Below are 57,671 nucleotides of genomic sequence, written 5' to 3'. Positions count from 1 at the left end.
TTAATGTCAAACGGTATTCTGTAGATCAGTTCTCACCGCTTTTTATTATCTTATTGCATGAAGTAAGTTATCTAAGCAGTACAACAACCTACAACTGAATTTATGCAAAGAAGAAATTTCCTAAAAACAGCCTTTTTAAGCTCGGCTGCCTTTACGGCTTTGCCTCTTTATCACACACACGCCAAAACTTTTGAACACATTGCGAATGAAGCTTCAGATCTTAAAATTACTAAGATCAGGTATTACAGTGCTCCCGGCTATAACAAACCTCTTTTCAATCAGGCCCGGGGTATTGTGGAGGTAGAGACCGATGGGGGTATCATTGGCATAGGAGAGGGAGGCACAAAAGATACCATTGAGCAGTGTGCACAAATGCTGATCGGCCGAGATCCTTTCCGTATTGAACATCTCTGGCAGTATGTCTACCGGGGCATGTTTTACCCTCCCGGAAGAGAAAAACTTCATGCATTAGGAGCCATAGAAATGGCACTATGGGATATCAAAGGTAAAGCGCTGGGAGTGCCGGTCTATGAGTTGCTGGGTGGGTCAACCCGGGAATATGTGGAATGTTATGCTACCGGTTTCAGGGCTTCCAATGCCAGTACAGAAGAAGAGAGGGCGAGAGGTTGTATAGAAGCAGGACTGAGAGCGTACCGCATCGGCCCCACCGGAGGAAATGGTGAAGAAAGGTTTGACTTTTATGAAAATGCCAACAAGACCATTGAATACTGTAAAAGAATTGATGAAGCGGTGGGAGGAAATGGAAACTGGGCTATTGACCTGCACACCCGCTTTGATACTACCGAAGGTATAAAGATCTGTAAGGCTCTGGAAAATCTGGAACCTTACTTTGTAGAGGATATCGTCCGCTCTGAAAACCCGGAAGTTTACCAAACCATTCGGCAGATGACGCATGTACCCATAGCGGTAGGCGAACAGTTTGGCGATCGCTGGGATATCAACGAACTCATAGAGAACCATCTCATTGATTATACAAGAGTAACACTCCCCAACACCGGAGGAATCTCCGAGCTAAAGAAAATCGCTGCCCTTTGTGAAACGCATTATCTGGGAATGATTCCGCATTTTACCGGACCGCTGTCTACAGCGGCTTTGGTACATGTACTGGGTTCCAGCAGTCCCACCCGCTGCATGATGGAGTTGGTGGGCGGTGAGCCTGAAAGACCAGCTTATTTTAATGAAGATCTGCTTAATTTCAGAAATGGTAAATTGTACCTGAATCCTAATCCTGGGCTGGGCGTACAATTTGATCCTGAGAAAGCAGACTTCATTATGGAAGTGGCTGCCAACACTGAATTTCCTCATCCCATACTTACCAGCCCGGATGGTTCTATCCATAATTGGTAAGTTTTTCTATTGATCCATTGAGATAAGTATAATGTGCTACCGGCTGGTAGCCAATAGTTATACAGCACAGTACAGGATGACTTCTGCTGAAAATTTGACTTTATTTTTGTTTCAATAATAACGTTTAATAGTGAGTTGGTTTTAAAAAAGTCTTAAGAATACTCCACGATTTTAATTTAATAATAGTATACTGAGCTTTTGTGGGAAGAGTTTCCTTTTTTAATTGAAGAAACAGTTTGATAGCACTTGCTTTTAGCAAGACATCTTTCTTTCCTTAACCATAATTACCTGTTCTCATGATGAAAGAACAAATACAGAACACTACTGACGAACACTTATGGTCAGCTTTCAGAGAAGGTAGTGAAAATGCCTTTGATCTGATATACGGGAAAATGTTTCCGGTATTGTTCAATTATGGTTATCGTATATGTCAGGATGAAGAACAAGTAAAAGACTGCATACAAAATATATTTGTAGAAATCTGGCAGAAGCGCGATCAGGTAAAAGAAGTATATTCTCTTAAGCACTACTTCCTCAAAATTATGCGGAGGAAGGTGTTTAAAGCTTTAAAAAGCAAACAAGACAATCATTTTAAGTTATTCGGTTTAGGGTTTGCCGGACAGCAAGAAGATAAGCTGATATCTTTTCTGCCTAATCAGCAGGGCATAGAAGATGGTGACTCTTTTATAACCATCAAAAAAATTCGGCGAGCAGTAGAGCATTTATCTGCACGTAAAAAAGAAGCAATCCTACTTAAGTTTTATGAAAATCTAAGCTATGTTGAAATCAGTGAAGTAATGGAACTGAGAGACCCTAAGTATGCCCGCCAGCTGATATACCGTTCATTGGACGACTTAAGAGAAAGCCTGCATGTGAAGCGAAATATCAGTATCTCAAGCTGTAGTGTGAGTGCTATTTTTCTGCTGAGCTTCCTTTGTAGTTGCATATAAAGTACATCATTAGAATATAGACGGTAAATTATTTTTATTAAAATATATCGTAAACATTTTTATGTAGACTATTTTTTATAAGCCTTTCAAAAAGGCAAAAATCACAGACCGCAAGAGCAGTACAATATCAAATGGTATGAATGAAAATCGCTTACATTTTTCGCAGTATACGCTGGAAGAAAGCAAACAATCTGGTCGCGATGAAAATGCAGCGCAAAAGGTAAACAAAACTGATGCTGAAATATGGAGTGCTTTTCGGAGAGGAGACGAAGAGGCTTTGGTATATATTTATACAGAATATGTCAACAAAATGTATAACTATGGCTGTCAGTTTACCTCTCAAAAGGAATTGGTAAGTGATTGTATACAGGAGCTGTTTACAGAAATCATCAGTAAAAGACATAAGCTGGGTAGTACTGCTTCTATCAAACACTATTTGTTTAAATCACTGCGAAGAAAGTTATTACGGGTACTGAAAAAAGAGAAAAAGCATCGGCAGGATGGTGAAATAAGTACCCTGGAGGGATTCAACATTCTGGAAGATACAAGCGTGAAGTTTATCCACCAGGAGTTTACTGATCAACAAAAAGGGATCATTTCCAGCGAATGCAACCAACTGCCTACCCGGCAGAAAGAGGCCCTGCTACTGTATTTTTATGAAGGGATGAGCTATAAAGAAATAGCGGAAACTGTAGGTATGAGCAGGACCAAATCTGCGCGAGCATTGATTTACCGCGCCATTGATTCTCTGTCTCAGCGTTTGCAAAAATACAAAGGCATCCTTTATCCTCTATGGCCGCTACTGATAGCAGGCCAGATTTTTTAGCCCCTTCGCTTCTGTTCATTTCTACAATAGCCTTAATGCCCTTCTTTCCAAGACCCATTTCTAAATCATACACTTTCGGGGTCCTGTAAAAATACGCTAAGAAGTTTTTTTCAAAAAAGTTGAAAAAAACTATGGTCATTTCTTCTTCCGCTGTCTATATATAAATAGAACCAAGGAAAAGCATGCAACAGAAAAGGGATGATATACAGGATTTTCTGAAAGATGAGTACTTCGTGAAGTGGGTGCTTCGTCCGGATGAAAAAACAGACACTTACTGGAAAGAGTGGATTAGAGCGCATCCCGAAAAGCTAAAGCTTGTTCGCCTGGCCAGAGAGATGATATCCAGTTTTCAGTATCAGCATACCTATCGCTTGCCCCAGGATACTTATAAAGATATGCTGAATAAGCTACGAACAAAGCAGGTACTCAGCAAATATGATGAGCCAAAGAAGGTAGCCTGGTATGTTCGTATAGCTGCAAGTATACTGATCGTGATACTAGGTAGCCTAAGCGCCTGGCAATTGTCTCAGGAAAGTCAGGTAAAAGAAGCTGAGCCTATCCCCCTGGTGGTAAAACGTACCCAGAAAGGAGAAAAGCTGACTGTAAAACTACCTGATGGGAGTACAGTTAAGCTGAATTCCAACAGTATTCTGGTATTTCCCGAGGTATTCGTACAAAAAACGAGATATGTGAAACTGGAAGGCGAGGCGCTCTTCTCTGTTGCCAGAGATGCCACAAAGCCCTTCATTATCACAAGCGGAGAGGTTCAAACTGAAGTATTGGGCACCTCCTTTAATGTGAGAGCTTACGAGGACGAGTCGGATGTAGCGGTAGCAGTTGTCAGCGGCAAGGTAAGTGTGAAAGGAAGTGGAACTGATAAAGTGCAACTCTCCCCCAATGAAGTGAGCTACTATCACAAAGCGGATGCTAGCCTGATGGCGAAAAAGCAGGATGTAAGCGACCTTATCGCCTGGACGAAGAACATTCTGATTTTTGATGAAGCACCCGCAGAAGAAGTATGGAAGAAACTGGAAGACTGGTACGGTGTGAATATCATAGTTCCTAAAACACAGGTAATCCACGGGAACTACAGTGGAAGATATCATAACGAGTCTCTGGAAAGAGTACTGGATGGAATCAGCTACGCCTCGGAGTTCTCTTATGAGATACAGGAAAATAAAAATATAATCATCAAAGCACTGCCTATGAAAAATAAAAAAGCAAGCTAAACTGACTGCAGACGACCTTAACTAATACTACTAAAACCTATTCTCATACTAACAACCTAAGACTATGAAACACAAATCTAAGAAGACATTGCTATGGATGTCCAGGCTGATGCTCTACAGTACACTATTTCAGTTCTTTCTGATAGATGTACTACATGCTACTGATAGCCATGGACAGGATGATAAGAGTGTTTATGAAATTCAGATATCACTCAGGAAGGATACTTACAAACTGGAAGATGTGCTGAGGGAGATTGAAGAAAAAACTGATTTTTCCTTCACCTACGATGACTCAAAGGTAAACCTGACTAGTCATGTGTTGCTGGGCGTGAAGGCGGGTTCTCTGGGTGAAATCCTGATGGAATTATCCAAGCTTGAAAGTATTAAGTTCAAAAGGATTGGCCGGAATATCCATATCTCCAGAAAAATTGAGTCGGAAGACTCTATACTTGAGCAGGCCGTCATTGTACAACCTCTGCTGATTGTTTCAGGAACAGTAAGCTCCCCTACGGATAATGAAGGCTTGCCGGGTGTCAACGTGCTGGTAAAAGGAAGTAGTACCGGTACGGTAACCGATATTGAAGGAAGGTATAGCATCAACGTGCCCAACGCTAATGATACGTTGATATTTTCATCTATTGGCTATACTGCCCAGGAAGTACCCGTAAATGGCAGATCTGTGATTGACATTACCCTTACGGAAGATATTCAAAGCCTGAGCGAGGTCGTAGTAGTGGGGTACGGAAGTATGAGAAAGCAGGATATCACCAATGCTGTCTCTGTTATTGATATGGATAAGATAGGCGAAAGACCAGCCTCCAACATGACCAGTCTGATGCAGGGACAGGCTCCGGGAGTAGTGGTAAAGCAAAATACCGGAACACCCGGTGAGGAACTGGAAGTAAATGTTCGCGGTATAAGCTCGCTGGGAGCAGGTAGCGATCCACTCTACGTGATTGACGGTTTTGCGGTAGGCAATTCAGTAGGGCAATACCTCAATCCTGCGGATATTGAAAGTATTACTGTGCTGAAAGATGCCGCTTCCACCGCTATTTATGGGGCCAGGGGTTCCAATGGTGTGGTGCTTATTACCACCAAGTCGGCCAAAGAGGGCCAGGTCAATCTGTCCTTCAATGCCACTTACGGTATACAGAATATACCGGACTCCAGAAGAACTAAAATGATGAACGGCCCGGAATTCGCCCAGATGAAGAAGGAAGCCTTTATGGACAAAATCCGCTACTTTGAAGGCAGGGAGCCCAGTGTAGAAGAAGTTCCTATCAACTATCGCTATCCCGAAGAAACTCAATACTCCACTGATTGGGTGGATGAGATACTTAACCAGAATGCCAGTTTTCAGAATTATAATGTCATGCTGGCTGCCGGTAAAGGAGCAGTAAAATCCTTGCTTTCTGTAGGGTATGTCAATCAGGAAGGGGCTGTGATTGAAACAGGCTTTGAACGCTATAATGTGAGGGCAAATCTGATGGGGGATATCAATAAAAACATTTCGCTGGGATGGAATCTCGCTGGTTCTTTTACTGACGAAGCATATGCCAATACCACTGGTAGAGATGCGATTATGGGGCAAGCTCTATGGGCAGATCCCCGCTATCCGGTATATAATGAGGATGGTACTTTTAATGCCTATATCGGCGGAGTTGACGGAGTTTTCGGTACTTCCAATCCTGTGCAGGAACTCAAAGAAATGCAGCGAGACCGCAATAAGACCAATGTGATCTCCAATGGCTATGTGGAGTTTTCCTTTCTACAAGACTTCAGGTTCAGGTCCTCTGTCAATGTAGGAATTACCAACCTGAGAGAGAATGAATTCAGGCCATCGTTCCTGGCAGGCCGTGGTTTTAATAATCCTCCTCCCCGGGAAGCCAGCCAGCGTGAGTTTTATTCTGAGTTGATCAATGTGTCTACTGATCAGGTGCTTAGCTATTCCAAAAATCTGGGCGATCATCAGGTCAGTGCAATGTTGGGTTACTCCGCACAGGAAGAAAACTTAAGAGGCCTAGGGGCTACTGGCGATGAATATCCCGATGACATTGTCAGGTTTCTGGATGCGGCTGCCCGTGTAGACGCTGGCTCATTTGAAGAAGGCTGGAGTCTGCTGGCCTATATCGCCAGGGTAAATTATTCCTTCCGAGACAAATACCTGATGTCAGCTACTTATCGCCGCGAAGGAAGCTCACGTTTTGGGGCCAATAACAAATGGGGTGATTTTCCCGCCGTGTCAGTAGGCTGGAGAATTTCTGAAGAACCCTTCTTACAGAATAGTATCCTGATAGATGACTTGAAGCTGAGAGCCAGCTGGGGAGTTACAGGAAACAACGACATAGGAAACTATACCAGCCTCTCTACCATGAATCCGGCGAATTATATACTAGGGAATAGCTTTGCCAGCGGACAGGTACTGGCAGCCTTTGCCAATGCAGATCTGGGATGGGAACAATCCAATCAGTTGAATATTGGACTGGATCTGGCTCTTTTTGAAAACCAGTTGTCCTTTACTGCAGAGTACTACAACAAAGTTACGAATGACATGCTGTTGCCTATTGAGATCCCTGCCATATCAGGTTTTCAGAGCACCTTTTCAAATATCGGTAAGGTAGAGAATAAAGGGATAGAGATGGCACTGGGCTACAGAACAGCGATAAATGAACTTAACCTCCGTGCGGATTTTAATATCTCATTTAACCGCAACAAAGTCTTGGAAATTCTGGGTGAGAATGATGAGATCAGAAATGGTGGCTTCTACAGTACCTACAATGTATCTGTACCCGGCAGGCCCATTGGTATGTTCCACGGCTTCAGAATGTTGGGCATATTTAATACCGAAGAAGAAATTGACAATGCGCCTATCCAGGATGGCGCTATACCCGGTGTATACATTTACGAAGATACCAATGGTGATGGTGTGATTTCTTATGACACCGAGGACATGGTGGAGATTGGTAATCCTCATCCAAAGTTTGTCTGGGGACTTACTTTGGGAGCAGATTACAAAAGATTTGATATCAATGTCCTCGTTACCGGAGCTCAGGATTATGACCTGTTCAGAAACATTGAAGCAACTACCCTGAACATGGATGGAGTATTTAACATCCTGGCTGAGGGAAAAAACAGATGGAGATCGGCAGAAAACCCCGGCAATGGATGGATACCTACCACCAATACATGGAAATGGCAGCGTGAATCTAACTCCCGCTATGTATATGACGGAAGCCATGCCTGGATCAGAAATGTAAGTCTGGGCTATACCATTCCCAGCTTTAATAACACTCGTGTATTTTTCAGCGCCGACAATCTCTTGTTGATTAGTCAGTATCCGGGTAATAATCCTGATGTAAACCAGCGGGGTGGCATCAATCCGGGCTTTGATGATGAAACCTACCCCGTTCCTACCACTTATTCTTTAGGTGCCAAAATAAACTTCTAAACCCATGCATAGATATAAATTTACTATCCCCAGTATACTCCTTACACTGACTTTGCTCTCTTGTGGTGAGGATTTTTTGGATAAAACAGATCCTACCCGACTGGTATCAGATAATTTTTATCAGACAGAAACACAGGTAGAGCAGGCCCTGAATGGTGTATATTCCCAGCTACAGAATATTATCTCCGACCAGTGGCAGTATAATGAGTTTATTACTGATAATACCACTTTACATTTTAATGTGGGTAACCGTGGACAAGGGCCAGCACTGGAAGCTATTGAATTCTGGCAGATCAACTCTTCAACCGGAAATATCGCTAATCTTTATAACAGTCTTTACAGTGCCATGGTAAATATCAATACTACCCTGGCAAAGCTGGAAGAAGCTACCTTTGATGAAGCAGCAAAAACTGAGTTTGAAGGCCAGCTCAAATTTCTCCGGGCTTACTATTACTTTCATCTGGTACAGTATTTTGGAGAAGTGATCATCATTACCGAGCCGCTGTCCTCACCTTCCGAAGCCTGGGAGTATGAGCGTCAGCCGGTAAGTGCCGTATATGAACTGATTGAAAATGACCTGGATGATGCTGTCAATGCACTGCCGGTAAGCTATCCTGCCGAAGAAGTAGGAAGAGTGACCAAAGGGGCAGCCCTCTCATTGTTAGGTAAAGTTTATCTTACCAAAAAAGAGTACGATCAGGCAATCAATACACTGACTGAGGTCACTAACCTCAACTATGAACTCTTGGATAACTATGCCGATGTGTTTGACCCGGCCAATAAGAACCATATGGAATCCATCTTTGAAGTTCAGTTTCAGGGAGGAAATGAGTTGGGTGAGCACAGCAACTTCATCTATACCTTCGCACCCCGTGAGTCAGTAGGAGCGGTCATTGATTTTCCTGGTCAGAATGGAGGCGGGTGGAATACTCCTTCACTGGACATGATCGCTGCTTATGAGGAAGGAGATGAGCGCAAAGAAGTTTCCTTAAAAGAAGGCTATACCAGCCTGGAAGGGGAGTGGGTAGCCGTTCCTTACATCAACAAATACAACCATCCGCATACCATACGTGAACGTACCGATGACAACTGGCCAATACTCCGCTACGCTGATGTATTGCTCATGCTGGCTGAGGCCATCAACGAAGTTTCCGGGCCTACTGCCCAGGCTTATGAATACCTGAATGCGGTACGAAGAAGAGCAGGCCTGGATCCGCTGGATGGTTTAGGAAAGGATGCATTTCGTGAAGCGGTATTACATGAAAGAAGAATTGAACTGGCTTTTGAAAACCACCGCTGGTTTGATCTGAAGAGAACGAAAACTCCTGAGGAACTGGCGGATTTCATGAACGCTTATGGTGAGATTGAAAAAAGTAATCCGACAACCGATAGAGGGGGGATTCCTTTTTCGGCAGCGGACTTTGATTTTGAGCCTTACGAAGTCCTGTTTCCCATTCCTGCTGATGAAAGACTGATTAATAGTAACCTGACGCAGAACCCGGGCTATTAAAGTGAATAATTGAAAAAAATTGATTAAACTAAATGAAAGAGGTAAATATTCCTAAGCTTATCATTTTCACCATACTACGGTAAGTGGGCTGTGGGACCGGCAGTCGCCACTGCGGGACTCGGAGGCACTGGATGCCCCGCACAAACCGGAAATGTACCGTAGTATAAATTTTGACCCAAGCTTAGCATATTTACCTTCTCAAGTGAATTCTGATTTAAGAAAAGCAGAAATATATGGAAGGAAGTTCATTTACATGGATTGCAGATTTTTTAGGGAGGTTACATCCGCTCATTGTCCACTTTCCTATAGGCTTACTGGTGGTAGCGCTTTTTCTAGAGCTGCTTACCCTGAAGGGGAAAAGGCCAGGGCTTAGGGAAGGGATTGAGTGGCTGATATATATAGGAGCTTTTAGTGCCGTACTGGCCGCCATCTTAGGCTATGTCTTGTATCAGGCAGATGACTATCAGGGCGATCTGGTACAGAACCACCTGTGGTTGGGCATCATGACGGCAGTGCTGGGTATGCTGACCGCCTGGCTGATGAGAGGAGGGCAGTCTCTGCTTTATTACCGCTCCAGCCTCTTTCTGACGGTCATCAGCCTGACGCTGGCGGGACATCTGGGTGCCAGCCTTACCCACGGTGAAGACTTTCTGACCAGCACCCTACCCTGGAATGATGATGGCTATGAAGAAGGTAAGGCCGGTGAACTGCTGGCTGAGTTTGCTTCCGTTTCAGATAAATCAGAATTGTCAAAGAATCAACTGGATCGCCTGAATCTGGAAGTGAGGGCTATTTTTGCCCACAACTGCTACCAATGCCATAGTGAGCTCAAGCAAAAGGGTGAACTGGTACTGGAAAATGAAGAAGGTGTGATGAAAGGCGGAGAATCGGGTAAAATATTTATCAAAGGAGATGCTGAGAACAGTGAAATCATCCGTCGCTTAAAGTTGCCCAGAGACCACGAAGAGTCTATGCCGGGAAAAGGAAAAGCACTGAGTAAGGAAGAGATTAAGCTGATCAGTATGTGGATAGATGAGGGAGCACACTGGGCAGATGAGTCGCTGAAAATTTTTCCTGAAGCCGAACTGGCACTTTCCAAGCCAGAGCTACCCGAAGGTACGGGTAACATAAGTCATCCGGTGGATAAGCTCGTGACTGCTTACTTTGAAGAGCAGGGGGTAGACATGCCGGAAGTAGTAGATGACAAGACCTTTATGCGCAGGGCCTATCTTGATGTTATAGGCTTATTGCCCGAGCCGGAAGCCATCCAGGCTTTTGAGCAAAAATCATCTCCTGATAAACGTGCGCAACTGGTTGACGAACTCTTAAGCGACAATAAAAACTATACGCAGCACTGGCTGAGCTTCTGGAACGATCTGCTGAGAAATGACTATTCAGGCACAGGTTTTATTACCGGAGGGCGCAAGCAAATCACCGATTGGCTGTATCATTCTCTCAAGGACAACAAACCCTATGATGTAATGGTCAAGCAGCTAACCAATCCTACAGAGGAGTCTGAAGGTTTTATCAAAGGCATAGAATGGCGAGGGGTAGTAAATGCCAGCCAGCGTACTGAAATGCAGGCTGCCCAGAACATTTCGCAATCGCTAATGGGCATCAACCTCAAATGTGCTTCCTGCCACAATAGCTTTGTGAGTAACCTGACGCTGGAGCAGTCTTATGGTTTTGCCAATGTTTTTTCGGATAGCACGCTGGAAATTTACCGCTGCGATAAACCAACTGGCCGGATGTCCGAAGTGCAGTTTCTCTATCCTGAACTGGGTTCGGTAGAAGCGAAAACCATTAAAGAGAAACTGAAAAAGCTGTCGGAAGTTATGGTGAAGCCAGAAAATGGCCGTCTGTACCGAACCATTACCAACCGTATCTGGGACAGGCTGATAGGCAGAGGTATTGTGGAACCTTTGGATGAGATGGACAATACACCCTGGAACCCTGATTTGCTGGACTGGCTGGCTTCTGATTTTATTGAGCATAACTATGACCTGAAGCATTTGATAAAAAGAATCATGACCTCCAAGGCCTACCAGTTACCTTCTGTCAATTATGCTGAAGTAGCGGATTTAAAATCTGATGACTATGTGTTTGAAGGTCCTATCAGAAGAAGGTTGAGTGCGGAGCAGTTTGCCGATGCGGTAAGTCAGGTAGTTGCGCCGGTTTACTACGCTACTGCCTATGTACCTGAGGCTGAACCTCTGGAGAGCCAATGGATATGGAACAGAGAGGTAGAGGTGGAAAGAGACATTCTTCCCAAGCCGGGCAAGAGATACTTCCGCTATGATTTTAACCTGCCTGCTGCAAAATCTGTGGAAAAAGCTGAAGTGCTGATCACCGCTGATCATTCTTTTAAACTTTTCATCAACGGAAAGCAGGCTGTGGAAGGTAATGACTTGCGAAAAGTGCAAAAACTGAAAGCGGAAGAATTGTTGCAAAATGGTGCTAATGTCATCGCTGTGGAAGGTGAGAATGAAGGAAGAGTACCTAATCCTGCCGGTCTTTTGTTTAATATGCGGCTCACTTATAACGATGGTAGCCAGGATTTCATCGCTTCAAACAAAGACTGGAAAGTGAGCAGTCAGGAGCCTGAAGGAGAGTGGACCACTCTAGGCTTTGATGACATCGCCTGGGAGCCTGTCAAAGTGTACAAAGCGGAGCAGTGGGGCAATCTCATCAATTTCGCCTATGACAGAGAAGGACAGCAAAACTTTGCCCGAGCCTCTATGGTGAAGCTTGATCCCTTTTTGAAAGCACTGGGACGCCCCACAAGAGAAAATGTAACTACCTCTCGTGATGATCAGGCGACCTTATTGCAGGCTCTGGAGTTAACCAATGGAGCGTTCTTTAACAATGTGATGGAAGAAGGAGCGGAGTCATGGTTAGACAAATACGGTAATGACAGCGATACCATGGTCAATCAGCTATACCTGCAATCATTTGGGCGCAGACCTAATGGAGAAGAAAAAAGTCTGATGACAGAAGTGCTGGGCCAGAAGCCGGGTATAAAAGAAGTGCAGGACCTACTCTGGGCAACGGTGCTACTGCCGGAATTTCAGTTTATCTATTAAAAAATTACTTATGCATAATCATAACACCGATCATATACGCAGAGATTTTCTCAAGAAGATGGGAGCGGCTACGCTATCGGCCATGTCGGTAGGCTTGCCCACCAGCAGCTTTCTGAGTTCCTGTAGTTCATCCGAAAAAATGCCCTCCTCCATAGATACGGTGATCTTACTGTGGATGGCCGGAGGTATGGCGCATACCGAAACCTTTGACCCCAAGGCTTACGCCCCTTATGAGAAAGGGCTGGACAGTAAAAAAGTACTAAGCACCTTTCCTAAAATTCCCACTGCGGTAGATGGCCTGTATTTTTCGGAAGGTCTGGAGAATATCGGCAGTGTCATGGACAAAGGCGCGATTATCCGCTCATATCGTGCGGCGGATTTAGGGCACATTCTGCATACCCGCCATCAGTACCACTGGCACACCTGCTATGAACCACCTCAGTCGGTACAGCCTCCCCACATTGGAGCCTGGATGGCGAAGGAGTTAGGGCCGGTCAATCCGGTGATACCTCCCTTCATCAGTATGGGTCAGCGCTTTACCGTGGGGGAAGGAGAGGAGCTGAAAGCTTTTCATTCCGCAGGTTTTCTAGGCACTGAGTTTGGCCCCTTTCTGATTCCCGATCCTTCAACTGGTCTGGATAGTGTTCGTCCACCGCAGGGCATGACCACCAAGCGTTTTGAAAGCCGAAATAAACTGTACGAAGAACTGGTGAAACGCAGTCCGCTGGAAGAACATGGCAGTGGCTACCAGAAAGAATCACTCAAGCGCTCCATGGAGCAGGCCTACCGTTTGTTAAACTCACCGGAAGCCAAAGCTTTTGACCTCAGCCAGGAACCCAAAGAAGTGTATGATACCTACAATACCGGTAGGTTCGGTCAGGGCTGTCTGCTGGCCCGAAGGTTAGCGCAGGAAGGAGCACGCTTTATCAGTGTATCTACCGAATATGAACCTTTTCTGGGCTGGGATACCCACGAAAACGGCCATACCCGTGCCAAAAAGATGAAGGAACTGATTGACCGTCCCATTGCACAGCTTATCCGTGATCTGGACGAAAGTGGTCATCTGGACAGAACTTTGGTGGTGCTGGCCAGTGAATTTAGCCGGGATGCGATCCTGGAAGGACGCCCTGGAGAAAAGGTAAAAGATCAGGTAGATCAGCCCGACCAGATCAACGACATGAAATACTACGGCATGCACCGTCATTTTACTGATGGCTGCTCCATACTGATGTGGGGAGGCAATATCAAGAAAGGCCTGGTATACGGAAAAACCGCCGATGAGCGGCCCTGCTCCTCTACGGAAAATACGGTGGTGATCAACCAGATTCATCAGACCATCTACCACATGCTGGGTATACCGCCGGAAACGCATTACACCATAGAAGGCAGGCCATTCTATACAACCCCTGATGGCAGCGGAGAAGCAGTATTGGATCTGTTGGCTTAGGATTTACAGCTATAGAGGCAGTCTTCTAGCTAGGTATGGGAAAATCAGAATAATGCCTATTTTTAGTAGGACTAGTTAGATCCTTCTTTGGCAGAAGGACAAATGAAAGGTAACTAGCCGACAATTATTTACGCCAACGATGAATGACCTAGCCGTTCCTTACCATAAAACAACAGAAGCGACCTAATTGAATTGGATCGCTTCTGTATATTAATAATAGTAGTAAAACTTAAGGGGTAACAACTACATGATTTTTAGAAACCACCGGGACCTCCCCCGAATGAGGGTGTAATGGTGAATTCTCCAATCACAGCCATGTTTCCATCTTTAAAAGTAACAACTGCACTTCCTAACATTTGTCCAGTTATGGTAATCTCCAGGTTCAATGACTCCCCTGCACCACCTGAAGTAGAGGAAATTGCCACATTATCACCGTCGCTCACTACAGAAGCAGTCCAGTTTACTTTTGATTGAAATGTAAGGGTAATGGTTTCACTACCACCTGATTCAATGGAACCATCTACAAAATCTCCGGTAAATCCTAGAGCTGAGGTGTTGAATTCAGTGACCGTGCCATAGGATGTACCAACGCCGTTTTTAGCATAAGCTGCAGCATAGTAAGTTAGTGCTGTTAAACTACCAATCCCCATCTCGAAACTAGCATGACTTGAGGTCAGGTTTTCCTGCTTGGTTACACTAGATATATTAAACCCCAGGGATGTTGGGTCAAATGGGCTAGTAGAATATACCATTCCACTTTCAGTAATGCCTTCACCGGTTACGGTATTGGATTGTACTGAGATAGAAGAATAGGTAGAAGTAAGCAATGTACCCGTAGTAACAGTTGGAGCTACCTCAGCCTCGGTAGTAAGCTCCGTAGAAGCTGAACTATAAATAGTGTTACCATCTTGTACCGCGTAAGCCCATACATAGTAAGTGGTTTCGGGATCTAGTCCTGTCACGCTCACTTCATAGCCTGAAGCGCTGCCGTTAGAAGATATTTTCTGACTGTTGGCCGAATTATCGGTAGTAGCGTAGGCAATACCAAACTCAGTAGGGGCGGGAGTTCCTCCATCCACTATATTTCCGGCAATGGTAAATGAGCCAGTCGTAATATCAGTTACACTTGTTCCTACAGTAACGGTAGGTTCTTCAACTTCAATGGACGTGGTTACGCTGGTAGGTGAAGCACTATAAATAGTCTCTCCTTCTTGTACCGCATAAGCCCATACAAAGTATTCCGTATTGGCATCTAGTCCTGTCACGCTCACTTCATAGCCTGAAGCGCTGCCGTTAGAAGATATTTTCTGGCTATTGGCCGAATTATCGGTAGTAGCATAGGCAATACCAAATTCCGTAGGGGCAGGAGTTCCTCCCTCTACTATATTTCCGGCAATAGTAAATGAGCCAGACGTAATATCAGTTACACTTGTTCCTACCGTAACGGTAGGTTCTTCAACTTCAATGGACGTGGTTACGCTGGTAGGTGAAGCACTATAAATAGTCTCTCCTTCTTGTACCGCATAAGCCCAGACAAAGTATTCTGTATTCGCATCAAGGCCAGGAACTTCTACTTCAAAACCGGAAGCACTGCCATCAGAGGCTATTTTTTGAACTACCTTCGTTGAGTCATTTGATAAGGCATAGGCTACACCAAATTCGCTTGGCTCAGGGCTGCCATTTTCTACTTTATTACCTGCAATCGTGAATGAAGTGGATGTCTTAGACTTGATTTCAGTACCTGCAGTCACAGTAGGTTTCACGATTTCCCTGGCATTCGTTTCCACAATCAAAAAATTATCACTGTAAAAGGTTGAGTCGTCCTGTACAGCGTACGCACGTACCACGTATTTAGTCGCTTCCTTAAGATTTGACACCTCAAGCTCAAAACCTTCCAGGCTCCCTGTAGAAGGTACTTTTACTGCCGACTCTCCAGCCGAGTAATATAAACCAAATGAAGACGGTGTTTTGCTTCCCGCAACTACTCCATTTCCTGTAATAATAAATGAACTCGAAGTTTTACTTTTTAGCGTACCTAACACCGGTAGCGGATAATTTTCATCAGAGGTTATTGCCTCCTCTACTTCATCTTCATCTATACTTTCGTCATTCGCTAATTCAGGGCATTGACTTTGATAATCCAGTCTGATGTTTGCAATCTTATGACCGTGATACAAATAGTCTATTCCTTCCTCAGTATTAGGTCCTTCCTCAGTATTGGGAATGATATAGGTAAAAAAAGGAATAACGACTTCAGAACGATCTCCCTTATTCACTCTGAACGTAACATCACCGCTATCAACAGTATCTTTGTCGTTATATAGATCAACAATATAGTAGTCAAATGTGACAATCATATCATGCCGAAAGATTGAGTCTTTGCTTTCATATCTATATGAAATTGGTGAACCATAAAATCTACTCAAAACTGACTTATTATAACCTCCTGAAAACAATTTCACGACGCCCATAGGTACTTCATCGATCATCTCGATATCAGATGTAGCTTGTATTGTCACCGAACCGCAATCTGAATTGAGTTCTTCTGCTGAAGGGGCATCTTCCTCACAGGAAATTATGCCTATAGCTAAAACAAATAGACTAAGTAAATAGAATAATTTTGTAAAACTTTTCATTAATCAATTTTATATAGTTAGAGATATTAAACACATTTAAGCTTACTGTTTGAGTGTTTTTTTAAGTGATAAGTCATTGAAATACAGATTGATAAAGATTTTACAACTCGCCGATGTGGTGTCAAACCTGATCAATAGAGAATGAAAGTTATCGCCCAGGCTTCTCCCCATGGAATGCCCCGCATGGAATGCCCGGTATGGAGTACTCCGCATAGAGGAACAGGCCATCGGTCATCACTTGGGCTTCTTTAAGCACCAGGAGCATTCCGTTGAACTGTATATCAATGGACGATGGGATTTATATTTGGTAACACAAATCTCCATAGCCCTTTATCTCATTTCAAAAAAGTTTCAACCACTCATGGACAATCCCAAAAGCAAAAATTTGGCAAAAGACTAATGCTTCAATAGTAGTAAGTGTAAGTAAAAAATTATCCGGGAAGCATGTATTATGATATAAGTAATTATATATATAATATAATCAACTAGTGATTAAAAAAGTACAAAAACATAATTGTAAAAATAATATTTGAGAAATTTAGCGCATGTATCTTTTGGTATTTTAATGCAGTATAGACTCCTCGGGGAACCCCAACTTTGCGGGTAGTTCAGTTATGCCCTGAACCCCAATACCCCTAATCCGTGTTTGAACCTTCTTTGCTCTTCTCCACTTTCAGCAGAGGCTGCGTGTACTCATTGTACAGATTAAATAAAAACTCCATGCGACCCTCCTCGGTAGTGAAAGCTGGCAGACGAAAACATAAATCCACTGCCTCATCCTTTGCTGATGTGCTTAGACCAGGTCCCCTTGTGCGCGATTGTAGTACCCGGCATGTAATGCGTGCCTCTCACTCAGCAACTTCGGCCAGGGGAAGTTGTCGTAGACAAGAGTATTAGAATACCTATAATCACTTTTCAGCCTTCCACAAGTGTATTTAACTCATGTCATATGCATCAAAGAGATTAAACATCCAAATAAATAAAAATCTGCATTTGGAACAGCTATGGCACTATCGCTTACAATCACTCAACCTGGCGCATGTTTGCAACGCGTGCCCTATCAGAATCGGACTGCCAAAGCAGTTAATTCTGTATCCTCCCGCCTAACCCGCTGGCACGCGCTTACATCGGTGGCATATACTAACACCATATCAAAAAAGTACAATTATCCACAACTACCCAGAGCTTACGGCTACCTTAGGGACAGGCCATGGGCCTAAAATCGGAAAAGTGCAAAGTCAGAGGTGTTACTGAAGAGAGGCTGTCTTGGCAGGAGAAACGAAAAAGAACTGCTGCTACTGCTGCGTGTTTGCGAGGTGCAATTGTCTATACGAAATAAAAAAAGGACGACCTCTATGGCCGTCCTGCTTTGCTTAATCTTCCATACCTATGCTTTCAAATTCTTTGAAGAAGGAGACATCGGCCTCATTTACCGCCTCCTGATATTCGGCCCAGGGACCGGCAAAGAAAGCATTGACCTTAGCGAGTGGTTCTTCCAGGCTATCTTTCACATGATTTAGCACGATGCTCTGTGTCTCATTAGGGGAGTGCCAGAATGCCTCAAAATAGCTGCTGGCGGCTCCCAGTTTTCCACTTACAATATGTGGGTCCCGGAGGATGCCCTGCACATCTTCTTTCTGGGCAATAAGCTCTTTGTACAGCTTAATAGTGTCCTGCAGGCTTTTCGCCATGGCTTTCAATTCCTGGATAGCTTCTCCTTCCCGCTCTTTAAGCTGTGTATTGATGAGCTCAATCGTAGCCTTGGCTTCATTCAACTGATCTACGGCCTTAGTAGCTTTTTGCATGTACTCCATCAATTGCTCACCCATCTCCTGGCGGGCCAGCATATCCGCCTGACTGAGTTCTATGCGGGGGTCAAGTAACACCTTGACCGGTGTAGATTCCTGCCAGTCGCCATAGGTGATCTGCACAGTATACTCTCCCGGTAGTACCGGTAGGCCGGAAGGCTCGGGAGCATCTTCTTTTTCAGGCTTAGGCGTATCCGGATCACGTACACCCTTTTGGGTAAGGTCCCAATACAGGCGGTTCATTCCTTGCTGCGCTTCCGCTTTAAAAGTACGGATCACTTCGTCCTGACCGTTCAACACTTCCACCAGTACACTGTCTTTTTCAGCGGCAGTACTGTCGGCTTCTTTTTTCAGGATTTCCTCAACAGAATAGGTGATCATCGCGCCATAGGGACGATTCTCTCCATCATAAATAGCATCACCCTGAAAGCGTGTTCCGGCAGCCTGCTTGTAGTTGGCAAGGTAAGCGGCAGGGGCATTGTACACATACAAAGGTTCATCCAGAATGCTGCTGCCTTGCTGCGCCATTTCCCGTAAGGGACGGATGTCATCCAGAATATAGGCGGCCCGGCCAAAAGTACCGATGATGAGGTCATGCTCGCGAGGATGGATTTTCAAATCCATAGTAGATACATGCGGATAGTTTTTACCCCACTTGGTCCAGTTCTGGCCTTTGTCAAGGCTCACATACAAGCCGGTTTCTGTACCCAGAAAGAGAAGGTTCGGTTCTACCGGATCCTGTACGATAGAAAGCGCGAAAGCATCAGCGTCGGTTTCATCTACCAGCCTTGTCCATGAGCGGCCAAAGTTCTCGGTATGGTAGACATAAGGCGTCCAGTTTTTGCGTCTATGGTCATCAAACACCACAAAAGCTTCGCCCGCATTGTACTGAGAAGCATAAATCTGATGCACCCAGGTATTGGCAGGCAGGTCTTTCATCCGCCCCACTACATTCTCCCAGTTTTCTCCACCATCCTGCGTAAGCTGCACATTACCATCATCCGTACCTACCCAGATGATGTCGGGCTGTGCCAGACTGGGAGCGATAGCGGTAATGGTGGTATGATTTTCTGCCTGGGTAGCATCCAGGGTTAAGCCGCCACTTTCCAGTTGCTTCTGTTTGGTGGTATCATTGGTCGTCAGGTCGGGAGAAATGACTTCCCAGGTCTCCCCCCGGTCGGTGCTTTTGTGTACAAACTGGCTACCATAGTAAATGGTATGCGTTTCAAAAGGATCATGGGCAATGGCGGCATCCCAGTTGAAACGCAGGAATACATCTTCATCCGGATGAGCGGGTTTAATGTACTTTGAGCTTCCACTCTCCAAATCTCTGCGCTGTAGATTTCCTCCCTGCCACATGGCGTAGAGGTAGCGTGAATCGCTGGAGTCGGGCATTACGTCAAATCCATCACCGAAGGCGACTTCTTCCCAGTAGGCGTTACGAATACCTCCGGCACGCCAGATGTAAGCTGGACCTCTCCAGGAGCCATTGTCCTGCATGCCGCCCATTACATTGTAAGGCATTTCCATGTCGTAGTTGATATGGTAGAACTGTGCCAGCGGAAGGTTCTCCACGAAGCGCCAGCTCTTACCCTGATTACGCGTAATCGCCAGGCCACCGTCATTTCCGTCAATCATAAAGTCGGAGTTTTCAGGATGAATGTACCAGGCATGATGGTCTACGTGGATTTTGTCAAAGCCCAGCAGCACTTCAAAGTTTTTGCCGCCGTCTTCACTGACACGTACGCTGGAAGCCACACTGTAGAGGCGGTTTTCATTATTAGGGTCAACCGCCAGGTCAGCATAATAAAAAGGACGGCTGCCGATATTTTCGGTAGCAGTCTGCTTCCACTTAAAGCCGCCATCATCGGAGCGATAGATCGCGTTCTTTTTAGATTCCACATAAGCGTACACCACCTGAGGATTACTGGCGGCTATGGCCAATCCTATTTTACCAATTTCACCTTTAGGCAAGCCATCTTCGTCAGTACGTTTCTCCCAGTTTTCACCTCCATCGTAAGTGATGTACATGCCTGAGCCTTCACCCCCGGATTTGAAAAACCAGGGCCAGCGGCGAAATTCCCACATACCCACAATCAGCTTTTCAGGATTGCTGGGGTCCATCACCATATCACCCACTCCGGTACGCTGGTTGACGTAAAGAATCTTTTCCCAGCTTGCGCCACCATCAGTACTTTTGTAGACACCACGTTCTTCGGTATCGGCCCAGGCAAGCCCTTGCACACCGGCATATACAATGTCGGGATTGTCAGGATGTACAAATACACGGTGAATATTGCGGGTGTTTTCCAGGCCAAGGAGTTTCCAGCTTTTGCCGCCATCCATAGATTTGTACATACCTTTCCCGGAAGACTGGCTGTTGCGGGGATTACCTTCTCCGGTACCTACATAAATGATGTTGGGGTTTTTCTGATAAATGGCGATGGCTCCGATAGAGAGCACTGCCTCTTCATCAAAAATAGGTTCCCAGTCAATACCACCCCCTTCGGATTTCCAGAGCCCTCCGGAAGCGGAACCTACGTAGATGATGTCGGGATTGCTCTCTACCACATCAATGGCGGTGACGCGGCCACTCATACCGGCCGGACCAATGCTGCGGGGAACCATTCCTTCTTCAATTTTAGACATATCCAGCTGTTGTGCCGGAGCAATATGCCACAGGCCCAGCCCTAAAGCCAGTCCCAGTAAAAGCTTTCTCATAAGATTAGGAATTAAATAAGTGTGGTGTAATTATATTACAGAATTTCCAAATAAATAAATATAAGTGTATGCTGCCAGCATTTCGCAGGAGATAGTTTGTTAATTGGGCATTTTTACGGATGTTTTAAATGAAGTAGTATAGCCTAATAGTCTGCTCATGAAAGTCTGAGATTTGACTGGCAGTTTAGCTTTGACCAAAAAAAAAGGACGGCTAGAGTGCCGTCCTTATGCAGATATTTATATCTATCTGAAAGTGTTTAGTGATTACGCAAGGCGTCTATCAATTCGTCTTTATTCATTTTGCTATAGTTCTCTATGCCTACCTCTTTGGCTTTCTGATAAAGCTCATCTTTGCTTCTCTCTTCGTACTTATCACCTTTGCCTCCTTTTACGCCAACTTCGTGGCGGTCAGAATTGGCGATGCGGGCCGCTTTCTCCTTGCTGTACCCTTTCTCTCTCAGGTCTTCATACACTTTATCGTCTTTGATTTGTGGTCCGTGATTCTTAGTCATGGCTTATAAGTTTAAAAAGTTAAAAAATCATAAAAAAATATACTGTAATAAACGTGCAAAAGGGTATGAGGTTTAACAGTATCTTTGATTTCCAGTATATTACAATAGATAGAGAATTTCATTATCGCGGTAGCTTTCCAATTCCAGCAAGGCATCGTAAGGGTCTCCCTGAAGCTTAAGCAATTGTGCAAAAGCAGGTTCTGTCTTTAGTCCTTGGGCCTTTAAACAGATGACTTGCTGACAAAAGGAGTCCCCCGCCAAATCCAGTATTCTTTTTTCAATGCACATATGCCGGAAGGCATACTGCTGCTTCACTGGCTGAGCCTGGACAAAAACTTCTATCTTAAAATCTCCACTACTAAAGTTGGTCACCAAACTTAGGACACGCCTTATTTCCGTATGCCTGATAGAAAAATCTGATAAGTGAGCATAGTGTCGCAGTAGGATACTTTCTAAATATCTAAAATCAGCAGCCTCACAGATAATATCCAGGTCACTTCCTGACACATTGAGATTTAATGGAATGGTACCGCAGAGAACAGGGGAATAAGCTTTGAGCTTCTCCTTCAGTTCAAGATGCTGTAAACACTGGGCGGCTTGCTGCTGAACAGGTGTTCCTGACTGTAAAGCCTGTAAAGAATAGAATGGGAATGACAAGAGAAAAGCATTTGAATGTAGAGGCCTGCACAAAGAAGCCTCTACAAATTCAGTGAATGCAAAGAAATGTGATAGGTCGGAACGGAAGTTAAGCCATTGCTAAAAAGCAGATAAGGTCGGGATGATCAATAGTCGTCATCGTCGTCATCTGCCTCGTCTTCACCCTCCTCTTCGTCATCCATTTCGTAGGCATCATCATAAGACTTTTTCTTTTTGTATGATGCGTCGTCTTCATCATCTTCTCCGGCTTCTGCGATGTCTTCATCTTTGACATCATCCGCGAAGTCATCTCTCAAAGTGCCTTCATCGTAATCTTCATCATCTTCAATGATCTGGTGGGCTTCGGTCACCGTCATACGAATGAGGTAATAAATTTCTTGTGTCTCAAAAGGAAGCGCTGATACCCGTTTACCTTCTTTGTTGGTAAAACTAATGAGGTGATCAGCAAAACCATTGGGATAGGTCATCTTGACCTGGTTGGTTACTTCTTCGGGAAGGTTTTCATAATCTTTTACAATCCTTTTTTTATCCATAACTGATACTGAAATTAGATAATGCTTTTTAATGAATGACTAAACATAGTTTCCGATAGTGACAAAGTAGCACTATTCACATTATTTTTCAAAAAGCTAGAATTTTTTTTAGTCAAGTTTATGCCTATAAGGCCTTAAAGAATATTCTGTAATGCCAATGCAACGTATTGAAGCCCTATTGCATCTCTTTATAAATGGTAATTAGCCGCCAGTGTTTTACCAAACTATTTAATAATATGAAAACCTTCTTTAGAATAAGCCCTCTTTTTATCATGTTTTTTGCTTTTCCATTTATATCCTATGGGCAACTTAATACCAATAATAAGTCTACTCAACTTGAAATGAAAAAGCTGAAGATTCAGGCGGAGTATACCATAGACTCGCTGAAGCTAGTATATGAAAATAAGCTGAATTGGGTTCGGGAAAATGCGGAGGACTCTATTCATCAAATCCAGACGGAGGGTGAAAAAGAATTTACCAATTTGCAGCATGAAGCAGAAGTGGAACTGGGTGAGATACAGCGTAAGGCAGAAAAAAGTGTTTTTAGAGCAAGTTTAAAGAAAAAGTATCAGGAATTAGAAGCAGAGTATGTGCTAAAACTATCAACATTGGAAACGGCATATGCAACTCAACTGAATGCTACAGCAGCATATTTCAGCAGTAAACTAAACAATATTGAACAAGAAGGGCAGTTAGAATTAAATAAAATAGAAACCAAATATCAGAAAGAATTAGCTTTATTAGAACTTCAAAACCAGTAGTGCTCTTTGTTGATTGTTTAAGAGATTTTTGTTGCGATGAGATACTTCTTTCTGACAGGACTTTGCCTTTTGTTGAGCTATACCGCAATGTCACAGGGCATCAAAGGTACAGTGTATGCTCCGGACGGTGAGCCTTTGCCCTATGCTACCATTTATATCAAAGCGCTGGAAACAGGTTCCAGTACCAATGAACAGGGGAAGTATGAGATTGCTCTACCGGCAGGTAATTATGAGCTGGTTTTTCAGCATCTGGGTTATGCTTCAGTTTTAAAAAATATTCAGGTCAGAGACACTTATGTTCCCCTAGATATCACCTTGCCTGATCAGGCCATACAACTGAAAGAAGTAGAGGTGAATGCCCGGGCAGAAGACCCCGCCTATACCATCATCAGAAAGGCGATTGCCAAGAGTAAATTTCACCGCTTACAGGTGCAGAAATATCAGGCTAAAGTCTACATCAAAGGGGCCGGGCGGGTAAAAGATGTTCCCTTCTTTCTGGAGAATGCCATGAAAAAAGAAGGAGTAGATTCATCCACTGTTTTTCTGACAGAATCAGTCAGTGAAGTTACTTTTGAGCAGCCCAATACGATCAAAGAAAAGGTCATTTCCATCAGGGCCATAGGCGAAGAAAATAATACCAGCCCCAACGGCTTCATCAATGGTAGTTTGTACGAGCCGGAGCTTGCCGGAGTGATCTCTCCACTTTCTCCCCGGGCGTTTGCTTACTACAAATTCAGGTTTGCCGGTAGCTTTATGGACCGCAGCTATGAGGTGAATAAAATACAGGTGATTCCCCGTTCAAAGGGAGATGATGTATTTACCGGCTATATCTATATCGTAGATGACCTGTGGAGCATTCACAGTGTCAACATGTACACCTACAAACAGGGCTTTAAGATCAGTTTGCAGCAAATGTACGCACCCATACAGGAAACCGTGTGGATGCCGGTGAGTCATAATATTGAAGTGACCGGCAAGATCTTCGGCATTGACCTGGAATATAAATACCTGGCTACGGTAAGCGACTATGACATTACCCTCAACCCTGATCTTAAGGTGGACTTGGTTGTAGTGGATGAGAAAATTGAAAAAGATCTGGCTGCGGCTTTAGAAAAGGAAGAAAAGCTGGATAAGGAGATCAATCCGGAAGACTCGGCCAGCGTATTTAAAGAGCAGAAGCGCTTTACCCGCAAAGAACTCCGCAAGACGCTCAAAGCTTATGAAAAAGAACTGGAGAAGCAGGAAGAAGCTCCTGACGTGGTAGAGAACCGGAGCATGATCGTAGATTCCACTGCTTACCAGCAGGACTCTTCTTACTGGGCTACTATCCGTCCGGTGCCGCTCACCAATATGGAAAGCAACAGCTATCAGAAACTGGATAGCATGGCGGTAGTGGAGAAAGAAGAGAAGGAAGCGGAAGAAAGCGGTACTTCCCGCCCTCGCAGACATCTGGGCATAGGCAAAGTACTTTTCGGTACTACCTTTGACCTGGGTGAGCATACTTCATTAGAATACAAATCTCCTCTAAGTGAACTGAATTTTAATGCAGTAGAAGGCTACCAGTTTACCGTACCTTTGGTATTGCGCACCCGCATGTTTGAAAAGTCGTTGCAAGTTGCCCCTACGGCACGCTATGCCTTTGCCAGAGATAAGCTGATCGGTAAGCTGGCGGTCAACTATTCGTTGGGAGAAAACCACCTTCAGCTTGAAGGAGGACGTTATGTGAGTCAGTTTAACAGTCGTGATCCTATCCATCCTTTTCTCAATACCTTCACCACACTTTTGTATGAGCAGAATTATATGAAGATCTATGAAAAGGATTATGTACAGCTGGGTTACAGGCGGAAAATCAGTGATAAGCTAAGCTGGGAGGCGGACCTGGAATGGGCGAAGCGGAGACAGCTTTACAATAGTACTTCGCACAGCTGGCGTGATCTGGAAACCAGAGCCTATACACCTAATGCTCCCCAAAACATTGAACTGGAAGACACTTCTTTTCCTACACATGAGGCCTTTGTTCTTTCTTTGCAGGGGCGGTATAAGCCATTTCTGAAGTATAGAATCAGAAACGGGAAAAAGAGTATCATCAATCCCTCATCACCGGAATTTCGTTTGAACTATCGCAAAGGCTTATCGGGTGTACTAAACAGCGAGGTAGATTATGATGTGCTGGAAGTAGGCGTACAGCATCAGTTTGAGATAGGCGTCAGAGGACGACTGGACTATAATATATATGCCGGTAGTTTTCTGAACAATGAGTCACTCTATTTTATGGATTTTCAGCATTTTATGGGCAACCGAACGATCATACAGATGAGTGATCCGGTAGGTAGCTTTCGTCTGATGGATTATTATCTATACAGCACCCATCAGAATTATCTGGCCGGTCATTTTTACTATCAGTTTCGCAAGTTTTTATTTACCCAAATCTTTGAAGTTCGTTTGTTAGGCATCAAAGAAAACCTACTTTTCAATTATCTGAAGACCGGTCAGTCACCTCACTACATGGAAATAGGCTATAGCCTGGACAATGTGCTGCGTTTTTTAAGAATAGAGGCAGTGGCAAATTTTGAGGATGGGCAGTATCGTAATTTTGGAGTGAGAATAGGCATTGCCACTACGCTGGAAGATCTTTTTAATTGACATAAAAAAAAGGTTTGCCAATGATGACAAACCCTAACTACACTACCTAATCTATGAGAAAAAAAGTTTAAAAAATTTCAAGTGATATTCAGCTTAAAAAGTTACTATATAGTTTACAAGCACCTTGCCAAGTCGCTAATTCTACCAAAAAGCTCATGTCAGGCATACTTTTGGGGGAATGTTTTCCCCAGTGGTGAGGAATTGTCTGCGCTCAACTGTGGAATTTTTTTTCACATTAAGTGCAGGCACTTAAGAGAGGGTAAGTTAGCTGCAATGAGAGGAAATCTGTTTTTTTATCATTATTTTTAAACCTCACGAAGAGCTGAAAGAAATCGGATTGAACAGCGCATCGCTCATAACCTTTCATGATCAATGAACAGCAATACTGACTATAAGATACCCGATCAGACCCGTATTGGCCATGTGCACCTGAAAGTGGCCGACCTACAGCGTTCCCTGGACTTTTACTGCGGCCTGTTAGGTTTTGAACTGATGCAAACCTATGGTAAGGACGCTGCTTTTATCTCTGCCGGAAAGTACCACCATCACATTGGCCTGAATGTGTGGTACAGCAAAGATGCTCCTCCTGCTACCAAGAAAGCTCCCGGCCTTTTTCATACCGCCATTGCCTATCCTAGCCGGAAAGATTTAGCCATTATTTTTCAAAGGTTGCGCGACGCCAGTTATCCCTTTACGGGCGCCGCTGATCATGGGGTTTCAGAAGCCCTTTATTTAGATGATCCTGATGAGAATGGCGTAGAACTCTACTGGGACAAACCCCGGGAAGAGTGGCCCAAGAAAGCAGACGGCTCCCTGGACATGTACACTGCCCGCCTGGATGTAGAAGGCTTGCTTCGGGAGCTTAGGTAATAGCTAACCAAAGCTTCATTTACTCCTCCTTCTGGTACACCCGCACGTAATCCACTTCCATACTTTGAGGCCAGATGCTTTCGTCTACGCCCTGTGCTCCGCCCCAGTCGCCGCCTACTGCTACATTTAGGATGAGGTAAAAAGGTTTGTCAAAAGGCCAGGCGGCTTCGTTGCCTTCATTTTCAAAGCTATGGTATAGCTCTCCATCAAGAAACCACTCAATTTTTTCAGGAGTCCATTCAATGGCGTATTCGTGAAAAGACTCATTGAAGTCCGGCACCTGTATCTGTTTGCCTACCTGCGTTCCTTTCCTGTGGTTATAGGCTTCGGTATGCACTGTACCGTGTACTACGCCCGGATCAAATCCCACATGCTCCATAATGTCTATCTCTCCATCACGGGGCCAGTTGAGCTTTTCTACATCCGGCAGCATCCAGATGGCGGGCCAGGTACCTTTGCCTTCCGGTAAGCGGGCACTTACTTCTATTCGCCCATATTGCCAATCCGCACGATCACGAGTCACCAACTTAGCAGAAGTGTAGTTATTATCCTGAAAATTTTCTTTTTGTGCAGTGATGATCAGATGACCATTTTGTACCTGCGCATTGTCGGGATCGGCCTCGGTATAGTACTGCAATTCGTTATTGCCCCAGCCATGTCCTCCGGTATCATAAGCCCACTTCTGTGTGTCGGGCATGCCCTCTTCTTCAAATTCGTCAGACCATACGAGCTGCATATTCTCCTGTGCCTCGGCACATTGTGCAAATAGCAGATAGCCAATGATAAGCAGTAGATTGAAATGTTTATGCATAATTTAGGGTTGTATTAGTCTGAAAAACTACAAAAAATGTATTAAGTCCACTGCCAAGCCTTTAGATTTTATTTATAAATTAGCCATTTTGTGAGTATAAAAGAAGATCATGTTGATTGCCAGCCGATGCCTTTGCCTGTTGTTTTGTATACTGAGTATTGATGTGTATGCTCAATCTTCTGCCAATCCCTGGAAACTCCTGGCCGATGTGGAGATCAAAGACCGTTTTGATGAAGCTGAAGGCTATGAAATAGCTTATCCGGTGTTTGGTGATAAAGCAAAAAGCCTGGATGGAAAGACCATCACCGTAGAGGGGTACATGATTCCTTACGAGGTGTACTTAGGTCCCAAATATTTTATCCTCTCATCTTTGCCTATCGCTGCCTGCTTCTTCTGCGGCGGAGCCGGACCGGAGACAGTCATGGAAGTATTTACCACTGAGTCCGTTGAACTAACCGATGAAACCATCACGGTGAGAGGGAGATTGGAACTAAACCCTGATGACCCCGACCGTATGATGTACATACTGAAAGATGCTGAATTGATTGAAGATTGAAAACTGCAAACTACAGATTGAAAATTTAGGCGCTAACAACTAAGACTTCTCCCCCAAAAAAACTATAACACCACGAACTTTAACACTATCCTATGAAACCTAACCGATTAGTACTTTTCTTTTTTCTACTATGCTGTTCCTTTGTTGTGTTCGCCCAGCAAGAAGAGGAAGCCGAGATGATCCGTAGTATTTATGATGAGACTTTGACCCAGGGTGAAGCTTATGAAAACCTGCGTTACCTCTGCAAGAATATTGGCGGACGGGTAGCCGGTTCACCGCAAAATGCCGCTGCTGTAGAGTGGGGCAAGCAACTCATGGAAGCTTATGACTTTGATAAGGTATTTCTTCAGGAAGTAACAGTGCCTCACTGGGTAAGAGGAGAAAAAGAGATTGCCCGTATCGTCAATTCTAAAAAGCTGGGTACACAGGAAGTAAACATTACTGCGCTGGGTAATGCGGTAGGGACCGGACCCAAAGGTATAGTAGCTGAAGTGGTAGAAGTACAGAACTTTGAGGAACTGGAAGCCTTAGGACGTGAGAAAGTAGAGGGCAAGATCGTCTTCTTCAACCGTCCAATGGACCAGACACAGATACAGACCGGAGCAGCTTACGGTATGGCGGGCAATCAGCGTCGTAGTGGTCCTTCTGAAGCAGCCAAGCATGGCGCAGTGGGAGCCATTGTACGTTCACTCTCTACTGATTTTGATGACTATCCGCATACCGGAAGCACAGTCTACACTTTCAATGTGCCTAAAATCCCTGCCATCGCCATCAGTACCAATGATGCTGAGCTGTTGAGTGATCTGCTAAAGGATGATCCTGAACTTGATTTCTATTTTGAAACCCACTGCCAGATGATGGAAGATGAAATCTCTTATAATGTGGTGGGAGAAATTACCGGTACTGAAAAGCCTGAAGAGTACATCGTGGTAGGAGGACATCTGGACTCCTGGGATCTGGCGGAAGGCGCGCATGACGATGGTGCTGGCGTAGTACATTCCATTGAAGTATTACGCACCCTCAAAGCCATAGGGTATGAACCTAAGCGTAGCATCAGAGTGGTACTATTTGCCAATGAAGAAAACGGCTTAGCTGGTGGTAAGAAATACGCTGAACTGGCAGAGGAGAACAATGAAAAACATTATGCTGCGATAGAATCGGATGCCGGGGGCTTTACACCCCGAGGCTTTAGCTTGGACGTAAGCGATGAAGCCTATGCACGTATACAGGGCTGGGCTCCTCTGCTTGCCCCTTATGACCTGCATAAGTTTGACAAAGGGGGTAGCGGGGCAGACATCAGCGCCCTCAAACCTCAGGGAGTAGAGTTGATTGGTTTACGTCCTGACTCCCAGCGCTATTTTGATATGCACCACTCTGCCCAGGATGTATTTGAGATCGTTAACCAGCGTGAGCTGCTGCTGGGTGCCGCTGCCATGACTTCTCTGGTTTACCTCATTGACAGCCAGGGCTTATACCAGGAGCAAAGAGGAAGGTAATCGTAGAGTTTATTTAGTACAATCTGGCGCGCGTTTAACGCAGTGTAACGCGTGCCTGCTTAGTTTTGCCATTTTTCCATACCTGTTCTACATTCTTAATATTATCTATGTCAAGCAGGGGATTATCTCTGAGGAGAAGCAGGTTGGCTTTGCTCCCCACTTTCAATACCCCGATAGGCAATCCAAAAGCTTTTGCAGCATTACCAGTAGCTGTTTTTAATATTTCTTCATTGGATAAGCCTGCCATTTTGTAGACTTCTAACTCCAGAAAATAATCCTCTCCAAAATCCATCTGCCCTTCCTGAGCGTCTGTTCCAGCAACGATCAACACTCCATGTTCATGCATTTTCCTGATCACCTGCGCATGTTCTTCGGAAGACATAATATTATTCCTTATCCACTCGGCCATAGGAGGAGGCAACATAGCTTCCATAGGTTTGAGGGTAATGCCCGCCGTGGGTATCACAAAAGCACCGCTTGCAGCAAGAGACTCATAATAAGCTTCTGACGGAGGAAAGTCGTCTTTTGAAGATACCATATGGACAAATCCATCCGGCTTAAATTTTCCAATTTCAATCATTTCTTCTGCCCTTGAAGTATGCACCACGGCTTTATATCCTTTTTGGTGCGCTATCTCAATTAGTTTCCCGATTTGCTCGTAGCTTAGCGTAGGAGGGGCAGGCATACCCATCCATTCACTGTTTTCGCGGATAATTTTGATGTAATCCACATTACTGGCAATCCTATGCGCTACCCAATCTTCTATGGAAAGTGAGTCATTGATGGTTTCCATTTCCGGACTAAACTGGGTAGGATGACCAGCAGGAACTGTTGCCGCATGACCAGCGCCATATAGCGTTGAGTACCCCATGGAGTCGCGGGAAACCTTTTTCCATTCCAGTTCTCTGTCTTCCAGTCCGGTATGCATATTCAGTAGCGTAAGTATACCCAGAGGATAGCCTTCTTGTAATTGTTCAATAGTAGAAGCATGCACATGGGCATTGACCAGCCCGGGGATTACAAATTTACCGGAACCATCAATAAGTGAGTCACCCCTTAATTCCTCAGGCGTGATTGCGGCTATGGTATCCTGGTTGATGGCAATGTTTACCAATCCTCTATCCTCATATCCATCAAAGAGACCAACATTTTGAATGACCAACTCATAGGTGTCGGGGGTTGAACAACCCATAAGTACCAAAGTGATCAGGACTGATAAGGTAAATTTTTTCATATTCTGAGTATGTTAGCCTATGCCCGGCAGAAGCAGTCGTTTAATGCCCCTCATACCTAGCTGGCAGTGCTTGTATTGATTTTTATTCTAAGATAGCCATTGATCACATAAAGCAAGGTGATCAATTGAATTGCATTGATACCCGCATTAACATAGATTGCATAAAGCTCAAACTTCAGCTTAGTCAAAACCTGTTTGAAGTTTTTGTCATAAGTATGCTGTAGGTCACCTCTAAAGCGCATTAACTTCTTTTTCAAATACAGTATACTGCTGCATTGGGTATGCATCAGACAGCTTGATCTAAGGCGTTTTCTAACATTTCTTTGAAGTCATCAGCTTCGTCTATGTACAGTGCGATGACTTTGAATTTCTTATGGATACCGTAAAGCCCAACTAAGGTGTTTTCTCTTTTTAGCGTGATGATTATGTTATGACTTTCAAGTTCCCCCAGAGGAGATAAGGTCGTAGTCCGCTTATCTTTTCCAAGTTCTTGCTTGGACAAAACCACTGAAGCAATGTCTGAATAGGGAATGTGCGTTTCGTTCATGATACCATACCGTAAACTTAGCTTTCCACTGCCCATGGATATGGGTCTTTGGGATAGCGCTTTTGCAAACCCAAATACCTGAATGGCTGTGTAGATGCTGAGCCCGCTTAAAATCCAGGCAGCCATAGGACTCCATCTGATAAGAAGAACATGTAAGGCAATGGTCTCAATAATGATAAGCAGGATTAACCCTCCGAAAAGTGAAGGTGTTCCACTTTTTTGATGGTAGGTGAATTCAGTCTCTCTGATGCTTCGCTTTTTCCAGTGGACAAAGCCATAGTAGAATACCGCTACTTCGGTGGCGAAGGGTATGACAAGGGGCCTGGGAAGGATTTCGTAGCAGGCACTTTTCAAAGCATCATAAAAGTCAGGGGTTGCCCCTTTCAGCCCGTGGTATGTTTTTATGGCTTTTCTTGCCTTGACCACCACGAAGCTTAGTATGGTAAGCTCAAGTACTGGCAACGCCCAGGTTTTATAGAGACCCAGATAGGTTTGACTCTCTTTCGGCAAAAAGTACGAGCCGATCAACAGTCCGATAAGCATCACGGGAAGTACCGTAGTTTTTGGGATTTCTGTTTTACGAATGAGAAGAAAATAAACAAGTGGTACGGTCAGTAAGAGGTCGGCTGTGATCGCCAGACTCAAAGCCTCATTTTCTACTGGAAAAGGAGATTTTAGCAACAAAACCAGAACCCCCAATAAGGCCAACGGAACCCCAAAGCTGATGAGGTTTCTGTTGAATACCATTGTCTTATGCATACCATTCGTTTTAGTACCCTATGGATAGGACTTGCCGTGCAAGGCGCATGTCATATCCCCTAAAATATCAGTTTTGATGATTACTTTCAAAGCTTAGTAAAGATATGCGCTATATCCTTTGTGAGGGGTACTGGTGTTTAATAGACTGTCAGACGTCTACATGAATTTATGTTTTTTATTTTTTACGATCTATTTGATAATTAAACTGAAGAACATGCTGGTGCCATAGAGTTAAAGTCTGTTCTGCAAAAATATTTCCTTCGCTTAAGTTTACAATCAGTTGGTCACGAAATGAGCGAATGTATTGACACCAAAAGTCTCCTTTTGAATCATTGAGTAAGAAGTAAAACCCTGGGTCACCAAACTTTTTGCCTGATGAATTCAGACGAAGTTCTCCATTAGGCCCTACACTTGGCGACATTATGACTGTAGCATTTCCTTTTGGTAATGGAAACACTGCTTTAATACAAGTTTTGCCAGATGGTAACTTACAAGTAGTGTATACTCCAGAATACAGTACTTGCCCAGTTGATTTGAAGGTGCGATACCAAACCTTATATTTAATCTCTCTGGATTCAGGGTCGGAGAGTGTTATTATTTCACTTCTGATTTGTTCTGAACTTTTCAAGTTTTTGGTTGGTATATTTAGTTGTTCAATGCGGTTGCTGAATAAAGTATTAACAAGACTTCCGAAAAGCTTAAATATAGGATTCCATTTTACAGAGATTGTTAAATTATAATTGGAAGTTTTTTGGTAGAATTCTGTGACCTCAGGCAAAAGAAGAGCTAATTCTTCCTCAGATAATTTTAGTTGATCTATTGCGGGTATAAGGCCTTGTGATTTGGCATTTCTTTCTATTATGAGGTTTTCATGTTTCGCTAACTGCTGAATAAAAGCATTGGATGCTGAGCCAACCTCCCCAAAGGCTCCCATCAGCCAAGGTACAGCTTTGGGATCAATGCGTTTGCCCCATAATATTGCCCATTGTTGAGTAAACCAATCTTGAAATTTCTGCTTATGGTAAGCTAGCCTCATTTTGATTGGTTGTTATAAGGTTTGGAATAATATTGGTGCGTCCTTCCCATTCTCCGAATTCTGCAATTGGTTTAAAGCGTAGCGTTGTAAACTGAAAGTGGAAATCCTTCCTTTCTCTCTCTTTCATTGCTTTTGTATGACGTTTAGGTTGAGGAACAGAACTATGTCCATGAACCATATCAACCATCTCCTGCTGAGACCTCCAAACTGAAAAAGTTGAAACGGTTCGTGGAAGCCTAATTGCTGCCAATGATAAAGAAGTACCAGGATGATCACGAACTAGTTTTTCAACAGGCCTTCCCCAATGTATAAATCTAGGTACTTGTAAAAGTTTCATACGAGCAAGAGTAACAGCAATCACAGGTTTATCGGGTTCATCTATGATCTTACTTTTGCTTGGGATCTCAAATTCATTTATATGGCCCCATTTTCGCAAATATATTAAACGGGTATGCCACCCTTTTGCTAGTGTTTTTCCAAACTTGTTTGTTTCCAGAAAATTATCAATAGCTGCTTCATCTTCCCATTGTGCGAATACTGCTATCTGACGAAGTAGTATTCGTGAAGGTGAAAAAATTGGAGAGCCTAAAGTCATAGCTGTCATACATTCAGTATGAATCAAGCCAGGTACTTTTCCTGCTTCAGGAGGGGCCCAGAGAGCCTTAATAGCAGATTTGACAGTTGTTTTTGTAAGATGAAAAGTAAATACACTCATGCTTTTTCAAATACACGCTTTGCTAATGTCTGATGTAATAACACACAACCAACCTCTAACAGCAACATATTGGCTTGATCTACAATATGTCACTACTAATATAGGGTGTTCCACAACCTTTATGAGATAATGTATGAAAACTATACTTTTTGAATTTACCTCTTGGTCAATGCTTATCTAGCTTTGGCAATACGTATTGAAGGTTGAGCCGGAACAGCAGAGCAGAATCCCTTTCCCTGATGCATTTCTCATCTGAACTCTCCCGCTAATACCACCTCACCCTGTTGTTTCTATACTGAATCATACCTGTAACAGGGTATTGGACTCATGATACATCATAAAAACATGACAAGATGTCGCCTCTGATACGCATTTCACTCGTAAATCATGGCCCAGAGATGGTGTTTTACTGACAATTTATACGCGAATCATCACCCCTATGTAAGATATCCTGACGATTTACACTCAAATGTAAGTGATATGCGAGATACTTGGGATACTTCACCGCAAAGTATGCTATATGCCCCCACGCTGTGCGCTGATTACCAGTGATTTGACGTCAGTGCAGCGGATATTACTTCTGTATGATCTCCCCGGAATAAGGCAGGTAAGCCATTTTATTTCTCTTTTACTTTATCTGCTTTTTTGCCCCTGCCCGGGCAAAAGGGTAGTACCCAAAATAATAACAATATGAAACTGGTTTCAGTCAACGACATTCTGATGGCAGGCCGCCTGATCATCAATAATACCGCTAAAGATCCGGAGTTTGCCCGGCTGATGGCACGCTTTAATTTTAACGCTAACCGGATGCAGGAAGGAGAAAATCTGCATAGCCTGGTGAAAGCGTTGCAAGACAGTAAGAAAAGCTGCTACGATGAGCGTTGGAATATTGCCAACCGTATTACGCAGGAGCTTGGGGTACTTCGCCCTGTATTTATGGAACATGTGGCCACTGCCCGCTTTGCTTTTCGCCACCAGCCCGAAACGCTGAATGCCTTAGACATCAGCAGGATTTCCAGCGTTCGCTGGACGTGGGTAGCCCAGGCCGAAGCTTTTTATGCCCAGGTGATGGCCTATACCGAACAGATGGTCAGTTACGGGGTGAGCGAGGGAGAATTGCAACAGGCCCAGGCATCCGTAGAAGCTATCCTGGCGCTACGCGATGACCGTATGCTGAAAAAAGGGCAGGCAGAAAGCTGTACCGAACGTAAGAACGAGGCGGCGAAGCTGCTGAAAAACTGGGTTAAGGAATTCCATGCCACAGCACGACTGGCCCTGAAAGACTCTCCTCAGAAACTGGAAGCCTTCGGTATCCGGGTGCGCTCTCTTCAGTGAAGATTAATGATCGATGAATAATGATGAGTGAATATTAGTGAATTCAATCAATTGTAATCTGTAATTTGACAATTCAAGAGCATATCACAAGCATTAACCTAAAGTAACTCAGCACCCTTGAAGAGCCACTGCGGGAAGACTGGCTTATTTTCCTTTCATTTTTAAGGAAAGCCATAAAAAAACAGGTACATGTGTGCACCTGCCTTTATACTTTCACATAAATCATATGAGAGGACAAAGCTATACAAGGATTGTTAACGCATTGTTTCCTTAGCGTTATCAAAAAATAAAAGCAATCCTCAGAGAAGATTGCCTTTGCTATAGCATTTTAGATAATTCTAATAGGCTGATGAAAGTATGTCAAAAGTAGCGTTTGAATGTTAACGCATTATGTAGCGCAGATTATCGATAAAAGAATTCTTCAGGGGAGGCCTATTAAGCATTGTAATAATGTGCTAAAAAAAAGCGAATCAGTCCTTTTCTTCCTCTTGCGCTCTCTGCTTGTTCTTTTCCATCAGTTTCACAACATTTACCAGCTTTTCCTGCAGGGCTTCACGGTCGCGTTGGTTTTCCCGTAAAGTGCGGTACAGCCGTTTAAGCTCGGTCTCCGGCCTCAGTCGGAGGATTCTTTGCAGAAAATCCACGAAGATCAATCCCTGCCGGGCTTTGGTGATCACCCCTCGGAGTTTGAAAGAACGGGTAGCGTACTTAAGTCGGGCAATCTGGGAGATGCGTAGCGTACGCAGAAAGGACACAAAAGGCAGGAGGATAATCAGCAGGTCAATCCAGTTCTTCTTCACATAGTGCATCTTACGGTTGCTGATAGAAATCATCAGAAGAAACTCAAAGGTAAAAGCACACCAGATAAAGGTTTGTACAGAATCCAGGATGAGGTCAATCTTGAGATTGGGCATCTCTTCCTTTATCTCTCCCAGAAATTTCCATTCAATGATGAGTACCGGTACAATCAGTAAAGCAATGCCGATCATGGGCAGTACAAAACGTCTTTTGAGTTCGGTAAATAAGCCTTCGTTTACCTTGCACCAGTGCCAAACGGGAATCCAGATATGGCTGCCGCTGGTAATATCGCGCGAACCGATGCGCAGGGGAGGAAAAAGCAGGGTGAGCAGCCGCCTTTTTTTTTCCCTAGGGTTCATCCTTTCTTTATTTTGTTGTCTTTTATAGAAAAGCAGCGCAAGATCTAAGGCAAACAGCAGGTACACCAAGCCGCAAAGGCCGCTGAGCCAGGGTAGAAGTGAAAGGAAAATAGGAGAGAGTTCTTCCTCTGTAAAAGCAGTGACCAGGCCGCCGATGAGTACCAGGCTTAGTATACCCAGGTAGAACATCGGCTGTGCCGAACGCGCATCATATCGCTTTAGTGTAGTGTCCCGCCTGAAGTGCTGACGGGTACGGATTTCATAATCTTCATTCCGTTCTTCTTCTATGAGCTCCTGTATGGCAGGCACATGATGGATGCGGTCAAGGGTATCTAGTTCTTCCAGCACCGCTTTGACACGGCGAAACACCAGAGGATTATCCGTTTCCTTAAGCTTACGGATGATCTCTTCTTTCTGCTGATCCTGTGCAGTAGTATCCTGTATTTCTTTTTCTTTATGCATAAGCTAAGTTTGCATCAGGCTTATAAGTGCTTATAGGGTTAAAGGTTTATCCTGAGCTTGTCTCAGGGTCTGGTTAAAAGTTAAAGGTTGCAGGTTTTAGGTTAAAAATACAAGTATACATATTATGGTATTGCTCAATTTAACGTTAGAGAAGTGTTGACAACAATTTATACAAAAGGTCCTTACAGCTAAATCGCGTACCGTGCTTACAGCTAAGTATGAAAAATAAGCAGGAATGTTTTAAATCCTAAAATACATAATAGCTTGCCGGGCATTCTGTTTAATAATAAAGATGGGAACAGGGAATATACATGTCTAAACAAAGGTTAAAAGTATCTGGCTTAATTGTACTCCTGATAGCCGCTTTAGGTTATTATTGGGCACTGCCTGATCCGCTTTTCAGGCCGGTATACTCTACGGTGCTGGAAGGCAGGAACGGGCAACTGCTGGGTGCAGCCATTGCTTCCGACGGACAATGGCGCTTTCCCCTGTCCGATAGTGTGTCTCATAAGTTCAAAGCAGCCATCATTGCATTTGAGGATGATTATTTTGAATCTCATCCCGGCTTTAATCCCTTTTCTTTATTGCGAGCTACTAAGCAAAACATAGAAGCGGGACGTGTGGTAAGTGGAGGCAGTACCCTTACGATGCAGGTGATCCGCTTGTCGCGCAACGGACAGGCCAGAACGGTATGGGAGAAGCTCAAAGAGATCATCCTGGCTTCCCGCCTGGAACTGGCCTATTCCAAAGAAGAAATACTGGCGCTCTATGCTGCTCATGCTCCCTTCGGCGGTAATATCGTAGGGCTGGAAGCCGCAGCCTGGCGCTATTACGGGCGGCAGTCGGAGCAACTGTCCTGGGGGGAGACGGCTACCCTGGCCGTGCTGCCCAATAGTCCTTCACTGGTGTATCCGGGTAAAAACTCTCCCGAACTGATGCGCAAGCGCAACCGCCTGTTGGATAAGCTTTATGCTAAAGATGTAATAGATTCAATGAGCACTGTGCTGGCCAAGCGTGAACCTCTGCCGGGCAGACCCAATGCCTTGCCCACCCTGGCTCCCCATCTGCTGACCCGCATCAGGCAGGAGGGGCAGGAAGGTAAACGAGTGCGTTCCAGTATTTCGCCCCCATTGCAGCAGCAGGTCAGTCAGATCATCGCGCAGCATCATCAGAAACTGAAAGGAAACGGTATCTACAATGCTGCCGCAGTAGTGCTGGATGTGGAAAGTGGAGAGGCCATCGCTTATGTTGGCAATACCCGTCCGGAAAATGGAAGTGAGCATAGTGCTTCGGTAGATATTGTTACCGCCCAACGCAGTACCGGCAGTATTCTCAAACCCTTTTTATACGCGGCCATGCTGCATGAAGGTAGCCTGTTGCCCTATGCCCTTGTGCCCGATGTGCCTACCTATATTGATGGCTTTGCGCCCAAAAACTTTGATGAAACTTATGATGGAGCAGTTGCTGCTGATGAGGCATTGGCACGTTCGCTCAACATACCGGCGGTGCATATGCTGAGGGATTATGGCATTGAGAAATTCCACTTTCAACTCCGGCGTATGGGCATGACGACCTTGACACAAGCTCCCGGCTATTATGGCTTAAGCCTGATATTGGGAGGAGCAGAAGCAACCCTCTGGGATCTGAGTGGGATGTATGCCAGCCTGGCCCGCTCCATGAATCATTACTTCAAATATCCTGAGCCTAAGCGGTATGCAGTAGCAGATTATCATGCGCCTACTTATCAGCTCAGCGAAGAAAGAGAGGAAGAAGTACAAAGGCAGGAGCATGGACTACTGGATGCAGGCGCTATGTGGTATACACTGGAAGCGATGGCCAAGGTAAGAAGGCCCAATAACCAGAGTGGTTGGGAGTATTTTGATTCTTCTACCCAACTGGCCTGGAAGACCGGAACCTCCTTTGGTTTCCGTGATGCCTGGGCGATAGGTTTGAGTTCCCGTTATGTGGTAGGTGTCTGGGTAGGCAATGCTGATGGTGAAGGTCGCCCGGGACTTACCGGCCTCACGGCAGCGGCACCCATCTTGTTTGACATCGCAGAGCTTCTGCCCGAATCCGACTGGTTTGACTATCCGGGAAGCGATATGGCGAGTGCCTTGATCAGTAAGCAAAGCGGTTATCGTGCTGCCAGACATTGTAAGGATACCGTACGTATGGATGTTCCTCGGGCAGGCTTAAAGTCCGCGGTTTGTAATTATCATCAAATGGTGCACCTGGATAGTGAAGGGCAGTACCAGGTGCATAGCGAATGCGCGGTAGTAGGAGAGATGCAGCACCAAAGCTGGTTTGTCTTACCCGCGGTGCAAGAGTGGTATTACCGCCGCCACCATCCTGCTTATCGTAAGTTACCTCCTTTCCGAGCAGATTGCCAGCCTTTGAACCAGCATCTGGCTTTGCAACTGATTTACCCCTATGATAATGCGCAGATATATGTACCCAAAGAGCTGGATGGCAAGAGGGGGAAATCCATTTTTGATGCTGCCCACCGTGATCCCAAAGCCAGCATTTACTGGCACCTGGATGGAGAATATCTGGGTAAGACGCAGGATCAGCATCAGATGGGCCTCAGTCCTGAGCCGGGAGAACATACCATAACGCTGATTGACGAGCAGGGAGAAAAACTGGAACGAAGATTTACGGTCTTAGGTAAAGAGCAGAGGAGACCTGGCGTCAGATAAGTAAGCAGGTCTGGCAGATCTTATATGCTTAAAATTTCCCGTAAGAACACTGAGCATTTATAACGCTTCAAAGTTCTCTAGTGGGGACCTGTGGAGACACAGGCCATGGGCAATAGAACTGGCAGATTTCTAAAATCTGCCAGTTCTTTACCTGCTCAGAGTTACTCACAGAGAACTCTGAGCATTACAAATTTACCAGCCTACATAAGCTGGTGGTTCAATACCATTCATGCGCAGGTAAATTACTAACTGTCCACGATGATGCGTCATATGGTCGCGCATAAGCATGAGCACTCTTTTCTTATTGGTTTCAATTCGGTTAAATAGGTTGACCGTCTCATTTTCTTCATCTGCCGCTAATTCCTGATAGGAAGCATCTACTGTAGCGATAGCTTCTCTCAACAAAGCTATGATTTCTTCTTTAGTCTTTCCATCCGCTTCCAGGTCAAAGTCTTCCATTTCTTCATCTGAGATATAAGTAGCATTCAGAAAATAAATGTTAGCGGCAGTATGCATCAGTTGTTCTGAGAAAGTAAAAATCTCTTCAGTGGGCTGATAATCATAAAGCTCGGCAGGCATAGCTTCCGCTACTTCCAGAAGATACTCACCGGCACGTTGCCACACCGGATAGAAATCATCGGCAAACTCATTTTCAAGCGCAATCTCCGTTTGGGCAAAAACTACTTGCAGAGCGAGCCCGCTGAGCAGCAGGGCTGTCAAAAATATTTTTCTCATGTTGGTTCATTATTATAATCCACGATAGAAATCTGCAGGCACACCTTTGACGCCGGGTTCGGCGACAAATAAGCCTCCTGCCTGAGGGTATTCCTCCATTTGTTCTTCGCTCATGCCAATAGTGGCAGTTGTGATGTATAGTTTGTCTAAATTTTCTCCTCCAAAGGCACAGGCGGTTACATTCAGCGCAGGTACCTCAATTTTTTGTACCATCTTACCTGTTTCCGGATTGTACCTACCTACCATGCCGCCTCCCCAGTGACCAATCCAAAGCATACCTTCCTCATCAATGGTCATACCATCAGGTGCTCCGTTTTCCTGCGGTACGTTGATCACCACCCGGGGGGAAGAAATTTCTCCGCTTTCAATATCATAGTCAAATGCTTTTACCTGTCGGGTAGGGGTGTCAATATAATACATGGTGGAGTTGTCCAGCGACCAGATGATTCCATTGGAAATGGTTACACTATCCAGTTTTTGGGTGATCTCCTGGTTCTGGTCCATCATATAAAGAGAAGCAGCACCCTTTTTACCCTGAAGATGCATAGAGCCTACCCATAACCGACCCAGGGGGTCACACTTACCATCATTGAAACGAATGCTATCTTCCAATGGATTGGCGATGAAAGTGAGTTCACCGTCCTGGAGATCCATGCTATGGATACCATTTTCCAAAGCGACCAATGCCCCTCCACTTTCAATAGGTACTACTGTCCCCACACGTTCCCCGGTTGAAAAAAAATTATCTTCATTGGTTTCAGGAGTATACAGGTGAAGTTGGCGTTTTTCTATGTCTATCCAATAAAGCTGTTGGGTTTCGTGGTTCCAGATCGGACCTTCTCCCAGTAAGGCGGTGTTTTCAAATAAAAGTGTTGCCTCCATAGTAGTAGTAGTTTCATTGTTAGAGGAGCATGCACTCATTAGGCCAATGAGCAGGCATAGCTTCCAGATGATATTTTTTCTCATAAGATTAGGTGTGTTCACTATTGACAGTAATTACAAGATTATAGAAAATAAATTATTCAGACAAAGTAGCCTCTATTTTGCTACAGAAATATACTTCATTCTCAGGCTTCATAGGGCTGCTTATTTTAGTCATTCACACATTAATGTTGAAAAAACTAAAGCACAAAAAGATAAGCTTCAGAAAAGTTTTAAAAAATATGATGTGTTTTGTGACTTTTTAATATGCTTAGATATATTGATTTCTGGATATATTATATTTAATTTGAGAAAATACTCGCTTTTTTTGTAGACTTTTAACAGAAATAGAATCTTCAGGTAATAATATTACTATCTATTCAAACTTTTTATGACACGAGTGCTGGTTATTGATGACGACGAAATAAATAATTTCACAGTGGATGCAATCCTGAGCCGGACTGATTTCATACATGAGTATGAAATTAAGGATGGAGGGTGGTCGGCACTAGAATATTTGCAGGATGCTGAGGAAAAAGGAATGTATCCGGATCTGATTTTTATAGATATCAATATGCCTGAGATGGATGGATATGAGTTTTTGGAAAGATACGAGTACCAGTTCTGGAAAAATCATGGTGACACCCGGGTATATATGTTAAGCAGTTCAATCAGCGAAGCGGATAAAGAACGTGCTCTGAGCTTCAGTTGCATATACGAGTACATCACCAAACCTCTGAACAGAGCGAAGCTTTCCAAGATTGTATTGGAGCATTGATCAGCAGGAGGGGCATAAAAAAAGCCTTGACTCTCGTGTTCAAAAAGAAGTCAAGGCTGTGGAATCTATGATACTACTTTCTTAAGCAGTATGCCTACCTACCGTAGGCTGGCTTTGGATTGGTGTTCCCCTCCTCCATGCTTCAATCGGATGATCAACAGAACAAAAGGGATGCCAAAACCATTTTTTTAGCTTTAGATGTTACATGCTGCCGTGATGTCAGTATTTTGAGTTATTTTGACAGGCTTTTGTTGAAGAGGGTCTTTATGCGCAGCAGAGCAGCTGCGGACAACTCTCCCAGTTCTCTTCCGCTGCATCAATGCACTCTTCCCGGATGCTCCAAATCTGATCGGGACTCCAACGCTTATGCATTCTTTCTATCTGTAGCCAGTTTTCAATATAGTTTTTATGGTATCTTTTCTTAAAGGTAGCGATCTGGACCGGGGCTATTTCAATTTCTGTAATGATTTCCGGGTGAAAAGCATTTCGCTTGCCTACCAGGTTATAGATGGAGTTATTAATCTGTATAAAACAACGAGCTTCAGGAATGGAAGTCAAACCATAGTAATTCAACACAGACTTTACTTCAGGGTGGGAAGTTTCTGTCATATTATAGGTGCAAAGCGCCAAGCGCATTCCTTTGATGTTATTTTCAAAAGCCAGTTGTACCAACAGGGCATGCTTGGCAGTACAGGTTCCACGACCTTCGTGCAGTACCAGTTCAGGTTTTCTTTTATCCGAGATACGACCGTATGGTAAATCTCGCAGATAAGTAATTACATCCTGCAAATAACGCATCCCTCTCTCCAGGCATAGTTTTGATATTTTTCCTTTGGGCTGAATCTGTATGTTTACTATTGCAGGCTTTTTCATAGCATAGGTCTTTAAAAAGTTGATATTCTTAACTACAGGATGCGATTTTTAAATAAATAGTTGCTCCAATAGTTAAAATTTACGCACAGTACTAACTAATGTTAGGTACAATGTAATACAAAGTAGTGGGTTTTATATTTTACATGCAAGCTTTAAGAAGAAAATTTTAAAGCGATTAAAGCTGCCATACATGTACGTCATGATGGCAGCTTTTGAAATTAAATCAGGTTAGATTGTTTTTTTACCATAAAATAGTAAACCAGAAAACCTAAAGAGATCATAACAGCTTCAATGCCAAAGGGCAGAGGAGAGTCATAAGCGTGAGGGATGAACTCTAAGAGAATAAGGCCGATACCTCCAAAAAAAGCTACCATCCCCCATTTTAAGGCGGTATGAGGATTACTCTCCAATTTAAGCGCATTTACAGTTTTTTCATCCAGGTTATTATTATCAATCATTTTCCTTCTTAGAAAATGCTCACTGAAAGCTTTGATAATACTTACAATACCAAAAAAGATAGTTCCAATAATAATTGCGGGTCCAATGAATTCCATAGTTAATATGATTTTGTTGTTTCTGCCGCATTAGACAGCGCTCCAAAAATTATGTTGCAGGAAATCTGAAAAAAAAATTGCAACCTTTATCAATAGTTATTGTCTAATGCGGCAATGAAGGATGATCATACAATAGTCAAGCATGTATTGGAAGGAGACCAGGGTGCTTTTCGTGAGCTTGTAAAAGCGCATGAGAAACTGGTATTCCATATGGTCAACCGGTTAATAGACAGGCGGGAAGAAAGAGAAGATTTATGTCAGGAGATTTTTCTGAAAGTATTTCGGAACTTATCAAAGTTCAAGTTTCAGTCACAACTCTCAACCTGGATAGCAAGTATTGCATACAGAACGACAATTAACCATCTGAGAAAGCAAAAAAGATATGCGGAAACAGACCTGGAAGAGGTTTCGTTTAGTTTGGAAGATATACAACTCAATGCTGAACAGCGTATAGACAGACAACACATTCATCAATACATACATGAGTTGATCCGGCAGTTGCCCTTGCAATACCGTACTGTACTGACACTTTACCATTTGGAGGAAATGTCGTATGCCGAGATTGGCGAAATTAGTGAAATGCCGGAAGGTACTGTAAAAAACTATATTTTTAGGGCACGGAAGATACTTAAAGAAAAACTTGAGAAGGTTTTTAAAAAAGAAGAACTCTTATGAAAAAGTTAAGCGATAAAGAAATACAGGAGCTGATAGAGTCTAATATGCAAGATCCATCTGCTGCGGCTTCGGATGATTATAAAACCTATCAATTGCTTTTTGACACATTGGCGCAGGCACCGGAGGAAAGTTTACCGCTCAACTTTGCAGAAAAAGTTACGCAAAAAGCAGTGCAGTTTAGTGTCAAAAAACAGGTAAGACGTTATTGGCTCATGGTAGGCTTAAGTATACTTTTCACTTTGTGTATCTGTGCAGTATCGCTTTTCATCTATCAGTTGCCTGCTGCGATTATGATATTTAACTGGCTAAGTGAAGCACGATGGATAATACTATTTTCTTTGGTAATGCTCGGCTTGATACAGTTTGCTGACTACTGGCTTATGAATAAAAAAAGGCTTTTCCCTGAAGCTTAATCATCCAAAGAGGCCTTAATACTTCTTATTGATTTCCTGTCAGTCTTCCTTTCACTGGCGTGTGAAGACATCAGTCATGCTGGTGCGAATCTCACAATAAAATTTTTTTTGTGCAGGGATTCTACATGCGTAATAAATGGTATGATTTTTTCTTATAATCTACTAAGCTGAGTCAATTTTGAAGATTTGGCGGTCGGTATGATTAGAGTACAACAAAATATTTTTTCATCATATTATTATGATAACAACAATGTTTTGTTGTTTACGTTGCATTATAAGTAATTTTTTTAAAATATCGTTAGCATTTTCATATTTGCTAACAAGGTAGCTTGAACTCTAAACTTTAGTATCATGAAAACCGAGAAGACAGTAGCCTCCATTTATAAAGATAAAGGCACAGTATATCGTAGCTACCATGACGGTTGGCTTAAAGCTGTGGATAATTTTGACAAGTACGTTAAGGATTTTAAGCCGAAAAGAGCCTACAAGTTCCATAACAACTAGCGATTAAAGCGTGAGCTGGTGGAAGTTTCTTAGTTTACCATAAAGTTTTTCTACCGGAAGGCCCACTACGTTGAAGTAAGAGCCTTCAATATGTGTGATGCCAACCATGCCTATCCATTCCTGAATAGCATATCCACCTGCTTTGTCCAATGGATGGTACTGGTTGATATAGTAATTAATTTCGTCATCTTCCAGCTTTCTGAAGGTTACGCGGGTAACATCACGAAAACTCTGTTGCTGTTCAGCCAGCGTAAGACATACTCCGGTAATCACCTGATGAGTATTTCCAGAAAGCTGTGTTAGCATCTGAAAGGCTTCCTGAAAATCTGCGGGCTTATTCACCACCGATTCATCTATCACCACAGTAGTATCAGCGGTAATGATAATTTCATCTTTTTCCATGGTTTTCTGATACGCCCTGCCTTTTTTAATTGCCAGGTATTCAGCCACTTTTTCTACGTTAAGATCATCGGGATAACTTTCCTCTACTTCCAGCGTTCGTATTTGAAATTTAAGTCCCAGTTCGCTAAGTAGCTGTTGTCTACGGGGAGAGTTTGATGCCAAAATGAGGTTAAAATTCATTTTCATGGATAGAGCCAAATAAAAAACCACAAATTACTTTGGGATAAAAGTAAGTAGATTTTTGAGGAAGCAAATGACCTCCGTAACAGATTTCCTTAATTTGGTTTATGCTTACTCCATTGGTGATGATTGCCATTTGTGCTTCATGGGTAGTAGTTACCTGATACAAGCAACTGGCAAAACTCCGTTCGTACGCAATTTGCTCTGAACTTCGTTGCTCCTGCCAGACAATTCCTAATACTCTTTCCAGAAAGAAATAATGTAATACCACTATATCAAGCTTCTTCAAAGCTTCGCTGATAGGTAAGTTTAACTCCTGATGCACTTCAGGCTTGAGCTTTAGCTTATAGCAGGAATCCCTGAGAAGCAAGCCAAAAGTCCAGGATTTACCGGCGATCACTTCAGGGATATCACAGTTATTTTCCTGAGGTTTAAGTTCAAAATATTGAGCACTCTTTTTCAACAATGTATCTGTATCAATAGCATGTGTGTTTTTTACCAGGCGATGGGTAGGAAGTACTTTTATGTCTTCGGATTCAGTATTGGTGAGGTACATCAGATGAAAATTATAACCTTCCTTTCCATGATGATGAGGGTTATTTTGCATCATTTTTCTCCGATATACTAATGAACTTTCGTAGCGATGATGCCCATCGGCAAGGATAATTTGTTTTTCAGCGAGTAGTGACAAGAAGTGCTGAATTTTGTCCTCTTTCCGTATGACGCTAAGAACATCCCGTACTCCCTGAAAATCTTCTGCTTCGTATAATACATTTTCCATGCTCAGATCCATGAGTGTTTCCAAGTGATGTTCTGGGTCGGTGTACAAACCATGGGTTGGGCTGGCATTGAGCTGAGTAGCTTCCAGTAGTTGTATCCTGTCATTTACAGAACTGGGTATGGTATCCTCATGACGCAAAACTACATTTTCTTCCCAGAATGAAGCCTCAATCATGCAAATAAAACCTTTTCGGCAGTACTCATTCGGATCACCGGGCAGGCGGAAATATTGGTAGTAAACATAAATACCGGGAATTTCGTCTTGCCTGATAGTTCCTTCCCGCTTCCATTTTTCCAAAGTTTCGGCTGCCTGCTGCGCCGGATGATTTCCTGAAGGTACGGAAAGGTGGATACTGTTGAGCGGGTTTTGATAGAGCGATGCTCGTTGTTTGGGAGATACTACATCAAAGGGGGGTGAAAGTTGATCTCCAATATTTTGAGTCAGCTCATCATTATATCTCCATGCTTTAAACGGACGAATTACTGCCATATTAGTGAATTACAAAAGAGAACAAAAAAGGTTTAGGAGAACCTTCTTTGTTTCCAACTCCGCTGGCTGCTGCCGCTTGAGGTAGTAGCTGCTGTATTAACTGGCTTGTTATCTTTTTGCTGAAAGAGGTGTGAGGCTACAAAAGCTGCTATTCGTTCTAACTCTTCATCCTTTTTCTGTTCAGCAAGTAGTGCTGCATCAAAATGCTGATCTACAAATTTAGTGTCAAAACGTCCTGAGGTAAATGCCTCATGCTGCATCACAAAGCGGCAAAAATCCAGTGTAGTTTCCACACCGGTTATCTCATACTCATGAATTGCCCGCAGCATCCTGCTGATAGCCGTTTCACGATCTTCGGCATGTACGATGAGTTTGGCGATCATGGGGTCATAGTATACGGGGATTTGCATACCTTCTTCAAAACCATCATCTACGCGAATACCTGGCCCCTGGGGACGACGATAGGTCTGTAACTTACCTGTATCTGGCAGAAAATTATTGGCAGGATCTTCTGCATATACCCTTACTTCAAGAGCGTGACCATTAATAGTCAAATCCTCTTGCCGGAAAGAAATAGCTTCACCCTGTGCGATGAGCAATTGTTGTTTGACAAGGTCAATTCCGCTAATCATTTCGGTGACCGGATGCTCAACCTGCAGGCGAGTATTCATCTCCAGAAAATAAAACTGCATGTCTTGCCCCATGACAAATTCTACGGTACCGGCCCCTACATAATTACAGGCTTTGGCTACGCCTATCGCGGCTTCGCCCATCGCCTGTCGCACACTTTCTGTCATGATTGGAGAAGGAGCTTCTTCAATCACTTTCTGGTAGCGTCGCTGGATGGAGCACTCTCGTTCAAAAAGGTGAATGATGTTTCCGTGCTCGTCACCAAGTACCTGGATTTCAATATGTTTTGGGCCAACAATAAATTTCTCAATAAACACTGATCCATCTCCAAAAGCGGAGGTAGCTTCGCTGACCGCTCTCTCCATTTGCTCCTCAAAGTCTTTTTCTTCCTCAACGATGCGCATTCCTTTGCCACCGCCTCCTGCACTCGCCTTGATCAGGATTGGGTAGCCTATTTCTTTAGCGGCAGCTTTTGCTTCTGTAATATCAGTCACGGGTTTTTCAGTGCCCGGCACAAGAGGAACCCCATACTTTTTGACTGCTGCTTTGGCGGCGAGTTTGCTGCCCATCGTTTCAATGGCTTGAGGAGAAGGGCCTACAAAGATCAGCCCTTCATCCGCTACACGCTGAGCGAAAGCAGCGTTCTCTGAGAGGAAGCCATAGCCAGGGTGGACTGCATTTGCTCCGGTTTGTTTACAGGCTTCAATGATGTTATCTATTTTAAGATAGGATTGTGAAGACTGGGGAGGGCCTACACAAACAGCTTCATCAGCATAAAGCACATGGGGAGATAGTTGATCAGCTTCGCTAAAAATAGCTACCGTAGGTATACCTTCTTCACGTGCGGTGCGCATAATTCTTAAAGCGATCTCACCCCGGTTGGCTACGAGAATTTTTTTGATTTTGGACATAGAAAAAAGGAGTATTCTAATAAATTATTGACATATTTCTAATAAATGATGCTTTTCATTTAAAATTAGCTAAGTGAAAGCGCAAAATTAATGATATGAACCATTGTGGAGGAATTTTATAATGTTAACTTTGCCCGATAATCTAGTAAAATTTTGTTTACACATAACTGAGCAAACGTGGATTTATTCAAGAAATTTACGGTTGACATGGGGCCTTTGGGCAGACATGCAGGGGTAGAAGATGGCTATTTTATGTTTCCCAAATTAGAGGGAGACATTGCGCCCCGCATGAAATTCAGAGGTCGCGAAGTCTTGACCTGGAGTCTTAATAGTTACTTAGGACTTGCCAACCACCCTGAAGTTAGAAAAGTCGACAGAGAAGCCGCTGAAAAGTGGGGCATGGCTTACCCGATGGGTGCCAGAATCATGTCGGGAAATACGGAAAAACATGATGAGTTAGAGAGGAATCTGGCAGCTTTTGTGAAGAAAGAAAGTGCTATGTTGCTCAATTATGGATATCAGGGAATCTTATCCATTATAGATGCTCTGGTAGACCGTAAAGACATTATTGTATATGATGCCGAGTCTCATGCCTGTATTATTGACGGAGTGAGGTTGCATATGGGTAAGCGGTTCGTATACCCTAACAATGATATCAAAAACCTTGAAAAACAGCTGGCTCGCGCTACTAAGCTAGCCAAAGAAACCGGAGGAGGTATCTTGGTAATTACTGAAGGTGTCTTCGGTATGTCAGGTAACATGGGTGCACTGAAAGAGATTGTTGCCTTAAAAGAGAAATATGAGTTCCGCCTGTTGGTAGATGATGCTCACGGATTTGGTACTATGGGTCCTAATGGGTCAGGTGCCGGAGAAGAGCAAGGTGTTCAGGATGGTATAGATTTATACTTCTCTACCTTCGCCAAAGCTATGGCTAGCATCGGTGCTTTTGTAGCTGGCGATGAGCAGGTAATTCGTTACCTACGCTACAATACCCGTTCTCAGATTTTTGCCAAGTCACTGCCCATGGTACTGGTTGAAGGAGGCCTCAAGCGTCTTGAAATGCTCAAGAACATGCCGGAACTTCGTGAAAATCTCTGGAAAGTTGTTAATGCATTACAAAATGGTCTTAAGGAGCGTGGGTTCAATATTGGTACCACACAAAGTCCGGTTACGCCTGTGATCTTGACTGGGGGTGTAGGGGAGGCTGCGGCTTTGGCGTATGACCTGAGAGAAAATTTTGCTATTTTCTGCTCTGCCGTAATTTATCCGGTAGTGCCTAAGGATGTAATTATGCTACGCCTGATTCCTACTTCCGCACATACATTGGAAGACGTGGAAGAAACGATAAAAGCGTTTGAGGCGGTAAAACATAAACTGGAATCCGGCGTTTACAAAAAAGGTGAGCTAGCGGCAGCTTTCCAATAAATCTTAATTATTGGCAAATTTTTTTGCTCATTGTATAGCATATTAGCTATATTGCCGCCTAAACAACATTTTTCATACAACCAGACTTAACTATGAAAAGATTTGATCAACTTAGAGATTTAGTAATGTCCCTAGAAGGAGACTTCGAGAAATTTTACGACAAAGAAAATCAAGCCGCTGGTACCCGTGTAAGAAAGGGTATGCAGGAGCTGAAAAATTTGGCGCAAGAGATCAGAATCGAAGTTCAGGATATTAAAAACAAAGCTTAAAATCGATATTACTGATTTTAAAGACATAAGGCAGTTCAAATTTGAGCTGCCTTTTTTATTTTTATTAATACAGTTTGCACTTCGATTGGTAGCAAAAAATGTTAGTGATTATGTTAATTTCCTGAGCTTTAGGGAAGTTGCCTATTAGCTTTAGACCTGTTCTTCATTCACATTTACAATTTTGACATAATGCTGCATAAGATTACAAAGTTGGGTCAAGGTGTCAGATTTGATCATTAGCTCATAAAAAGCACGATGTTCTTCCATGTCATTTCCTATGCGACATTTAGCCTGGCTTAAAGCCAAAATTTTGTCCAAAACCTCATTAGATTCCAGGTCAAGATGAAATAAGTAGTCAAAATCATTGTTGATAAAGTCTATGACATGTTCATCTTTAAATTTGCCCACCAAAGAAATATTCTTGTCAGTAAATTGTAAGTAACCAAAAATCTTGTTGCGAGCCCGACGCTTATCATAGCAGAGTACCTGCACTTCTTTTTTGTCAGCAACCAAATGATCAATGAACTCATCTATAGTATGTTGCTTCTCATGATCATGAAAAGTAACCAGGATGCCCACCCTCTGAGCTTTGTCATAGTTAACAGTTTTGTGCTTCACCTGTGACTTTTTGAGTAGCCCAGGAAGTTGAAATTTGATGATTTTTCTGGTGATGAACATGAACATAGCACACTACATTTTTTGGGTGTTTAGCATATTTAAGAAATCTTGTTCAGAAATAATTGAAATGTTCAAATTTTCTGCCTTTTTACGTTTGGCAGGCCCCATATTTTCCCCTGCCAATAAATAATCTACTTTACCAGAAACCGCTGATACAATTTGTCCGCCGTTGATTCTTACCTTTTCTTTAATTTCTTCTCTGCTGAAAGACTGAAACACACCGGATACTACAAATGACTTTCCTTCCAAAGTAGTGCTTTCTCTCAGCTCTTCTTCTTCTACAATCTCAAACTGTAAACCAGCTTCCTTTAACTCGTCTACAATATCGCGATTATCCTGATCTTCAAAAAAGTCAATAATGCTTTGGGCAATTCTCTCACCTATTTCCGGTACATTCACTAATTCATCAAAACTGGCATTCTCCAGATTTGTGATATTTCCGAAGTGACGGGCTAGCTTTTCGGCTACTGTCTTACCTACATAACGGATACCCAATGCAAAAAGAACATTCTCGAAAGGGACTTTTTTAGACTCCTCTATACCTTTCAGCAGATTTTGGGTAGAAAGATCTTTGAAACCTTCCAGCATAAAGATGTCTTCGTAGGTTAACTTATACAGGTCGGCCGGGGTATGAAGGAGCCCTTTTTCGTAAAGCAAAGCAACAGTTTCTTTCCCCATGCTGTCAATATCCATGGCCTTGCGCTGGATAAAATGTTCCACCCTTCCCTTAATCTGGGGGGGGCACCCTTTGATATTGGGGCAAAAATGTTGCGCCTCTCCCTCTTTCCGTATCAGAGGGGTATCGCATGCCGGACAGTGATCTATATATTTTACAGCCTGACTGTGGGGAGGACGTTTGCCTACGTCTACACCGGTTACTTTAGGAATGATTTCACCGCCTTTTTCTACAAATACCGTATCCCCTATCCTTAGATCCAGGCGGGCGATTTCGTTAGCATTGTGAAGAGAAGCTCTTTTTACGGTGGTCCCAGCTAATTTTACTGGAGAAAGATGGGCAACCGGAGTAATAGCTCCGGTACGGCCTACCTGATAATCAATATCCAAGAGTTTGGTAGAAGCGCTCTGTGCCTTATACTTATATGCAATGGCCCAGCGGGGGCTTTTTGCGGTACTACCCAATACTCTTTGTTGATCATGACTGTTTACCTTAATCACAATACCATCTGTATCTACAGGTAGCTCCAGTCTTTTCTTCTCCCACTCATTAATGTATTTGAAAACCTCATCTATGTTTTCGCAGCGCCGATAAGTATCGGAGATATGGAAATTCCATGTTTCTAAAGTTTGAATAGCCTCGGCATGGGTAGAAACGGGTAAGTCATCGCCTACCAGTGCATAAAGGTAGCAGTCCAGCTGGCGTTGGGCTACCAGTGCAGAATCCTGCATTTTAAGACTACCTGAAGCCGCATTTCTGGGATTAGCCATGAGCATTTCACCTTCTTCTTCCCTGATTCTGTTCAGCTTATTAAATACAGTGCGAGGCATAAAAGCTTCTCCACGGACTTCAAAACGAGTAGGTAGATTTTCTGCCTGTATTTTGAGAGGAATGGTACGGATAGTTTTCGCATTGTAGGTGATATCATCACCCCGGGTACCGTCGCCCCGGGTAGCAGCTCGCACCAGATACCCATTTTCGTAAAGCAGGCTTATGGCTACGCCATCAAATTTGAGTTCGCAAAAGTACTCATAAGGCTGATTATTGAGACCCTTGGCTACTCGTTTGTCAAACTCGCTTAGTTCTTCCTGGCTATATGTATTCCCCAGGGAGAGCATAGGGTAGTCGTGTACTACCGTTTCAAACTCCTTAGTAATGGTACCGCCTACGCGCTGAGAAGGAGAGTCAGGGTAGCGAAACTGAGGAAAGTCATTTTCCAGAGAAATCAGTTCTTCCAGCAACTGGTCAAACTCATAGTCTGAAATTTCGGAAATGCTTTCCTGATAGTACTTTTGGTTATAATAGTTAACTTTTTCAGTAAGTTCTTCAATCTTTTTTTTCGCTTCCTCGCTTGTCATAAGGGCATTTTTGAAGTATTACAAATCTACTTGATTTACCTGCAATTCAAAAGCTCAGGACCCAACTCGCTATGTCAGAATAACAAACACTTACAATATTGTAGAAGAGACTGTTAGTCTGCTAAAAGCAGAACATGTAGTTTCGGGGCACCCTCTAATTATTTGGAGCTTTATTAATTTGAAAATCAAAATACGCTGTGAAAATACTGAGCAGGTAGAAAAAGTCCTACTCCAAAGACAGGCAAAATATACTGTATTGTTTATAGGGGAGGTACTTGTTTCAAGATACTATATATTTGAAAGTTGTGCTTAGAAAGGTGCATAAGGTGGTAATAGATAAACAGTCTAAAACCTTCTTTGTTGGCAATGAAAATATTCTACAGTGATATGTTGTTCAAAGATCAGCCGTAAGTCTTTTTAAAAGCAGCAATGCTTTGTGCATTGCCAATGATAATCATGGTGTCTCCTTCGCTTACTTTCAGATCACCGGGAGGTGTAATGGTGAAGCCGTGGCGTTTACTTTTGAAGCCAATGACAGTGGCTCCCGTTCTTCTACGAATGTCAAGGTCCATGATAGTTTTGTCTTTAAATTCATCCTTAAGTTCATTGTAAGAAAAGTCTTCTAACTTCAGATGTTCACTACTCACTCCAGTGAGTAGATTTAAAAATTCAATTACCTCTGGCTTAGTGATCAACTGGGCCATATGTATGCCTCCTATGGCATCGGGCATCACTACCTGATTGGCACCGGCCCGGTACAGCTTCTTGGAAGCACTTTCTTCAGTAGCGCGCGAAATGATTCTTACCTTAGGATTGAGTTCCCTTGCTGTTAATGTGATAAATACATTGTCAGCATCGCGAGGTAAGGTAGTGATGATCGCCTCTGCCCGCTCTATTCCGGCGGTGAGCAGCGTTTCGTCACTGGTAGCATCTCCGATGATATACTCAAAATTGCTATCGGAAGGGAAATGGTCCGCCAAATCTACATTCTGCTCTATAAGGATAAATGGACGTTGACTTTTCAACAGCTCAGCACAGGTTTTGGTCCCATTTCGGCCAAATCCACAAACGATAATATGATTCTGCATACGTTGAACCCGTTTACTAATCATGTATTGATGATAAATTTCTTTGAACTCACCTTCTACAATATAGGTAGTGATGATACTGATGGCATAAGCAAATATTCCCAGGTTGAATATGATGTAAAAGCTGGTAAATAGGCGCCCATTATCTGAGAGGGTCTGGACTTCAGTGAAGCCTACAGTAGATAAGGTGATAATGGCCATATAGAAGGCTTCCAGCATTGAATATTTCTCAAGCGTAATGAAGCCTATCATTCCTACGACTACACTAAATAATAGTAAAGACAAACCAAGAGTGATACGGCCTAACTTTATTTTTTTTAGCCCAACTTTTCGGATAGCGTTGCCAGCACTCATGTTTTAAGCAAATGAATAAACGTCAAATGGGGATACAATACTTTCAAAGATACAGCTTGAAAGAAAACTACCAATATAACGGTGAAAGAGGGTATAATGGAAGTTAAAGGTAGGAAAGCTATAATTTGAAGAATTCTAAAAAATAAGTGAATATTTTTTTTATATATTGCTAAATTACTATGCAATAGTAACCTGTATTTACTTTTTCAACAGTAAATTAATATTACTGATCCTTTTTGCATAATAAATTGCTACAGTGTAATTATGTATTATAAAGGAATTCTGTTGAGCTATAGAGAGATTAAGTAAGTTTTATAGATGATAGATTTGAATCTTTCTAAGAGTCCGGTCGTTGGCACAGTTTTGGTAATCAAAACTGTAAATTTTGCAGTTAGTTTATGAATGTAAAGATCATTAGAGCGTTTGCGATCACTTTGATTTGCTGGTTGATGCTGGGAAGTGCTTTTTCTAATGCACAGAATGAGGTGATCAATAACGTAAGAGATGCTTTAAAAACAGGAAGCTCAAGAGAATTGAGCAAGTATCTCAATAATACTGTTGAGATTAGCGTAAACGGAGAGAAGGCAAGCTATAGCCGCAATCAGGCCGAATTTGTACTCAAAGATTTTTTCAATAAATACCCCCCTCAAGGTTTTCGTTATGTGCATCAGGGTTCTTCAAAAGAAGGATTAAAATATACTGTGGGCACCTATACTTATGATCGCGGCGAGTTCAGAGTCTTTATGCTGATCAAGCAGATAGGAGGAGCCTATATGGTAGATAAGATTGATTTTAATGAAGAATAAAATAGTCAATTAGACTTATTCTACTTTCCTATACCTACCTAAAAATGACTGGCAAGCCAGTAAAGTACTTACTTCTCTGACTTACCAATCAATCTTTCTCAGTACTTATTGAATTTTTCCTCAATCATCTTCTTTGCTTCTGTCAGCACATTATCTAAGCCGCTTATATCTTTTCCTCCGGCTGTAGCAAAGAAAGGCTGTCCACCTCCACCACCTTTGATATTCTTGGCCAACTCTCGTACCATATTACCAGCATGTAGCTCGTGGGCTTTGATAAGAGGTTCGTCAACAGCCATAGCAATTTGAGGCTTTCCATCAATATCAGCAGCTAATACCAAAATCAGGTTATCCAGTTGGTTTTTGATATCAAAAGTCAGCTTCTTAAGCATATCGGCACTAGGCAAAGACACCTTGTCTACAATTACTTTCACATCGCCCACCTGATAGGCCTTATTGATAATACTATCTTTAGCATTTAGAGCCTCTTTCTGTTGTAGGCTTTCTATCTCTTTCTGAAGTTGATTACGCTCGCTTACCAAAGTTTCAATAGCTTTTTTGAGATCAGCAGGGTTCTTGAGTGTTTCTTTGATTTCTCTCATCAAATCTTCCTGCTCATAAACATAAGCTTCAGCAGCATCAGCTGAGATGGCTTCAATCCTTCTAACTCCGGCAGAGATAGAACTTTCGGAAACGATCTTGAATAAGCCAATATTACCGGTAGAGGTCACGTGGGTTCCTCCGCAAAGCTCCAGCGAGTAATTTCTGTCAAAAGCGATCACGCGTACAAAATCACCATATTTCTCCCCAAATAGGGCAGTGGCTCCCATCGCTTTGGCTTCTGCCATAGGGATATTGCGCATTTCTTCCAAAGCAATATTTGCACGAATCTTCTGATTTACAATATGCTCTACCTTTCTGATTTCCTCCTCACTCATCTTGGCAAAGTGTGAGAAGTCAAATCTTAGTAAGTGATCATTGACCAACGAACCTTTCTGCTGCACATGCTCTCCCAGAACTTGTTTGAGCGCAGCATGCAGCAGGTGGGTAGCACTATGGTTATTCATGGTCAGCAGGCGCTTGTCCGCATTCACTACACAGCTAAAAGTAGCGTGAACATCCTCAGGAAGTTCTTTGGTATAGTGAATAATGAGGTCGTTCTCCTTCTTGGTATCAATGATGTGAGTTTTCTTACCCTCTGCCTCAATAAAACCTGTATCTCCTACCTGTCCACCGCCTTCGGGGTAGAAAGGCGTACGGTTCAGGACGAGTTGATAATAAGTTTTGTTCTTTTCTTTAAGCTGTCGGTAACGGACGATCTGAGCTTCAGTAATAAGGCTGTCATAGCCTATAAACTCAATATTATCTTCATCCAACAGGCTGACCCAATCTCCGGTGTCTACCGTAGCGGCTCCTTTGGAGCGTTCTTTTTGCTTCGCCATTTCCTGCTGAAAACCTTTTTCATCCACTGAAAGACCACTTTCTCTGGCAATCAAAGCGGTGAGGTCCAGCGGAAACCCATAAGTATCGTACAGTTCAAAAGCTACAGCTCCTGGAATAACTTTCTGTTCGTTATACTCTTGCTTGATCTGGTCCAGCTTACGCAAGCCTATTTCTAATGTGCGCAAGAAAGAAGCCTCTTCTTCCTGTATTACCTTAGCCACGAAGTCATTTTGTGCTGGCAGTTCGGGAAATATATCTACGAACTGCTGAGAAAGCTGAGGAACTATACGGTAGAGGAAAGGCTCTTTGAAATTCAGAAATGTATAGCCATACCTCACTGCTCTACGCAAAATGCGGCGAATCACATAACCTGCTTTGTTATTGGAAGGCAATTGTCCGTCGGCAATGGCAAAGGAGATCGCACGGATATGGTCTACAATGACTCTAAGGGCAATATCCGTTTCTTTCTTTTCACCATACTTTACGCCAGCCCAAGCAGATACCTGCTTAATGAGCGGGGTGAAAACGTCAGTATCGTAGGTGGAAGCTGTTTTTTGTATGGCCATAGCCAGACGTTCAAAGCCCATTCCGGTATCTACATGTTTAGCAGGTAGGGGTTTAAGTTCACCCGAAGCCTGACGGTTAAACTGCATAAATACCAGGTTCCATATCTCCACTACCAGCGGATGATCCTGGTTGACTAACTCTTTTCCGGGTTTTTGATCTACCTCTTCCTGAGGGCGAAGGTCAATATGAATTTCTGAGCAGGGGCCACAGGGACCGGTATCGCCCATCTCCCAGAAATTGTCCTTTTTGTTGCCGTAAAGGATGCGATTTTCATCAATAATCTCCTTCCAATGGTCAAAAGCTTCCTGGTCAACAGGTAAGTTATCGCCTTCATCTCCACCAAAAACAGTGACATATA

General features: G+C 43.4%; 49 protein-coding genes (1 of these 49 cut by a window edge). 24 read left to right on the top strand and 25 right to left on the bottom strand.

Annotated elements, in window-relative coordinates:
- Positions 1-102: 102 nt before the first annotated feature.
- From WJR50_RS06925 to WJR50_RS06890, 8 genes are all read left to right on the top strand, one after another.
- On the top strand, positions 103-1,368 hold the full coding sequence (locus WJR50_RS06925; protein ID WP_341292514.1) for a mandelate racemase/muconate lactonizing enzyme family protein: 1,266 nt from the start codon (positions 103-105) through the stop codon (positions 1,366-1,368).
- Positions 1,369-1,664: 296 nt separating this feature from the next.
- On the top strand, positions 1,665-2,318 hold the full coding sequence (locus WJR50_RS06920) for an RNA polymerase sigma factor (RefSeq protein WP_341292513.1): 654 nt from the start codon (positions 1,665-1,667) through the stop codon (positions 2,316-2,318).
- Between the two features lie 136 nt (positions 2,319-2,454).
- On the top strand, positions 2,455-3,144 hold the full coding sequence (locus WJR50_RS06915) for an RNA polymerase sigma factor (protein WP_341292512.1): 690 nt from the start codon (positions 2,455-2,457) through the stop codon (positions 3,142-3,144).
- A 182-nt stretch (positions 3,145-3,326) separates the two neighbouring features.
- Positions 3,327-4,373, top strand: coding sequence for a FecR family protein (locus WJR50_RS06910; RefSeq protein WP_341292511.1), 1,047 nt, complete (start codon positions 3,327-3,329; stop codon positions 4,371-4,373).
- Between the two features lie 64 nt (positions 4,374-4,437).
- Positions 4,438-7,821 (top strand): SusC/RagA family TonB-linked outer membrane protein, encoded by a 3,384-nt coding sequence (locus WJR50_RS06905; protein ID WP_341292510.1) that lies wholly within the window; start codon positions 4,438-4,440, stop codon positions 7,819-7,821.
- 4 nt (positions 7,822-7,825) lie between these two features.
- Positions 7,826-9,331 (top strand): RagB/SusD family nutrient uptake outer membrane protein, encoded by a 1,506-nt coding sequence (locus WJR50_RS06900; RefSeq protein WP_341292509.1) that lies wholly within the window; start codon positions 7,826-7,828, stop codon positions 9,329-9,331.
- Positions 9,332-9,564: 233 nt separating this feature from the next.
- Positions 9,565-12,414, top strand: coding sequence for a DUF1549 domain-containing protein (locus WJR50_RS06895; RefSeq protein WP_341292508.1), 2,850 nt, complete (start codon positions 9,565-9,567; stop codon positions 12,412-12,414).
- A gap of 10 nt (positions 12,415-12,424) precedes the next feature.
- Entirely contained in the window at positions 12,425-13,861 is a 1,437-nt protein-coding gene (locus WJR50_RS06890) for a DUF1501 domain-containing protein (RefSeq protein ID WP_341292507.1), read from the top strand.
- A gap of 254 nt (positions 13,862-14,115) precedes the next feature.
- On the opposite strand, the gene WJR50_RS06885 is transcribed toward WJR50_RS06890, so the two are convergent.
- Positions 14,116-16,497 carry a phage tail protein gene (locus WJR50_RS06885; protein WP_341292506.1) on the bottom strand — a complete coding sequence of 794 codons (2,382 nt, stop codon included), beginning with the start codon at positions 16,495-16,497 and terminating at the stop codon, positions 14,116-14,118.
- A gap of 169 nt (positions 16,498-16,666) precedes the next feature.
- Between WJR50_RS06885 and WJR50_RS06880 the strand changes: the two genes are divergently transcribed.
- Entirely contained in the window at positions 16,667-16,897 is a 231-nt protein-coding gene (locus WJR50_RS06880; protein WP_341292505.1) for a hypothetical protein, read from the top strand.
- 235 nt (positions 16,898-17,132) lie between these two features.
- Here WJR50_RS06880 and WJR50_RS34200 read toward each other — a convergent pair whose 3' ends face one another.
- Complete coding sequence (locus WJR50_RS34200; protein ID WP_445223453.1) at positions 17,133-17,267, bottom strand: hypothetical protein; 135 nt, start codon at positions 17,265-17,267, stop codon at positions 17,133-17,135.
- A 23-nt stretch (positions 17,268-17,290) separates the two neighbouring features.
- Complete coding sequence (locus tag WJR50_RS34195; protein ID WP_445223454.1) at positions 17,291-17,416, bottom strand: type IIL restriction-modification enzyme MmeI; 126 nt, start codon at positions 17,414-17,416, stop codon at positions 17,291-17,293.
- Between the two features lie 85 nt (positions 17,417-17,501).
- Here WJR50_RS34195 and WJR50_RS06870 point away from each other — a divergent pair, with 85 nt between their 5' ends.
- Complete coding sequence (locus WJR50_RS06870; protein ID WP_341292503.1) at positions 17,502-17,717, top strand: hypothetical protein; 216 nt, start codon at positions 17,502-17,504, stop codon at positions 17,715-17,717.
- A gap of 153 nt (positions 17,718-17,870) precedes the next feature.
- Here the strand turns inward: WJR50_RS06870 and WJR50_RS06865 are convergent, their stop codons facing one another.
- The 4 genes from WJR50_RS06865 to WJR50_RS06850 all read right to left on the bottom strand — a co-directional run bounded on the left by WJR50_RS06865 (position 17,871) and on the right by WJR50_RS06850 (position 22,728).
- Positions 17,871-21,026, bottom strand: coding sequence for a WD40/YVTN/BNR-like repeat-containing protein (locus WJR50_RS06865; protein WP_341292502.1), 3,156 nt, complete (start codon positions 21,024-21,026; stop codon positions 17,871-17,873).
- Between the two features lie 257 nt (positions 21,027-21,283).
- Positions 21,284-21,538, bottom strand: coding sequence for a DUF7218 family protein (locus WJR50_RS06860; protein WP_341292501.1), 255 nt, complete (start codon positions 21,536-21,538; stop codon positions 21,284-21,286).
- 99 nt (positions 21,539-21,637) lie between these two features.
- Positions 21,638-22,195 carry a DUF4269 domain-containing protein gene (locus tag WJR50_RS06855; RefSeq protein ID WP_341292500.1) on the bottom strand — a complete coding sequence of 186 codons (558 nt, stop codon included), beginning with the start codon at positions 22,193-22,195 and terminating at the stop codon, positions 21,638-21,640.
- A 125-nt stretch (positions 22,196-22,320) separates the two neighbouring features.
- Positions 22,321-22,728: a hypothetical protein gene (locus WJR50_RS06850; RefSeq protein WP_341292499.1), complete on the bottom strand. Its 408-nt coding sequence runs from the start codon at positions 22,726-22,728 to the stop codon at positions 22,321-22,323.
- A gap of 236 nt (positions 22,729-22,964) precedes the next feature.
- Here WJR50_RS06850 and WJR50_RS06845 point away from each other — a divergent pair, with 236 nt between their 5' ends.
- From WJR50_RS06845 to WJR50_RS06835, 3 genes are all read left to right on the top strand, one after another.
- Positions 22,965-23,489 carry a hypothetical protein gene (locus WJR50_RS06845; protein WP_341292498.1) on the top strand — a complete coding sequence of 175 codons (525 nt, stop codon included), beginning with the start codon at positions 22,965-22,967 and terminating at the stop codon, positions 23,487-23,489.
- Positions 23,490-23,525: 36 nt separating this feature from the next.
- The gene (locus tag WJR50_RS06840; protein WP_341292497.1) at positions 23,526-26,132 is read left to right on the top strand and encodes a DUF5686 and carboxypeptidase regulatory-like domain-containing protein; all 2,607 of its coding nucleotides are present in this window, start codon (positions 23,526-23,528) and stop codon (positions 26,130-26,132) included.
- A 372-nt stretch (positions 26,133-26,504) separates the two neighbouring features.
- Positions 26,505-27,002 (top strand): VOC family protein, encoded by a 498-nt coding sequence (locus WJR50_RS06835; protein WP_341292496.1) that lies wholly within the window; start codon positions 26,505-26,507, stop codon positions 27,000-27,002.
- A 19-nt stretch (positions 27,003-27,021) separates the two neighbouring features.
- On the opposite strand, the gene WJR50_RS06830 is transcribed toward WJR50_RS06835, so the two are convergent.
- A complete protein-coding gene (locus WJR50_RS06830; protein ID WP_341292495.1) occupies positions 27,022-27,813 on the bottom strand; it encodes a glycoside hydrolase family 16 protein in 792 nt (263 codons plus the stop codon).
- Between the two features lie 109 nt (positions 27,814-27,922).
- Between WJR50_RS06830 and WJR50_RS06825 the strand changes: the two genes are divergently transcribed.
- Complete coding sequence (locus tag WJR50_RS06825; protein WP_341292494.1) at positions 27,923-28,369, top strand: hypothetical protein; 447 nt, start codon at positions 27,923-27,925, stop codon at positions 28,367-28,369.
- Between the two features lie 92 nt (positions 28,370-28,461).
- The gene (locus tag WJR50_RS06820; protein ID WP_341292493.1) at positions 28,462-29,865 is read left to right on the top strand and encodes a M20/M25/M40 family metallo-hydrolase; all 1,404 of its coding nucleotides are present in this window, start codon (positions 28,462-28,464) and stop codon (positions 29,863-29,865) included.
- Positions 29,866-29,899: 34 nt separating this feature from the next.
- On the opposite strand, the gene WJR50_RS06815 is transcribed toward WJR50_RS06820, so the two are convergent.
- From WJR50_RS06815 to WJR50_RS06795, 5 genes are all read right to left on the bottom strand, one after another.
- Positions 29,900-31,099, bottom strand: a complete 1,200-nt coding sequence (locus WJR50_RS06815) for an amidohydrolase family protein (RefSeq protein ID WP_341292492.1) — start codon at positions 31,097-31,099, stop codon at positions 29,900-29,902.
- 56 nt (positions 31,100-31,155) lie between these two features.
- The gene (locus WJR50_RS06810) at positions 31,156-31,356 is read right to left on the bottom strand and encodes a hypothetical protein (RefSeq protein ID WP_341292491.1); all 201 of its coding nucleotides are present in this window, start codon (positions 31,354-31,356) and stop codon (positions 31,156-31,158) included.
- 29 nt (positions 31,357-31,385) lie between these two features.
- Complete coding sequence (locus tag WJR50_RS06805) at positions 31,386-32,405, bottom strand: hypothetical protein (protein ID WP_341292490.1); 1,020 nt, start codon at positions 32,403-32,405, stop codon at positions 31,386-31,388.
- Between the two features lie 175 nt (positions 32,406-32,580).
- Positions 32,581-33,441 carry a hypothetical protein gene (locus WJR50_RS06800; protein ID WP_341292489.1) on the bottom strand — a complete coding sequence of 287 codons (861 nt, stop codon included), beginning with the start codon at positions 33,439-33,441 and terminating at the stop codon, positions 32,581-32,583.
- The gene (locus WJR50_RS06795) at positions 33,422-34,156 is read right to left on the bottom strand and encodes a hypothetical protein (RefSeq protein ID WP_341292488.1); all 735 of its coding nucleotides are present in this window, start codon (positions 34,154-34,156) and stop codon (positions 33,422-33,424) included. Before WJR50_RS06795 ends, WJR50_RS06800 begins: the two co-directional genes overlap by 20 nt.
- A 690-nt stretch (positions 34,157-34,846) precedes the next feature.
- Between WJR50_RS06795 and WJR50_RS06790 the strand changes: the two genes are divergently transcribed.
- Entirely contained in the window at positions 34,847-35,491 is a 645-nt protein-coding gene (locus WJR50_RS06790) for a PQLLE family protein (RefSeq protein ID WP_341292487.1), read from the top strand.
- Positions 35,492-35,961: 470 nt separating this feature from the next.
- On the opposite strand, the gene WJR50_RS06785 is transcribed toward WJR50_RS06790, so the two are convergent.
- Positions 35,962-37,110 carry a hypothetical protein gene (locus WJR50_RS06785; protein ID WP_341292486.1) on the bottom strand — a complete coding sequence of 383 codons (1,149 nt, stop codon included), beginning with the start codon at positions 37,108-37,110 and terminating at the stop codon, positions 35,962-35,964.
- 311 nt (positions 37,111-37,421) lie between these two features.
- On the opposite strand from WJR50_RS06785, the gene pbpC reads away from it, so the two are divergent.
- Positions 37,422-39,806, top strand: coding sequence for a penicillin-binding protein 1C (pbpC, locus tag WJR50_RS06780; RefSeq protein WP_341292485.1), 2,385 nt, complete (start codon positions 37,422-37,424; stop codon positions 39,804-39,806).
- A 192-nt stretch (positions 39,807-39,998) separates the two neighbouring features.
- Here the strand turns inward: pbpC and WJR50_RS06775 are convergent, their stop codons facing one another.
- Positions 39,999-40,541, bottom strand: a complete 543-nt coding sequence (locus WJR50_RS06775) for a DinB family protein (protein WP_341292484.1) — start codon at positions 40,539-40,541, stop codon at positions 39,999-40,001.
- 12 nt (positions 40,542-40,553) lie between these two features.
- Complete coding sequence (locus tag WJR50_RS06770) at positions 40,554-41,507, bottom strand: SMP-30/gluconolactonase/LRE family protein (RefSeq protein WP_341292483.1); 954 nt, start codon at positions 41,505-41,507, stop codon at positions 40,554-40,556.
- 346 nt (positions 41,508-41,853) lie between these two features.
- Here WJR50_RS06770 and WJR50_RS06765 point away from each other — a divergent pair, with 346 nt between their 5' ends.
- The gene (locus tag WJR50_RS06765) at positions 41,854-42,240 is read left to right on the top strand and encodes a response regulator (protein ID WP_341292482.1); all 387 of its coding nucleotides are present in this window, start codon (positions 41,854-41,856) and stop codon (positions 42,238-42,240) included.
- 264 nt (positions 42,241-42,504) lie between these two features.
- Here the strand turns inward: WJR50_RS06765 and WJR50_RS06760 are convergent, their stop codons facing one another.
- Both WJR50_RS06760 and WJR50_RS06755 read right to left on the bottom strand, forming a co-directional pair.
- Entirely contained in the window at positions 42,505-43,113 is a 609-nt protein-coding gene (locus tag WJR50_RS06760; protein WP_341292481.1) for a hypothetical protein, read from the bottom strand.
- Positions 43,114-43,331: 218 nt separating this feature from the next.
- Positions 43,332-43,667 (bottom strand): DUF6249 domain-containing protein, encoded by a 336-nt coding sequence (locus WJR50_RS06755; RefSeq protein ID WP_341292480.1) that lies wholly within the window; start codon positions 43,665-43,667, stop codon positions 43,332-43,334.
- A 114-nt stretch (positions 43,668-43,781) separates the two neighbouring features.
- Here WJR50_RS06755 and WJR50_RS06750 point away from each other — a divergent pair, with 114 nt between their 5' ends.
- The 3 genes from WJR50_RS06750 to WJR50_RS06740 all read left to right on the top strand — a co-directional run bounded on the left by WJR50_RS06750 (position 43,782) and on the right by WJR50_RS06740 (position 45,259).
- A complete protein-coding gene (locus WJR50_RS06750; protein ID WP_341292479.1) occupies positions 43,782-44,342 on the top strand; it encodes an RNA polymerase sigma factor in 561 nt (186 codons plus the stop codon).
- Positions 44,339-44,755, top strand: a complete 417-nt coding sequence (locus WJR50_RS06745; protein ID WP_341292478.1) for a hypothetical protein — start codon at positions 44,339-44,341, stop codon at positions 44,753-44,755. Before WJR50_RS06750 ends, WJR50_RS06745 begins: the two co-directional genes overlap by 4 nt.
- Positions 44,756-45,106: 351 nt before the next feature.
- A complete protein-coding gene (locus tag WJR50_RS06740; protein ID WP_341292477.1) occupies positions 45,107-45,259 on the top strand; it encodes a hypothetical protein in 153 nt (50 codons plus the stop codon).
- A gap of 3 nt (positions 45,260-45,262) precedes the next feature.
- On the opposite strand, the gene WJR50_RS06735 is transcribed toward WJR50_RS06740, so the two are convergent.
- Genes WJR50_RS06735 through accC form a run of 3 tightly spaced genes read right to left on the bottom strand, consistent with a single transcriptional unit; the run spans position 45,263 to position 48,652 of the window.
- On the bottom strand, positions 45,263-45,847 hold the full coding sequence (locus WJR50_RS06735; RefSeq protein ID WP_341292476.1) for a Maf family nucleotide pyrophosphatase: 585 nt from the start codon (positions 45,845-45,847) through the stop codon (positions 45,263-45,265).
- Complete coding sequence (locus WJR50_RS06730) at positions 45,831-47,111, bottom strand: DUF1015 domain-containing protein (RefSeq protein ID WP_341292475.1); 1,281 nt, start codon at positions 47,109-47,111, stop codon at positions 45,831-45,833. The genes WJR50_RS06735 and WJR50_RS06730 overlap by 17 nt, the downstream gene beginning before the upstream one ends.
- A 32-nt stretch (positions 47,112-47,143) precedes the next feature.
- Positions 47,144-48,652: an acetyl-CoA carboxylase biotin carboxylase subunit gene (accC, locus tag WJR50_RS06725; RefSeq protein WP_341292474.1), complete on the bottom strand. Its 1,509-nt coding sequence runs from the start codon at positions 48,650-48,652 to the stop codon at positions 47,144-47,146.
- 177 nt (positions 48,653-48,829) lie between these two features.
- Here accC and WJR50_RS06720 point away from each other — a divergent pair, with 177 nt between their 5' ends.
- Together WJR50_RS06720 and WJR50_RS06715 are read left to right on the top strand one after the other, a co-directional pair.
- A complete protein-coding gene (locus WJR50_RS06720) occupies positions 48,830-50,077 on the top strand; it encodes an aminotransferase class I/II-fold pyridoxal phosphate-dependent enzyme (protein ID WP_341292473.1) in 1,248 nt (415 codons plus the stop codon).
- 92 nt (positions 50,078-50,169) lie between these two features.
- Complete coding sequence (locus WJR50_RS06715; protein ID WP_277484152.1) at positions 50,170-50,346, top strand: BF3379 family histone-like protein; 177 nt, start codon at positions 50,170-50,172, stop codon at positions 50,344-50,346.
- A gap of 150 nt (positions 50,347-50,496) precedes the next feature.
- Here WJR50_RS06715 and WJR50_RS06710 read toward each other — a convergent pair whose 3' ends face one another.
- The 3 genes from WJR50_RS06710 to WJR50_RS06700 all read right to left on the bottom strand — a co-directional run bounded on the left by WJR50_RS06710 (position 50,497) and on the right by WJR50_RS06700 (position 54,500).
- Entirely contained in the window at positions 50,497-51,030 is a 534-nt protein-coding gene (locus tag WJR50_RS06710) for a DUF6913 domain-containing protein (RefSeq protein WP_341292472.1), read from the bottom strand.
- 6 nt (positions 51,031-51,036) lie between these two features.
- Positions 51,037-53,058 carry an NAD-dependent DNA ligase LigA gene (ligA, locus tag WJR50_RS06705; protein WP_341292471.1) on the bottom strand — a complete coding sequence of 674 codons (2,022 nt, stop codon included), beginning with the start codon at positions 53,056-53,058 and terminating at the stop codon, positions 51,037-51,039.
- A gap of 401 nt (positions 53,059-53,459) precedes the next feature.
- On the bottom strand, positions 53,460-54,500 hold the full coding sequence (locus tag WJR50_RS06700) for a potassium channel family protein (RefSeq protein ID WP_341292470.1): 1,041 nt from the start codon (positions 54,498-54,500) through the stop codon (positions 53,460-53,462).
- A 398-nt stretch (positions 54,501-54,898) separates the two neighbouring features.
- Here WJR50_RS06700 and WJR50_RS06695 point away from each other — a divergent pair, with 398 nt between their 5' ends.
- Positions 54,899-55,306 carry a DUF4783 domain-containing protein gene (locus WJR50_RS06695; RefSeq protein ID WP_341292469.1) on the top strand — a complete coding sequence of 136 codons (408 nt, stop codon included), beginning with the start codon at positions 54,899-54,901 and terminating at the stop codon, positions 55,304-55,306.
- 98 nt (positions 55,307-55,404) lie between these two features.
- Here the strand turns inward: WJR50_RS06695 and alaS are convergent, their stop codons facing one another.
- Positions 55,405-57,671: the 3' portion of an alanine--tRNA ligase gene (gene alaS / locus WJR50_RS06690; protein WP_341292468.1), read on the bottom strand. It continues 370 nt past the right edge of the window; only the last 2,267 of its 2,637 coding nucleotides appear in the window; the start codon falls outside the window, past its right edge; the stop codon is at positions 55,405-55,407.

It is taken from the genome of Catalinimonas locisalis (assembly GCF_038039535.1).
Taxonomy (GTDB): Bacteria; Bacteroidota; Bacteroidia; order Cytophagales; family Cyclobacteriaceae; genus Catalinimonas.
The sequence above is the reverse complement of the archived record's forward strand: the minus strand, read 5'-3'. Positions and strand labels throughout refer to the sequence as shown.

Coding starts and splice junctions, on each gene's coding strand:
- WJR50_RS06925 (WP_341292514.1), top strand. CDS start 103: ATGCAAAGAAGAAATTTCCTAAAAACAGCCTTTTTAAGCTCGGCTGCC.
- WJR50_RS06920 (WP_341292513.1), top strand. CDS start 1,665: ATGATGAAAGAACAAATACAGAACACTACTGACGAACACTTATGGTCA.
- WJR50_RS06915 (WP_341292512.1), top strand. CDS start 2,455: ATGAATGAAAATCGCTTACATTTTTCGCAGTATACGCTGGAAGAAAGC.
- WJR50_RS06910 (WP_341292511.1), top strand. CDS start 3,327: ATGCAACAGAAAAGGGATGATATACAGGATTTTCTGAAAGATGAGTAC.
- WJR50_RS06905 (WP_341292510.1), top strand. CDS start 4,438: ATGAAACACAAATCTAAGAAGACATTGCTATGGATGTCCAGGCTGATG.
- WJR50_RS06900 (WP_341292509.1), top strand. CDS start 7,826: ATGCATAGATATAAATTTACTATCCCCAGTATACTCCTTACACTGACT.
- WJR50_RS06895 (WP_341292508.1), top strand. CDS start 9,565: ATGGAAGGAAGTTCATTTACATGGATTGCAGATTTTTTAGGGAGGTTA.
- WJR50_RS06890 (WP_341292507.1), top strand. CDS start 12,425: ATGCATAATCATAACACCGATCATATACGCAGAGATTTTCTCAAGAAG.
- WJR50_RS06885 (WP_341292506.1), bottom strand. CDS start 16,497: ATGAAAAGTTTTACAAAATTATTCTATTTACTTAGTCTATTTGTTTTA.
- WJR50_RS06880 (WP_341292505.1), top strand. CDS start 16,667: ATGGAATGCCCCGCATGGAATGCCCGGTATGGAGTACTCCGCATAGAG.
- WJR50_RS06870 (WP_341292503.1), top strand. CDS start 17,502: ATGGCACTATCGCTTACAATCACTCAACCTGGCGCATGTTTGCAACGC.
- WJR50_RS06865 (WP_341292502.1), bottom strand. CDS start 21,026: ATGAGAAAGCTTTTACTGGGACTGGCTTTAGGGCTGGGCCTGTGGCAT.
- WJR50_RS06860 (WP_341292501.1), bottom strand. CDS start 21,538: ATGACTAAGAATCACGGACCACAAATCAAAGACGATAAAGTGTATGAA.
- WJR50_RS06850 (WP_341292499.1), bottom strand. CDS start 22,728: ATGGATAAAAAAAGGATTGTAAAAGATTATGAAAACCTTCCCGAAGAA.
- WJR50_RS06845 (WP_341292498.1), top strand. CDS start 22,965: ATGAAAACCTTCTTTAGAATAAGCCCTCTTTTTATCATGTTTTTTGCT.
- WJR50_RS06840 (WP_341292497.1), top strand. CDS start 23,526: ATGAGATACTTCTTTCTGACAGGACTTTGCCTTTTGTTGAGCTATACC.
- WJR50_RS06835 (WP_341292496.1), top strand. CDS start 26,505: ATGAACAGCAATACTGACTATAAGATACCCGATCAGACCCGTATTGGC.
- WJR50_RS06830 (WP_341292495.1), bottom strand. CDS start 27,813: ATGCATAAACATTTCAATCTACTGCTTATCATTGGCTATCTGCTATTT.
- WJR50_RS06825 (WP_341292494.1), top strand. CDS start 27,923: ATGTTGATTGCCAGCCGATGCCTTTGCCTGTTGTTTTGTATACTGAGT.
- WJR50_RS06820 (WP_341292493.1), top strand. CDS start 28,462: ATGAAACCTAACCGATTAGTACTTTTCTTTTTTCTACTATGCTGTTCC.
- WJR50_RS06815 (WP_341292492.1), bottom strand. CDS start 31,099: ATGAAAAAATTTACCTTATCAGTCCTGATCACTTTGGTACTTATGGGT.
- WJR50_RS06805 (WP_341292490.1), bottom strand. CDS start 32,405: ATGCATAAGACAATGGTATTCAACAGAAACCTCATCAGCTTTGGGGTT.
- WJR50_RS06800 (WP_341292489.1), bottom strand. CDS start 33,441: ATGAGGCTAGCTTACCATAAGCAGAAATTTCAAGATTGGTTTACTCAA.
- WJR50_RS06795 (WP_341292488.1), bottom strand. CDS start 34,156: ATGAGTGTATTTACTTTTCATCTTACAAAAACAACTGTCAAATCTGCT.
- WJR50_RS06790 (WP_341292487.1), top strand. CDS start 34,847: ATGAAACTGGTTTCAGTCAACGACATTCTGATGGCAGGCCGCCTGATC.
- WJR50_RS06785 (WP_341292486.1), bottom strand. CDS start 37,110: ATGCATAAAGAAAAAGAAATACAGGATACTACTGCACAGGATCAGCAG.
- pbpC (WP_341292485.1), top strand. CDS start 37,422: ATGTCTAAACAAAGGTTAAAAGTATCTGGCTTAATTGTACTCCTGATA.
- WJR50_RS06775 (WP_341292484.1), bottom strand. CDS start 40,541: ATGAGAAAAATATTTTTGACAGCCCTGCTGCTCAGCGGGCTCGCTCTG.
- WJR50_RS06770 (WP_341292483.1), bottom strand. CDS start 41,507: ATGAGAAAAAATATCATCTGGAAGCTATGCCTGCTCATTGGCCTAATG.
- WJR50_RS06765 (WP_341292482.1), top strand. CDS start 41,854: ATGACACGAGTGCTGGTTATTGATGACGACGAAATAAATAATTTCACA.
- WJR50_RS06760 (WP_341292481.1), bottom strand. CDS start 43,113: ATGAAAAAGCCTGCAATAGTAAACATACAGATTCAGCCCAAAGGAAAA.
- WJR50_RS06755 (WP_341292480.1), bottom strand. CDS start 43,667: ATGGAATTCATTGGACCCGCAATTATTATTGGAACTATCTTTTTTGGT.
- WJR50_RS06750 (WP_341292479.1), top strand. CDS start 43,782: ATGAAGGATGATCATACAATAGTCAAGCATGTATTGGAAGGAGACCAG.
- WJR50_RS06745 (WP_341292478.1), top strand. CDS start 44,339: ATGAAAAAGTTAAGCGATAAAGAAATACAGGAGCTGATAGAGTCTAAT.
- WJR50_RS06740 (WP_341292477.1), top strand. CDS start 45,107: ATGAAAACCGAGAAGACAGTAGCCTCCATTTATAAAGATAAAGGCACA.
- WJR50_RS06735 (WP_341292476.1), bottom strand. CDS start 45,847: ATGAAAATGAATTTTAACCTCATTTTGGCATCAAACTCTCCCCGTAGA.
- WJR50_RS06730 (WP_341292475.1), bottom strand. CDS start 47,111: ATGGCAGTAATTCGTCCGTTTAAAGCATGGAGATATAATGATGAGCTG.
- accC (WP_341292474.1), bottom strand. CDS start 48,652: ATGTCCAAAATCAAAAAAATTCTCGTAGCCAACCGGGGTGAGATCGCT.
- WJR50_RS06715 (WP_277484152.1), top strand. CDS start 50,170: ATGAAAAGATTTGATCAACTTAGAGATTTAGTAATGTCCCTAGAAGGA.
- WJR50_RS06710 (WP_341292472.1), bottom strand. CDS start 51,030: ATGTTCATGTTCATCACCAGAAAAATCATCAAATTTCAACTTCCTGGG.
- ligA (WP_341292471.1), bottom strand. CDS start 53,058: ATGACAAGCGAGGAAGCGAAAAAAAAGATTGAAGAACTTACTGAAAAA.
- WJR50_RS06700 (WP_341292470.1), bottom strand. CDS start 54,500: ATGAGTGCTGGCAACGCTATCCGAAAAGTTGGGCTAAAAAAAATAAAG.
- WJR50_RS06695 (WP_341292469.1), top strand. CDS start 54,899: ATGAATGTAAAGATCATTAGAGCGTTTGCGATCACTTTGATTTGCTGG.